The following is a 56550-nucleotide window of genomic DNA, read 5'->3' on the forward strand; positions in this document are numbered from 1 at the left end:
TATGTGATTCCGGCGGTGGAAGTCATCGATTCGCGCTACGAGAACTTCAAGTTCGATCTGCCCAGCGTCATCGCCGACAACAGCAGTTCCGCACGCTACGTCACCGGCGGTCGGCCGCGCAATCCGCGTGAGGTAGACCTGCGCACGATCGGCGTGGCGATCGAGAAGAACGGCGAGATCCAGGCGCTCGGTGCGAGTGCCGCGGTGCTGAACCATCCGGCCAAGGCCATCGCGATGCTGGTCAAGCATCTCGCGGATCGCGGCCAGAGTCTGCCAGCGGGCGCATTCGTAATGACTGGCGGCATCACCGAGGCGATCCCGGTGTCTCGCGGCGATAACGTCGTGGCACGCTTCCAGGATATGGGCAGCGTGTCGTTCCGGTTCGCGTGATCGCACACAGGTCCTCAATGGCGAGGGGGCGGCATGAAAGCTCTGCACAACATCTGGTACGTCGCAGCAATGTCGACCGAGGTCGATGCCAGCGCGCTGTTCCATCGCAAGATTCTCGACACCTCGGTGCTGATCTACCGAAAGCAGGACGGCACGCCGGTAGCAATGCACGACCGCTGCCCACACCGTTTCGCGCCACTGCATCTGGGCAAGCGCGTCGGCGACGAGGTGTCCTGCCTGTACCACGCCCTTCGATTCGACTGCTCGGGCCGCTGTACGCACAACCCGCACGGCGCTGGCGCCACGCCGCCGAACGCCCGGGTACGGGTGTTTCCGTTACTCGAACGGCACGGTTTCATCTGGATCTGGATGGGCGAGGCCCCGGCCGATCCCACGAAGCTGCCGGACTTCGGCCCGCTCGATGACGGCCATCCGAACGCGTTTGCCGCGACCTACATGCACATGAAGGCGAACTACGAGTTGATCGTCGACAATGTGATGGACCTGAGTCACATCGATCACGTGCACGGCGAGATCATTACCACGCGCGGTCAGTTGTCGCCGCTGACCCCCAGGCTGACCGAGACGCCCACCACGATCACCTCGCGTTCGGAATGGACGCAGCAGCCGCCGTTGATGATCTTCTCGCCGTTCATGGCCGACCCGCAGGCATCGGCGCGGCATTACTTCGAGATCACCTGGACGGCGCCAGCCAACATCCAGCTATCGGTCGGCGCAGTGCAGGACGACAGCAAGAATCTCGACCTGGTCGACTGCATCGGCCAGTACGACCTGCATACCTGCACGCCGGAAACTGCCGACACCACGCATTACTTTTTCGCGACGCGACGCAACCACCTGGTCGACGATGGCGAGTTCAACAAGGCCAAGATCCAGGCCATGCACACCGCCTTCGAGACCGAAGACGGCCCGGTCATCGAAGCGGTACACGCCGAGATGGGCACCGACGACTTCTTCGGCCTGCATCCGGTATTGATCTGCAACGACGCAGGCCCGATCAAGGTCCGGCGGCTGCTGCGCAAGATGATCGACGCAGAAGCGCAAACACCAGCCGCTAACCTTCGGGTCCGCGCCGTCGGGAGCCACTGACTCTGCCTCGGGAGGGGTCCATGCCCATCATCCAGTTCAACATGCTCGAAGGTCGTAGCGTCGAGATGAAGCGCGAACTCGCGCAGAAAGTCACCGACACCGTGGTTGAGGTGCTCGGCGTCAAGCGTGAGACCGTGCGCATCCTCATCCACGAGATGGCGATGCATGATTTCTCGGTCGGTGGCGTCACCGCCGCCGACCGCCTGGCCGCGAACGGCGTCGCGGCGGGTGCGATTCCCAAGGATTACAGTGCCGCCGTGCTGTCGAATGGAGTGAAGTGATGGGCAACAAGATCAAGTGCGCGATCATCGGTCCGGGCAACATCGGCACCGACCTGATCTACAAGCTGAAGCGCAGCCCGGTGCTGGAACCCGCGTGGATGGTGGGCATCGACCCGAAATCCGACGGTCTGGTTCGTGCTCGCGAGATGGGTGTGAAGACCACCGACCAGGGTGTGGACGGGCTGTTGCCACATGTCGAGAAGGACGGTATCCAGATCGCATTCGATGCGACCAGCGCCTACGTCCACAAGTCCAACTCCGAGAAGCTCAACGCGCTCGGCGTGCTGATGGTGGACCTCACGCCCGCGGCCATCGGCGGTCTGTGCATACCTCCGGTGAACCTCAAGCAGCACGCCGAGGCGCAGGCCATGAACGTGAACATGATCTCCTGCGCGGGTCAGGCGACAATCCCGATTGTCTACGGTGTGTCGCGCATCCAGGGTGTGAAGTACGCCGAGATCATCGCGAGCACCGCGAGCAAGTCCATCGGCCCGGGTACGCGCGCGAATCTGGACGAGTTCACCTACACGACTTCGGGTGCGATCGAGAAGATCGGTGGCGCATCGAGGGGCAAGGCGCTGATCGTGGTCAATCCGGCCGAGCCGCCGATGATCATGCGCAACACGATCTATTGCCTGACTGAGGACGCACCGGACGAGGCGCGCATCCGCGAGTCCATCCTCAACATGATCTCGGAAGTTCAGAAGTACGTGCCGGGTTATCGCCTCGTGAACGGACCGGTGTTCGAGGGCAACAAGGTCGGCGTGTGGATGGAGGTGGAAGGTCTGGGCGACTACCTGCCGAAGTATGCCGGTAACCTCGACATCATGACTGCGGCCGCTTGTCGCACGGCCGAGATGTTCGCCACGGAAATCATTGCCGGCCGCTACACGCTTCGCCCGGTCAAGCAGGCTGCATAAATTGGATGTAGGGCGGCCCGTGGCCGCCATGGTGCCGGCGGCCACGGGCCGCCCTACAACGAGGAACTGACAATGAACTTGATCAACCGCAACGGCCGCAAGGTCCTGATTCACGAAATGGCGCTGCGCGACGGCATGCATGCCAAGCGCGAGCAGATTTCCACCGAGCAGATGGTGAAGGTCGCCACCGCCTTGGACGAGGCCGGCGTGCCCATCATCCAGGTCACCCACGGCGCGGGCCTGGGCGGCAACAGCTTGCAGCACGGCTTTGCGCTGCACAGCAACGAGGAATACTGGGACGCGGTGATCCCGAAGATGAAGCAGGCCATTGTCTCCGCCCTGCTGATTCCGGGCCTGGGCACCATGAAAGACCTGCAGAGCGCTTTTGACCACGGTGTGCGCAGCGTGCACGTCGCCACGCACTGCACCGAGGCCGACACCAGCCCGCAGCACATCGCCTACGCGCGCAAGCTCGGCATGGACACCACAGGCTTCCTGATGATGGCCCACCTCAACGATCCCAAGAGCCTGGCCGAACAGGGCAAGCTCATGGAGTCCTACGGCGCGCAGACCGTGTATGTCGTCGATTCTGCCGGCTACATGCTGCCGGCCGACGTGACTGCGCGGATCAAGGCCTTGCGCGATGCGCTCAAGCCCGAGACCGAGCTGGGCTTCCACGGTCACCACAACTTGGGCATGGGCATCGCGAACTCGCTTGCGGCTATCGAGCAGGGCGCGACGCGCATCGATGCCTCGGTCGGCGGTCTGGGTGCCGGTGCCGGCAACACGCCTACGGAAGTGTTCGTCGCCGTGGCGGACCGCATGGGCATCGCCACCGGCTGCGATCTGTTCAAGCTCATGGACATGACGCAGGACATCATCTTTCCGATGATGGATCACATCGTGAGAGTCGACCGCGCCTCGCTGACCTTGGGCTACGCGGGTGTGTACTCGACGTTCTTGCTGCACGCCGAGCGCCTCGGCAAGAAGTACGGCATCCCGTCGCGCGACATCCTGGTCGAGTTGGGTAGGAAGAAGATGATCGGCGGCCAGGAAGACATGATCGAGGACACCGCACTGACCCTGGCCAAGGAACGCGGACTGCTCCCTTCCGAAACTGCAAAAATCACCCCACTGCGCGCCGCTTAGTCCGGCGCTGGATCGTCAACCCATACAAGGAGAGAGAGAACATGGCACTTCGAGGCTTGCTTAGAGTTGGCGAGGTATGCATCCGCGTCATGGACATGAAAAAGGCGCGGCGGCACTACGACGAGATCATGGGTCTTCATGAAGTCATGGAAAAGGACGGGAAGGTCTATTTCAAATGCTGGGATGAGCACGACCATCACAGCATCATCCTGAGCCCGTCTGATCGCGCGGGCATGGACTACTTCGCGTTCAAGGTCAGCTCGGACGACGTGCTCACGGATCTGGCGCCCAAGATCGAGAAATTCGGCCTCAAGGTGAAGCACATCGAGGCAGGGGTGTATCCCAAGAGCGGTCGCCGTCTGGAGTTCGTGCTGCCGACTGGACACACCATGCAGCTCTACGCGGAGAAGGAGCAAATCGGCAACACCATGCCCACCCTCAACCCGGGAGTGACGCCGGATGACGGCGTCGTGCGCGGCTGCCACATCAACCGGGTCGACCACATCCTCCTCGGCGGGCAGTACATCCAGGAAAGCGCGCGCCTGTTCATGGAAGTGTTCGACTTCGATCTGTCCGAGCGCTTCGTCGATCACGAATCGCAGACGCCGCTGGCGATGTTCCTGACCTGCACGACCAAGCCGCACGACATCGCCTTTGTCCTGCAGCCGGAGCAGAACAAATACCACCACACCTCTTTCTGGCTGGAGTCCGCGCACGAAGTCGTGAAAGCGGCGGATCGCATCGGCAAGTACCGCGTGCCCGTCGACGTGGGTCCGAACCGCCATGGCATCACGCGCGGCGCGACGATCTACTTCTTCGACCCTTCCGGCAATCGCTGCGAGGTTTTCGCGGAAGGCTATGTCCACTACCCGGACACGCCCACCCTGACCTGGGATACGACCGATGGGGGGCACGCCACGTTCTCGCAGGACAACGTCATGCGAGAGAGCTTTCTCAGCGTGCTGACCTGAACCAGCCCCGACGCGCGGGCACCGTGCCGGCGCCGTGGCACCGGAAGCCATTGCTCCCTTGACCCGGAGCGATGGCTATTTCGATGGGCGTGCAGCGCGCCCTCGGAGGGAATAGCGGATGAGGCAGAAGGGAATCGCCGTCGTCGTCGGCGCCACCGGTGCGATGGGGCAGGTGATCGTGGCCCGACTCGCGGCCGCGGGGCTCAAGGTCGTTGCCGTCGCACGCTCGACGGCATCCGTCGGCTTGCTGGTAGAGCGCACCCCCGGGGCGGTCGCCTGCGCCGCGGACATCTCTTCAGACGCGGCGATTGACGCGATTCGCTCGATGCTCGACGCCCCGGTACGGATGGTCGTCCACGGCCCCGGGGTTGCGACGGCTGGCGGCGTGTTGAGCGCACCGACGAGTGCGGTCATCGATGCCGTCAACATCAAGGTTGGAGGGATGATGCGTCTGGTGCGGGCAGTGGACGAGCGTCTGCAGCGCGGTTCGCGCCTGATCGCAATCGGAGGTCACTACGGTTTCGAGCCGACGGCCTATGCCGCCACCGCCGGGGTCGCCAATGCCGCCCTGTCCAATCTCATGCGGCAGATGTCCTGGGCCTATGGCGAGCGCGGCATCACCGCACATCTGATCGCGCCTGGCCCTGCCGACACCGAGCGACTGCGTCGCGTTGCCCAGGCACGCGCCGAGCGCGACGGCATCGACGCCGATTCGGTGCTGGACGAAATGAAGCGCGAGTCCGCTATCGGCGCGTTCACCACCGTAGAGCAGATTGCCTGGGCAGTGGAAACCCTGCTGGCGCCTGAAGCCGACGCGTTGGCCGGCGGCACCCTGTTCATGGACGCTGGCCGCCGCCGCGGATTACCGTGAGCCTGAAGACGACGTGCGCCGCCGATCAGGCGGCGTATTCGAACAGCACCGCGTCCGCATCGATGCGCACGCTCAACTGGTCGCTGCGCTCCATCACCGCGGAGAGTTTTGACACCGTCATGCCGAGCCCTGGCTGGCCGACCTGCGGCATGCTGTTGATGCGCGCGCGGCATTCGGCCTCGCTCCAGTGGGCGTCGAGCACCCGCACAACGGCAACGCGACATCGCGGGTTCTCTGCGCGGTAACGCAGCGCGTCGCGCACCACTTCAGCACTGGCTTCGTCGCCGTAGTCCATTGCCAGTAGCTCGCAAAAGTCATCCTCGCTGATGCGAGTGGAGCGCGACACGCGCCGGCCTTTGCCGACCAACGCCTCGGCGTGATCGCAACGTTCGCCAAGATGGGCGTCCAGCACCAAGACTTTCATGCGGCCTCCTGAAGGTAAACGGTCGCGCCGAGCTGGTGGTCGGCCAGCGTGATGGCATGAGCATCGATGCCGATCTCGTTCACAACGCAATTGACCCTGCCGATCATCCGCGGAGCGCCCCAGCGTTGCAGTCGGTAACCGAGCTTGCGGGCCATGCGTTCGACGCCCAGAGAGGTGACCCAGACGAAACTGCTGATACCTTGCTGCGTCGCGAAGTGAATGGTGTGGGCTACTAGATCGCGCGTGAGCGCGCCGAAGGAGCCCGCGCCGGAGTCCGCATAGGGGGTATTGACCACGGCGAATCGGGAGACCTCCCATACACGCGGCAGGCAGGGCGCCGGTCTGCCCTGCAACAACATGGGGAACGTGTCCTTGAGCATATAAGGCACGGAGGTGGGGCGCAGTCTCCACGCTGCGTCCACCGAGGCGGTTTGGTCGTCGACGCCAACGATGTAGATGCTCTGATCGTCGTCGAATTCATCTTTTTCACGGCCTTCCTCGACTTTCACCTCCCAGTTGAGACGCTCGTGGAAGACCTGAAAGCGAAGGCGGAACATCCGGTCGATGATCTCGACAGGCAGGGCGTCCGGCCCGGCAAGGGTGCCGGCATGAAAGCTGTGCATAAGAACCTCCGTGGTATGGCTCAAGCAAACCACGGTGCGAGGTCTTTGCCAGCTGTCAAAACCTACAGCTTTCGACGCCGAATTTTCATGGTCACTAGACGCTGAACTCCTGCGTCGTCGGCAGCGCCCTGGTCGACTGCAATGCGACCTGGTTCAGGGCCAAAGCGCCAGAACCCACTGCTCTGGATACGATCTTGTGGCGACCGGTCACGCCCATCTTCTTGCCCGCTTTTTCGATATGAAAAAGCACGGTCCGCTCGGCAATGCCGAGTTCGGTCGCGATCGTGGCAGATGATTCGCCAGCGGCTGTCCACATCAGAATCTGCTTTTCGCGCTCGGACAGTCTCGCGACCTCGCGATGCGTGGATGCGGTAAAGGCCACCCGCGATACGGCCTCGTGCAACACCGTGGCAAACCAAGTCATCTCGCGGCGCAGTTCGAACCGGGTGACTTCGCAATCGTCGATTACGGACTCCCTGGCCAGGGACAACACGCCGACCTCGCCGCGTCTGCCGCAGATCGGGGCGGATACTCCGTGGGCTAGGCCGAAACTGGCGGCTTCATTGAAGAAGGCGCCGACCAGCGCGTCGCTGCGTTCGATCTCGTCCCAGAAAATGGGGACCGAACTGCTCAGGGCATGACGGACAACCGGATCCACGCGCAGGTATCCCGCTTCGTCATAGTGCTTGCGCCATTCCTTGGGGAAGCCGGACAAGGAGAAGTGCACTGGTTTGGCCAGCGAGACCGGTACGCGAACGCCGAACAGAAAACTACTGAACTGCCGCGCCTGCGCAAACGCTCTAACGGCGTCATACAGCTCGGGCACGTTTTCCGCGTTTTCGAGTAGCGCGGTTAATGCAATGTCGCTGCTGGCCATCGATTGCTCCCTACCGCCCCCGTTCAGCCGGCGCCGCAGCATCAGAGGAAATTGTCCCGAGAAGTGAGGTGCAGGCCCTTGATGCTGCTGCCAAACCGCTGGACTACTATAAGTACGAGGTCCATTCTTTACCAGCCATGGGCGAAACCCGACAAAATCTCATCGACAGCATCATCGATGCACCTGCGAGCGTGGTCGATCTGAGTGTTGCCGTTGTGCAGGAGCACCGGGCTTATCCGCTGCCGCGGACGCGCGAGCGTGCCGTTCGCGTCGCCCAGGGCCATATGCGTTTCATGCCCGCCAGCAACCTGCGCCTCATGCTGGCGGTGGCAGATGACGAATTTCATATTCATTATCAACCGAGTATAGATTGCAAAACCGGCGAGATCGCCCATCTCGAAGCGCTGTTACGGTGGCCAGCAGGGCAAGGCACCCACAGCACCGAGGAGATCGTTCGTTCGCTGGAGTTGAACTCGCTGATCGGCGAGGTGGGCCGCAACATTCTCAACCGCGCTTGCATGGACCTGGCTGAATTGCGTCGCAATGGGCATCCCGGCCTGACTCTGAGCATGAACGTTTCCGCCGGGCAACTCGCCGATGCGAACCTGGTGATGACCATAGACCAGACCTTGAAGCGGTATCGCATCCCGCCCCGACAGTTCCAGGTGGAGATCACCGAGACCATGCTCGCTGAAGGCGATTCCATTCCCCTGTTTGTCGAAAAGCTCAATGCAATCGGTGTGGCGACACTGGTGGACGATTTCGGCCTGGGCTACAACAACCTGGGCGTACTGCGCAGCGTGCCGGTGGCGGGATTGAAACTGGATCGTTCTTTCGTCGCCGGTCTGGGTCGCAACCGGCGCGACTCCGTGATTGCGAAAACCATCATCGGCCTGGCCAAGAGTCTGCACATGATCACGGTCGCTGAAGGCGTGGAGACAGACGTGCAGGCGCGCTGGCTTCGTCGGCATGACGTGACCCGTATGCAGGGCTGGGCTTACAGCAAGGCCCTGCCCATCTCCGGCATTCGTAACCTGTTGCTGCAGCAGCCCTGGGCCAAGAAGGCATTTCTCAGGCGTTGAGGTTGGGCCGGCTGGCTGGAACATGCGGGCTGCGCGTCATCCGCGCACCCTCGCTGAGGGTGCTGAACGGCCAGCGCTACACGCCCAGATTCAGAAAGGCTGCCCGTGCCAGTGCCTGCTCAGTGGATGAGCACTTGAGCTTTTTCTGGATTCTGCTCAGCAGCTTGGTGATGGCATCCGGTGTGAGCTGAAGCTGCGCAGCGATCATGCCGGCCGGGGTGCCCGCAGAAAGCTGCGACAGCAGAAGCACTTCCTGATCGCTCATGCTTGCTGCGACATCGGACAGGTCGGCCGCAACCTGATCGGCGACCCGAATCACGGACTCCATGAGCAGCGTGCCGAAATACAGCGCTGCAGCTTCGATTTCGGTCTTGAACGGCTCGGGTGGCGTGTGCAGATGAGCGCGCGAGAAGTTGATCAACCCTCGCGCCGCACGCGGGCCGCGTAATGGAACGCTGAAGCCCGCGCAGATCCCATGTCTGGCCGCTTCGACGAACAGCTCCGCCGCCAACGGTGATGCGTCGGAGATCTCCGACCAGTCGAACGGGCGATAGGCGGTCAGGCCTCGCTTGACCACCGGATCGTGCTCGAAATACCCGCGGGAGTTGTACTGCGCGATCCAGGCACTGTCGTATCCGGAAAAGCTCACATGAGGGATCTGGTCCTCGCGTAGCTTGAGGTGGGGCAGGGAACACGCCAGGAGCCACCCGTCATGCTGGATCGTGTCGCAGAAGCGCTGACAAAGATCTCTGATCTCGCTTTCGTCACGGCATTGGCCGGCGGCCTGCAGCAACGGCGTCAACAGCGACGACGTGACGCCAACAAAATTTCCCGCTGAGGCGCGCTCGCCAGCTCGCGCTTCGTTTCCCGCGCTTGCCGACTTCTGCTGCCGGACTGACTTGTTCTGGGTCATTCGTTCCAATCGTCAAAACTCAAGGCGAGGCGCAATGCTCCCATCCATGTCGAGCACCGCAGGGGTGTAATGATATCGATACTGTATCGACCAATACCGCTACAAGCCCGGTCACGTCCTCTATTGTCGTTGACCAACATCTGCGCGTTGGTGATCGGAAAGCTTGAGGCGGTGCCGGACCAGGTCCATCAGGTGTTGACCGGGCGTTGTGATCCGGGTGTCGGGTCTGGCCTTTCTGGTGGAGGGCAAAGCGGCTGTCAGTGATTCCTGCGAGTGCGCCCGGCGCCTGCCCGGCGTGATTCCGTCACGCACAAAAAAAGCGGGGGCATGCCTGCCCTCGCTTTCCTGCGCGCCGGGTTGGAAAGTCAGCCGCGGGATTTTGCGCGACAGGCGTCAAGCTCTGCCTTGGTCGCGTCGAGCTGCTTTTCCAGTGCCTTGATCTTCTCATCCTTCGGGTTGGGCATGAACATGCTCTGCATCTCGCTTGCTTTCATCTTGATGCGTTTGCCCTGGCTGGTGCCGTAGATGATTGTCGGATCGTCCCAACTGCCGTAGTAGGGCAGGTGCGCCGGCGGCTCTGCAGTGACGAAATCCTTTTCGAACGCGTCGAACGGCTTGCCTCGCTTGAGCCGTGACTTGCGTTCGTCCTGTCGCGCCGTCTTGGTGGCCTCCTCGTCGACGATCAGCGTGGTCGAATCGAACACCACCTTGTAGATATCGCGCGCCGTTTCGTGCGAGATCAGGTCTTCCTCGATGTCCTTGATCACCAGCGCCGGGTCGCGCAGCAGTACGTCGCCGTAACCGGCGCCGGTGCCCTGGCACATCATGTAGACCTCGCCGTTCTCGCAAAGCTCGAAGGTCATGGCCATCGGATGCGTCGAGTACTTGCCGCCTTCGACGGTCTGCTTGTTCATCAGATCCAGAATGTCGAACTTGATCTTGTCGGGGTTGGACTCGAGCTGCTCGAAGATGTTGACGTTCTGGATCTTGCACAAGGGGTACACCGGCGGGCCGTAGCCGCCGAACAGCGGCTGCGAAGGCGTGAACAGCGAGCCGGTGCAGCCGGTCATGAAGCCCCACATGCCGGTGCCACGGGTCGAGGCGATCATCTCGTAGCCCAGGCCGCCGCGGTACTTGCCGAAGCCGACCCGATCCTTGGTCAGAGTGAACGCGCCGAGGCGCACGATCGGCAGTTCCTCTTCGATGACTTCCATTTCGCCGATGTCGCAGTTGGCGGCGAACGGGGGCGACACCGAATGTTCGCCGTCGCGATGCGCACGACCGCCCTGGCCATTGCCGTTGATGTCGGCGCAGAAGTTGCCGACGTTCTCGCCGTTCTGGGTCAGGCCGCCGTAGATGAAGGTGCCGGGCTGGTCGTACTGCGGCGCCACGATCGCGGTGTAGCGATGCGGCAGACTGTAGCTGAGCTTGGCCATCGGGATGGTCGGGATGGTCATCGCCTTGAACAAGGGGATGAGGCTCATCGGCTGCGGCGTCTCGAACGAGCCATTGAGCACCGACTTCTCGTCGAACAGCATCTTGATCGGGCCGAATACCGCCATGGTCTGCGGCAGGTCGGGCCAGACGTTCTGCAGGTAGCTGGTCAGAAGCATCGTCTTGAGCGAGGCCGCGTTGCAGTTGATGGCGCGGTTGATGAACTCCGGCGACGAGCCGCGGAAGTCCAGGGTCATCTTGTCGCCCTTGACCGTGACCGCCATGCTGAACTTGAGCAGTGCGTTCTCGCGCAGGGTCGAATCGGGAAAGGTCAGGACGCGGGTGGTGCCGTCCGGCAGCTCTTCGATGCGGCGGCGCACTTCTTCCTGCACGTCCTCGATGTGCTGGCGCAGCGAGATGGTCAGCGCGTCCTCGCCGAATTCCTCGAGCACCGCCAGCACGCGCTCGCGCATGCGCAGGCAGGTGTGCAGCTTGACCTTCATGTCCTCGAGCTGCAGCTTGGGATCGCGCACCATGTTCTGCAGGAACGTGACGAGATCGCGACGGAGCTGAAAGTTCTCGATGACCTTGAAAGGCGACATCTTCAGGCCTTCGTCGTAGCGGCTCTCGGCCGACGGCGGCATGCCGCCCGGTTCGGTCGCACCGTTCTCGCCCTCGTGGATGGTGCAGGACACCCAGCAGACCAGCTTCTCTTTCCAGAACACCGGCATGATGCAGGACTGATCGGTGCCGTGGATGCCACCGTAGCGCGGGTCGTTGTGGATGAAGCCGTCGCCGTCGCGCACGCCGACGGTGGGTTCGTCGGTCCAGTACTTGATGATGTACTTGATCGGGTAGTGCACGCAGGCGGCGAAGCCGACGACGCCGTGCGGCGCGATCATCGATAGGTCGCCGCTGGCCGTGAAGATGGACGCGACGATGTCGCCCCACTTCGCGCCGGGCGCGGCGCCCATCTGTTCGATCATCGTGTTCCCTTCATCCATGGCGGCGAGGACGCGGCCACGTACCATGTTGACCAGGTGCGGATCGGTCGGACCGCTGAGCAGGCGCTCTTCGTCCTCGCTGCGCGGGCCGATGTCGTGGTCGCCCATGATCTCCGGATCAGCGATGTAGAACAGCTGGTTGTCCTTCAGAAACTTGTTCAGCAGCGCCTTGTCGTCGGCAGTGATGTTCATGTCGTTCATTTGTCTTCGCCCTCCATTCATTACTTTCAAACTCCGTCGCGGAAAGCCGCGACGGAGTAAATCGATCAGGTGGTCTCGATTCTCGTAAACCACACCGCACCCTGTTCTGCTGCGCGATAGCGCCAGCCCGGTTCGATCAGGTAAGTCGTGGCGCGTGTCACCACGATCGCAGGTCCGTCGATCTCGGTGCGCGGCTCGAGCGCGCCGTCACCGTAGATCGGCGTTTCCAGCGCACCGTCGTGGCCCACGAAATGGCACTTGCGCAAGCCATCGGGGGCGGGCGGTGCCTTGCCCTTGCCGGCGGGCTTGATGCCCTTGAACGCGACACCCGGCTGGGTGACGAACGAGCAGACGCGAACCGTGTTGATGCGTACGCCGGCTTCGGTCACCTGGCTGCCCTTGCCGAAGCGCTCGCCGTAGCGCTGGTAGAACTGCTCCATCAACCGCAGTACGTCGCTCTGATTGTTCAATCGATGCAGGTCGGTGACCACGGCGGTCGTCACGCGTTGGTTGCCGTAGCGCATGTCGAGTTCCAGGCGGTAACCGATGCCCTCGGCTGCGAAGCCCTGGCGCAGCAGGTCCTCGCGACCACGACGCTCTAGCTCTTCGACGAAGCCGTTGAACTTGCTGTAGTCGGCGAACAGTGACTTCAGGTTGGCGTCGTACAGTACCGTCCAGGTGCTCAGTTCGTGGATGTGCATCTGGTTCATGTTGCCCGCACCCACCGCCGAGAACGTCGAAGCATAAGGCGGTGCCAGAATGTTCCTGACGCCCAGTGCACGGGCGATGCCGCAGGCATGCAACGGACCATTGCCGCCGTAGGCCAGGGTGGTGAAGTCCACCGGCTCGTAGCCGCGCGTGCGCAGTTCGCGTGCGATGCCGTTGGCCATGTTGGCATCGACGGTCTGCTTGATCAGCTTGCAGGTTTCGACGGTGTCGACGTCGAGTTCGTCCGCCAGCTCCTCCATCGCCTGTTTGGCGCGCTTGGGATTGAGCTTGATGCGACCGCCCGCGTAGTTGCCCGGGTCGAGATAACCCATCAGCAGATCGGCATCGGTGACCGTCGGCTTCAGGCCGCCGCGATCGTAGGCCGCCGGGCCGGGGTCGGAGCCCGCCGACTCCGGACCCACCTGTACGGTCTTGTAGATGCGATCGTACTGGCACACCGATCCGCCGCCAGCGCCCAGGGTGACCAGATGCACCATCGGCACCGCGACCATCCAGCGTTCGATTTCCGGATTGAAGTCGTAGTACTTGACGCCGCCTTCCACCACGATGCCGATGTCGAAGCTGGTGCCACCCATGTCGGTGGCCACGATATTACCCAGCTCGGCCTGCAGCGCCAGGTGTTCGCTGGCCGCGATGCCGGACACCGGACCCGAGTGCACGGTCTGCAGCGCATCTGTGGAATTGAGCTGCGCCATGCCGCCGGAGTTGTGATTGCACAGCATCGGCTTGGAATAGCCGGTGTTGCGCAAGTTCAGTTCCAGGGTTCCGAGGCCGTGGTACATCGTCGAGTGCAGGAATCCGTCCATGATGGTGGACATCGCGCGCGCGTACTCGCCTTTGCGTCCGCCCACCTGATGCGAAAGCAGCAGCGGGATTGCGCCCAGCATGTGGCCGGGATACTCCTTCAGAAATATCTCGCGAATGCGCAGCTCGTGTTCCGGATTCACCACCGAGTTGGCCAGGGTCACCACAATCGCCTCGGCGCCCTTGTCGACCAGCTGGCGCAGTTTGTCGCGTAGATCTTTTTCGTCGAGCTTGAGCAGCACGTCGCCGGTGTAGTCGATGCGCTCGCGCACCTCGAGGATCATCGGAATCGGCACGATGGGGTCCGGACGCTCGGCGTTGGGCACGTCCATCTGCTGCTTGTGCGGCAGACCCGTTGCATAGCCCTTGGCACGTGCCAGCGGTACCGAAGAGCGGAAGCCCATCGTGGTCAGCATGCCCAGACGAGGACCCTTGCGCTGGATCAGCGCGTTGGTGCCCAAGGTGGTGGCATAGCGCACCGAGTCGACCTGCGATAACAGGTCGTGTTCCTTGAGTTCGAGCTCGTCGCAGGCGTTCTTCAATGCCTCGTTGAAGCCCAACGCCAGATTCTGGTGCGTGGTGAGGGCCTTGGATTCGATGTACTTGTTGTCCCACGCCACGAAGCAGTCGGTGAAGGTGCCGCCGATATCGACCGAGACGCGCCTCATGCCTTGTCTCCGGTTGCCATGCGAGCCATCCGCTGGCCGGAATGCACGCGCCGTTGTGCGGGCTCCTTGCCGATGGCCTCGACCAGCACTTCGTCGCGGTCCTTCCACTGCACTTTCATCGCGTCGATGTCGAACTCCATGTCGCGCAGCGGCGGATGGCCGGGTGGCAGGTATTCGACTTCCATCATCGTTCCGCACTGTGGGCAGTAGTACTCGATCAGCCGGCACCAGGTCGGGTCCGGCGAGTAGGTGAGCGTGTACTTGGTCGGGTCCAGCAGTGGCTTGTGGATTTCACGCGGATCACGGTCGTAGGCGAGCAGGCCGCGCTTGTAGTTGTCGCGCGCCGACACCAGCACTTTGTCGCAGTGGCGACATTCCCACTGCTCGCTATCCAAATCGATGCGCAGATTCTCGGTCATCAGGACTTTCATTTTTTTTCCTCCAGAACGGGATCAGACGCGGCTCAACAGAATGTCGCCGCTGTCGTTGATTTCGAAACGCCAGCCAGCATCGATGCGGCCGGTGAAATAGGCCTCTTCAAGCACGGCGGGACCGCTGGCAACCGCACCCGCGGCCTGGTCTTCGACGCGGTAGACCGGCAGGGCGGCGTCGCCCACCTGACGCGACCCCTTGGTCACCGCCTCGGCCGATTTGCCGCCGAAACGACCGCGCAGTTCCGGCTGCGGCAGCCGCCGCGTACTGCTCAGCGAAACCGACAGCCGCGCGTTGGCGGGCAGATCGGACGGCAGCGCGCCGTTGGCCAGTGCGCGACGCTCGTCCAGTTCGGCGGTGGTCACCAGCAGTTCCGGCTCGAGTTCGCAGTCGCCCAGCTCGAAGCCTTCGGCGTACATGCCGCGCTCGGCCTGTTCTCTGAGATCGTCCAGGCAGGCCTTGAGGCCAGCGGCATCGCGCTGTCGCAGCGGCGCCTCGTACTGGTGACCGATGTCGGAGAAGCCCAGGCCGAACGCCGAAAACACCGCCGCCAGGCCCGGAATCAGCACGCGCGAGATGCCAGCGGTCTCGGCGATGCGGCAGACGACCATAGGGCCCGCGCCACCGAACGCCGCCAGCACCGTGTCGGCTTCGACGTGTGCGAACTCCTTTAGGCAGCCGGCCACCTTGTCGACCCAGGCCTTCTCCATCGCGACGGCCGCTGCCTCGATCGAGAGGTTTAGCGGTGTCGCTACACGCTCCTGGATCACCGCGCGTGCGCGCTGGAGGTCCAGCGCAAGATCGCCGCCGAAGAACGAGCTGGGGTCGAGCAGGCCCAGCACCACGAACGCATCGGTGATGGTGGCCTCGCTGCCGCCCAGGCCGAAGCAGGCTGGGCCCGGCGCGCTGCCTACCGACTGCGGTCCGACCTTGATGTGGCCATCGACCACTTTAATGATGGAACTGCCGCCGACGCCGACGCTGTGCACATCGCTGAGGGGAAACGACACCGCGACGCCCTCGACACGGCCGCGCGATTCCGAGCGGACCTGACCATCGCGCACTTCGCCGATGTCGGTGGTGGTGCCGCCGACGTCCATCGAAACCAGATGCTTGAAGCTGTAGTGGCCGGCGATGGCGCGCGAGCCTTCCATGCCGCCGCGCGGTCCCGAGCTGTAGGTTTTGAGCGCGATGGTTTTGGCTACGCGGGCGGAGTTGCCGTCGTTACGGAAAATCAACAGCGGGTTCTGCGCCTTGTGCTGGCGCAGCTTGTGCTCCGAGGTGTAGAGAAACCGCTCCATCGCCGGGTGCAGAAAAGCGTTGAACAGTGCGGTCCAGGTGCGGCGCACATCGTCTTCGTCTTCGACCACTTCATGCGTATAGAGAATGGGCACCGCGCCGAGAAGGTGCTGCGGGAATTTTCGCAGCAACAGGTTCTTGAGCCGCGTTTCCTGCTCCGAGCGATCCGCGCCGCCGTGGGCGACCACGATGCGATTGGCGCCAGCGGAGGACAGTGCATTGACCGCCTTGACCGCGGCCATTTCCAGTTCGGCGCCCTGCAGACTCAGGTCCAGCGCAGTGCTGCGCGTGCCGACCAGGGCATCGAACAATTCGTCCGACCGACCCTCCTGTCTCAGCGCCGGTTCCTGCAGCGTACCGGTGAGCACCAGACCCAGGCGCGGTCCCTTGCGCTCGATCAGGGCATTGGTGCCCTGGGTCGTGGAATAACGGATGTGGTCCGTGCTGGTGATCAGCGCCAGCAGGTCTTCCTTGCCGTAGATCGCCTGTGAAACCTTGCTCAAACCATCAAAGAAACAGCGCGACAGATCGTGCGGCGTCGTCAGTGTCTTGGCCCGGTAAACCGAGCGGCCATCGATGACGCAGATGTCCGTCAGAGTGCCCCCATTGTCGATATTGATGAGTTTTCCCACTCGCTCCTCCTGATAGTGTGCCGACGCCTTGTTGTGCCGGCGAGATTAGGGCGGCGTCCGGTCGGTATTCCTACCCGCAGGGGTAAAGTAGCACTCGGCTCGCGGCGATCCCGTAGGGGTGCTTCCCTGATTCGCTCAGGGTGGACCCCCTTAAATGACTCGGCGGCCCGTCAAGGGCCGCCGGGTTGCCTGGCAAGGCGGGAGAAAAAGGGGCAGGGCAACCGCCCCGGCTGGGGAGGAGAGCCAGGGTAGACCCGCCCAGAGCGCATCAGGTCCCGGTCGTCACGGCCGGCGCCCCTGTCCGGTCGCGGCGCACCCGGGCAGAGGTCATGCATTCGGCGTCCGATGGCCGCTTCGATCCACTTCGATACGGCAATCGGAACAGCCCGCCGTTCACGCGAAAAAGACCGGCGGACTTTTCAGTCCGCCGGTATTGCGCCGATGAAGCAGCAGCGGGAGAACAATCTGCGAGGGCGAGCCCTCGCATTTCCGGGTCTGGAAGCTAGGTACCCAAACGGGCCATCGCACTCGTGGTCAGGAACTTGTTGTAGAAGTCGTAATCGGGGTCGTATTCCGACTTGTATCCTGCAGGACTTGCCTGCGCGTGGTGGATGCGCGTCATGCGGTTGGACTGAATGTCATGAACATGGCAGTAATCCCAGGACCAGGCCGGCGTTCCGTCCCGGTTCTTGTGGACGTGACTGCCTTTCTGCTGCCGGCCGGATCCGGTTTCGAAGGACTTCCAGACCTTGCCCTGCCGGTCGAACGTTACGCTGGAGTTGTACATGTTGTTGCGTGCATCGATCCAGACACGCTTTACGCCGACCGGCGCACGTGGATATCCGGTGGGCTTGGTTTCGATCACCACGCACTCCGGTACCAGCTGAAAGTTGGTTTCGTAGAACGTCAGATCCTTGCCGCCGCCGTGTACCTTCTTGTCCCAGTTTGGCGAATCGCCCTGCCAGTTCTCGGACATTGGCGCCAGGTGGGGCTTTCTGGTGATCATCTTGTAATCGCCCCAGGTGAGCATGGGGTCCCCCGATGACCATGCGTCGGAGAGGAAGAAGGTCATGCCCGGCACCACCGGTTCGAAGCGTTGATTGGTGGGGAACTGACGCACCCGCTTGAATGCCGGGAAATAGCCGTACAAGTCCGGGAATTTGCGCTGGTCGTAATACCAGACGGACAAGAACGAGGAGCCCTTGGTGTCGTTGGGACGCGTGAACCAGATCGACTGCAGCCTGAGGAGTTCGGCTTGATCCTGGAATATCTTGCCGTCGGCTCGTGCCTGGACCTGCAGTTCTGCCCAGATGAATTCGCGGTCGTACCCGATGCTGCCATCCGGTCTGAGACTGATCTCGGGAATCGCGTAGATCGAAAAATTGTGACGGCCCCAGCTCATCGTGATGTTGGCCAAGGCTTCCTTGGCATCGCCGGGTTCCGGAAAGGGCACGCCACCGAGCCAGTTTTCTCCGGTGTCGGCGACCAGGTTTCCAGTGTCATCCCACTTCGCCCGGCCCTTGTTGCGCAGGGTCGCTTCGAGATGGTCCTGGTTGTACATCTCGGTGATATCCAGCGTCGTCGGAACGATCTTGATCCGCCGCCCCTGCTCCTTGAGGTTTGTATACTGGATCGGATCGAGCAGGTCCTGGACGATGTCGACATTGCTGGCGTCGATATAATCGCCCGTCTTGATTTTGCCCTTGGTGTACATGTCGATCGACATCAGCTCGTCCGGGTAGGCTTTGCTGATATCGCCGTTGCTGGCCGCCACGGACCACAAGGGCGCGAGGACGCCCAAGGTTCCGATACCGCGGGCGGTTTTATCGAGGAACTGTCGGCGGCTGTAATCGAAGTCGAACTTGCGGATATGCATCGGGCTCTCCTCTTTGCAGTGAGCGTTGCCGGCTGGGCTCGTCTGCCCGCCTTAGATGTATTTATCGCTTCACCAGATTTGGAATGATTTCGCCGGGCTGCCGATCGGATAAGGTGACGATCGAATGCCCCGGCCACTGCACCGTAGGACTGGGCCTTCCGCTGGACCCTACCCTTGAGGGTAATCTTTCGATCTTGGGTTCTACCCAGCTGGGAAAGCGTTGATTCGATCGTTTCGCTGCGATGCAGTGAATTGATCGAACGCAGCCTGGGGTGCGCGTAAGTTGCGCGGTGCTCCTCTTGCATCCTGGGCGTCGCAGTCAAGTTGGCCGGGGGCAATCTTCCCTCAGTTCCTGCCCGTAAAACGCCATGCACTGCGGGGCCCGGCGATTTCAGCGTACGCCGTGATCCGTCCAGGCAACGCTATGCCGGTATCCCGGAATGACCCTACCCCGGAGGGTAAAGAGCGGCCCCAGCGCCTGGGGTAGGCTGCCGGTCCAGGAGCGAGGAGGAGACTCGTGAACGCCCGATCCGAGCAGAGCGTCAATCCCGACCTGCCCAGAGGTGCCGCCCGCGTGCCTGCGGTGTCTCCGAATCACAAGATCTCGGCGCCCAAGGCGCACCAACACGCGGTGGAGCGCGAACTGCTGCTGCAGCGCGTGTTCGGCCGTACGCCGGCCCGGGTCGCGGTATTCCAGGCGCCTGCCGGCCATGGCAAGACCTCGTTGATGTTGCAGGTGCAGGCAACCTGCGAGCAGGAGGGCATGCTCTGCGGTTGGTTGTCGCTGGACGAAACCGACAACGATGTGACGCGCTTTCTGGGGCATGTGCAGGAGATGGTGGCCGGTATGCGCGCGCAGGCCAGCGTCCGCGAAGTGGCCGAGCAGCCACGCGTCACCGATATGGCTTCTCGTACCGACTGGCTGGCCGGGCAGTTGCTCGCCTTGGGCCGGCCGGTAGCCGTGTTCATTGACGATCTGCACTTCGTCAGCAGCCGGCCGATGCTGGGATTTCTCCGCGAACTGCTCGCTAGTGCGCCGGTCGGCATCCGCTGGTTCCTGGCCAGCCGGGTGGTGCCGGAGGTGGGTCTGCCGCGGCTGATCGTGGGCGACGAGGCATTGGTCATCCATGCCGATGCGTTGCGCTTCTCCGAGCAGGAGGTGCGCCGATTCTTCGAGCTGACCGGCGACGTCAGCGTGTCCGAAGCCGAACTGCATGCGATCTACAGCGATACCGAGGGCTGGCCTGCGGCGGTGCAGCTTTATCGTCTGGCCATCGACAGCCCGGCGATCCGCGAATCCCTGGCCAAGGGACGGGTGCATCATCTTCGCGAACTGGCGGATTACCTGGCCGACAACGTGCTGTCGCGACAGGCGCCAGCGGTGCAGGAGTTTCTGCTCAAGACTTCGGTGCTCACGCGCATGTCGGTGTCGTTGTGCAACGCGCTGCTGGGGCGTCGCGATGCCCAGGAGATTCTTGCCGTTCTGGAACGCACCGGGCTGTTCGTGCGCCGGGTCGAATCCGACCAGCAGTGGTTCACCTATCACGCGCTGTTTTCGCGCTTTCTGCAGGACCATCTGCGCGCCGCGTATCCGGAATCGGTACGCGAACTGCATCGCGATGCCGCGCGCTGGTTTCGCGAGCAGGGACACTTCGAAGAGGCGCTGCACCACTTCTCCAGCGCCGGCGATCATGCAGAGGCCGCCGACGTGTTCGAGATCTGGGCGGATCGGCTGGTGCCCGACGGGCACATGGTGACGGTCGATCGCTGGTCGGACAGCGTGCCGATGGAAGAGCTGGAAAAGCGCCCCGGGCTGGTGGTGAAGATCGTCTGGGCGCTGAGCTTTCTGAGCCGCCATCGCAAGCTCGGACCGCTGCTGCGCCTGCTGCGCGCAATTCCGGCCGGAAGCTCTCCGCACGGCGATCCGCGGGTGGCGTTGAGCATGGTGGCGATCATTGAGGACGACCTGGCACACACGCCCGACCCGGTGGCCAGCGTCGACACCAGTGTCAATGGCTCCACCCGCTTTCGTACGTTTGAGCTCAGCGCGGTCGCCAACGCCCGCGGCTATCACGCAATGGCCGCGGGTCACTACGACGAGGCGCTCAAATACCTGGCGCGCGGACGCGCGCTGAGCGGACTGGGTGGCACCACGTTCACCTGGGCCTACTCCGTCGGCAAGTCGGCGCTGACTCTGGTCTCGCAGGGCCAGTTGCAGGAGGCGATGACCCAGTTTCGCACCGCCTTGTCCGATCCGCGCATGTACGCCGACGAATCGGTGTCTACCGCCTGCCTGGCCTGCGGGCTGATCATGACCCTGTATGAGGCCAACGAATTCGATCTGGCGCTGACGCATTTCCGACAGTTTCGCGAGATCATCACCAACGCCGGCATCCACGACTACCTGGTGATCGCCTATCGCGCGGTGGCGCGCATTCACGATCTGCGCGGCGAGGCGGCCGAAGCCCTGGCGGTGCTCGACGAAGCCGAACAGCTGTCCTACAGCGGGCAGTGGCCGCGTGCGGTGCGGCTGATCGGCTGGGAGCGCGTGCGGCGCGAACTGCTGAGCGGACGTCTGGACCGTGCGCAGATCGTGGCCGGCCGGCTCGAGCCGGACGATTGCTCTCCCACCAGCGACTGGGTGCGCATCTCCGAAGACAGCGAAGACACCGTCATCGGCCGAATCCGTCTGGACATTCACGCAGGCCACGCCCGCGAAGCGCTGCGGCTGCTGCACGCCGGACTCCGGCAGGCGGTGCTGCGCACACGCGTGCATCGGCAGATCAAGTTGCAGGTACTGGGCGCCCTGGCCAACCAGCGCCTCGGGCACGGCAATGCGGCGCATCGCTGCATCGAGCATGCGCTGGCGCTGGCCGCGCCCGGCGGCTACGTACAGGCCATCCTCGACGAGGGCGAAGAAGTCTCGCAGTTGTTGCTGGAGCACCTGCGCCCGGGTGGCGAACGCGGCGAGCTGGCGCCGGATTCAGAGTCCTATCTGTTCCTGGTACGTCTGCTCGGTACCAGCATGCCGGAGACTCAGGCGCGGACCTCGCGGGAGCGCCCGGGTGCCGCGGGCGGCGGTCTGCTGGAGCCGTTCACCGATCGCGAACGCAAGATCGTCTCGATGATGGTGAACTACCTGTCGAATGAACAGATTGCCACCGCGATGTTCGTGACCCGCGATACCGTCAAGTATCACCTCAAGAACATCTACGCCAAGCTGGGCGTGAAGAGCCGCCTGGAGGCGATTCGCATCGTGCGCGAAAAGGGGCTGATCGGCGGTTGATCGCGGAGTTGCTGTACCGCGGCCGGAACTGCCGTGACGCCGGGGCTCGTCAGCAGGCCGACCGGATAAAGGGCCCGCGCTGGGCCGGTTCGGGTTGCGGTCCGGGTCGATGCAGCGTGCGATGTCGGATACCGGCATGCCGAAGCTAAAGACTCCAGGCATCGACTCCGGCAGGCCCGGTACACGTTCCAGAACGTGCTCTGCTGAGCGCGTGCCGGGTCACAGCAACCGGCCGGGCACTACCCTGCCAGGCTGGTCCGGAACTTGAAGGTCCACCGCCGAACCCGAGCAGCGCGCCAAGCTTCTGGCGCAGGACCAACGACATGAATTCGGCACTGTGGGCGGCCAAGACCGGACTGGATGCGCAGGCCACGCGCATGACGGTGATCTCCAACAACCTGGCCAATGTCGGCACCACCGGCTTCAAGCGCGGCAGGGTGGCCTTCGAGGACCTGTTGTCGCAGACCGTCAAGCAAGCCGGAGGCCAGACCAGTCAGCAGACGCAGGCACCGACCGGGCTCAATCTGGGCACCGGTGTGCGCGTGGTCGCCACCGACCGCCAGTTCGCGCAGGGCAATCTGCAGCAGACCGGCAACCCCCTGGACGTTGCCGTCAACGGCCGTGGTTTCTTCCAGATCAGCCTGCCCGACGGCAGCAGCGCCTACACGCGCGACGGCAGTTTCCAGGTGGACGCACAGGGTCAGCTGGTCACCTCCAGCGGTTTCGCGGTGCAGCCCGGCATCAATATTCCGGAGGCCGCCCAGAGCGTGACCATCGGCAGCGATGGCATCGTGACCGTGCAACTCTCCGGCGAGGCGGCGCCGCAGGAAGTCGGTTCTCTGACGCTGGCCGACTTCGTCAATCCCGCCGGCCTGCAGGCGCAGGGCGAGAACCTCTACATCGAGACCGCGGCCAGCGGTCCGCCGCTGACCGGAACGCCCGGACTCAACGGACTCGGGCGCGTCGCGCAGGGCTCGTTGGAGGCGTCCAACGTCAACGTCGTGGAAGAGCTGGTCTCGATGATCGAAACCCAGCGCGCTTACGAGATGAACTCCAAGGCCATCTCGACCACCGACCAGATGCTGGCCTACGTGTCCAACAACCTGTGAACGCGCATCTGACGAGGCGGACACCGGCAAAGATAGGTGCGTGCGGTCAACACTCCGGCTTCGTTGCCGCGCTCAGGCCGTTCAAGGTCCGGGTGCTCGCGATGATCGGGACGGAAGTCTGCAACCGCGCGCAGCGCCGCCAACATACATCACCGACATTGGAACTCGATGGTGAGACTGGAAGGATTCCTGAGCCTGCTGGCCTGCCTGCTACTGCTCGCGGCGATCTGCAGCGGCGTACGTGTGGCCCATCAGCACCTGGCGAAGGCGGTGCCGCCACCGGACGCGCCGCGCTCGTTGCCCTGAGCCTGGTGCTGGGGGCCTGCGGCAGCGCGCCCAAGGTGCTGGAAGCGGAGCCGGCACCGGCACGTTCGTTCGCGATTCCGGCGCCGGTCGCGACCTCGGGCGCGATCTACGACAGCTACAGCGGGCGCGGTTTGTTCGAAGACCCCAAGGCGCGCGCGCCTGGCGATCTGCTGACCGTGCTGCTGATCGAAAAAACCCAGGCGCAGAAACAGGCCAGCACCTCCACCAGCAAGGAAGCAGGTCTGAGCATCGCCAACCCGACGCTGTTCGGCCGGCCGCTGACCCGCGACGGCCAGCCGATCGGAGACTTCGCCCTCAATGGCGCCCGCGAGTTCAGCGGCAGAGGCGACACCAGCCAATCCAACCAGCTCAGCGGCAGCCTGACCGTGACCGTGGTCGATCGCATGCCCAACGGCAATCTGGCAGTGGTGGGCGAAAAGCGCCTGGCGTTGAACCAGGGATCGGAAGTGGTGCATCTGAGCGGCATCGTACGCCCGGTGGATATTGCCCCGGACAACACCGTGACGTCGGACCGCGTGGCCGATGCGCGCATCGAATATGTGGGGCGTGGCGCACTGGCCGATGCCAATGCGCAGGGATGGCTGTCGCGTTTCTTCAATTCTCCGTGGTTCCCCTTCTAGTGAGATTCCGATGCTCTTGATGCGAACGCAAAGCAGCGCAGACGGCCTGCGATTCCCCGCCGACGTGCCCAGCCCACGTCGCGCAGGCCGTCTGCGCTTTTTTGCGCTCGTGATCGTGCTGGAACTGGTGCTGCTGATCGGCACCTTTCCGGCCCATGCCGAGCGGGTCAAGGATCTGGCCTCGGTGGCCGGCGTGCGCTCCAATCCCTTGGTGGGCTACGGCCTGGTAGTGGGCCTGGACGGCAGCGGCGATCAGACTTCGCAGGCGCCGTTCACGGTGCAGAGCCTCAAGAACCTGCTCAACCAGCTTGGGGTGACGGTGCCACCAGGGGTCAGCCCGCAGCTCAAGAACGTGGCGGCCGTCGCCATCCACGCCGAACTGCCGGCGTTCGCCAAGCCCGGTCAGGTGATCGACGTCACCGTTTCGTCCCTCGGCAACGCCGGCTCTCTGCGCGGCGGTTCGCTGCTGATGGCGCCGCTCAAGGGCGCCGACGGTGAGGTCTATGCCATCGCGCAGGGCAATGTGGTGGTGGGGGGGCTGGGCGTCTCCGGCAAGGACGGCTCGCGCGTATCGGTCAACGTACCCAGCGCCGGCCGCATTCCGCGCGGAGCGATGGTGGAGCGGGTGGTGGCCTCCGGTTTCGACAGCGGGCCCGATGTCCGGCTCGATCTGCACGTCGCCGATTTCACCACCGCCACGCGTCTGGCGGCCGGCATCAACCAGCTGCTGGGCAGCGCGGTGGCGCGCCCACTGGACGCCGTCACCGTGTCCGTACTGGGTCCGGCCGATGCGGCGCAGCGCGTCGCCTTCATGGCGCAACTGGAAAACCTCGACATCCAGCCCGGCGATGCGCCGGCAAGAGTGATCGTCAACGCCCGCACCGGCACGGTCGTGGTCGGCAGCAGCGTGCGGGTGCTGCCGGCGGCGGTGTCGCACGGCACCTTGAGCGTCACCATCTCCGAGAAGCCTGAAGTCAGCCAGCCCGATGCGTTCTCGCGCGGCCAGACCGTGGTGCTGCCACGCAGCGAGATCGAAGTGACGCAGACCGGTGGCCAGATGTTCGTGCTCGACGGCGGCGTGTCGCTGGACGACCTGGTGCGTGCGGTCAATCAGATCGGCGCCTCACCCGGCGACCTGGTCGCGATCCTGGAGGCGCTCAAGCAGGCCGGTGCGCTGCGCGCGGAGCTGGTGATCATCTGATGAGCCTGGCCGCGCCCATGCCCGCGGTTACCGATTTCGGTGCGCTGTCCACGCTGAAATTGCAGGCGCGTGCGCAGGACCCCGAGAGCATGCTCAAGGCCGCGCAGCAGTTCGAGGCCCTGTTCGTGCAGCAGGTGCTCAAGTCCTCGCGCGATGCCAGCCTGGGCGAAGATCTGCTCGGCGGTGGCCAGTCCGACTTCTACCGCGATCTGTTCGATCAGCAGATGGCCTTGCACCTGTCCACCGGGCAAGGCGGCAGGGGAATCGGCCTGGCCCAGGTGCTGGTGCGACAGATGATGCGGACGCAGGATGCAACGGCAGTGGAAAGTCCCGCCTCTGCGCCGATGCATCCTCTGCCTGCGCGGCTGGGCACCAGCCTGCGACCGACCGACCGGCTAGCCGCGCCGGATGCGGCCGCGCTGGCGAGCAAGCGTGATCCTTCGGCTTCAACTCCGGCGGCAGCGGTTGTCCGCGGCATCGTCGCCCCTCCGGCCGCTGCGGGTAGCCCGCAGGCCTTCATCGAACAAATCCGCCCGCACGCCGAGGCCGCCGCCGCAAAGCTCGGTGTGCCGGCCGAAGCGATCATGGCGCAGGCCGCGCTGGAAACCGGCTGGGGCCAGCACGTGCCCCGTGATGCGGACGGCCGTTCCAGCCACAATTATTTCGGCATCAAGGCGCATGGCTGGGACGGCGCGGTCCTGACCCGGACCACGCACGAGCATCTGGGCGGACGCCTGCAGAAAATGTCCGCCCAGTTCCGTGCCTACGAATCGCCGGCTGCGGCGTTTGCGGATTACGCCGACTTCCTCAAGGCCAACCCGCGCTATGCGCAAGCCCTGCGAGAGGGTCGGGAAGACGCCGGGGCCTACGCGCGCGGGCTGCAGAAAGCCGGTTACGCCACCGATCCTGCTTACGCGCACAAGCTGCTCAAGCTGATCGATCGCGTGTCGACAATTCCTGCAGAGTCCGCGCCAGCGGACGCCAAGGCGGTGTAAGCCATGTCCGATCTTCTGAGTACCGGCATCTCCGCGCTGTTGAGCTATCGCAAGGCGCTGGACACCACCGGCCACAATATCGCCAACGTCAACACGCCGGGATATACGCGCCAGCGCGTCGACCTGGTATCGCGTCTGGGCGGACCGACAGGCGACGGCTACGTCGGCAGCGGTGTGGAAGCCGCCACGGTGCGCAGGATTGCGGATGCTTTCGTTGGTGCACGCGCGGTATCCGATACCTCCGCCTATCGCCGCGCCGAGCAATTCGAGGCCGTTGCCGCGCAACTCGACAGCTGGATGTCTGACGCGGCCACCGGGCCGGGCCAGCCGCTCAACCAGTTTTTCGACAGTCTCAACGCGCTGGCTGCCGATCCCACTTCGGCGGCAGCGCGCCAGACCGTTCTCAGCGATGCGCGGGGGCTGACTTCGCGCTTTCGCAGCTTGCAGGGTCAACTCGACAGCGTGCAGGTCGAGCTCAACAGCCGCCTGCGGCAGTCGGTGCAGGACATCAACGCCGCGGCGCAGTCTATCGCCACGCTCAACCAGCGCATCGCGCAGGCCGCTGCGGCTGCCGGCGGCCAGCCGCCCAACGACCTGCTCGACCAAAGGGATGCGCTGCTGCAGGACCTGGCCGGCCAGATCGGGGTGAACACCAACACCGCCGATGACGGCTCGATCAACGTCTTCACCGGCAGCGGTCAGGCGTTGGTACTGGGTGCGCAGTCACAGGCGCTGGGCGTCGCTGACGATGCCTACGGCAGCGGCCGCCTGGAAGTGACCTCCAGCGGCGGCGTGGTCACTGGCCAGCTCGGTGGCGGCGCGCTCGGCGGCCTGCTGGACGCTCAACGCGAGGTACTCGATCCGGCACTCGCGCAACTCGGCCGCCTCGCCGTGGGGCTGACGCAAGCCTTCAACGCGCAGCACCAGCAGGGCGTCGATGCGCTCGGGCAGGACGGCGGCTTGTTCTTCAATTCCATAACCGGCCGGGCGCTGGCGGCCGACGGCAACAGCGGCAACGCGCAGATCGGCGTCGGTTTCTCCGACGTCGGGGCGCTGACCGGCGGCGACTATCTGCTGCGCTTCGACGGGGCCAACTGGCAGCTCAGCGACGCCACCACCGGCGCCAGCATTTCCATGAGTGGCAGCGGAGCGCCCGGCGATCCGCTCGTCGCCCAGGGGCTGAGTCTGACCGTGAACGGTGTCCCAGCGGGACAGGATCGATATCTGATCCGGCCGACTGCACTGGCGGCCGGCCAGATGCAAATGGCGATCTCGGATCCCGCCAACCTCGCCGCCGCGGCGGCTGGCAGCGGAGCCGATTCCAGCGATAACGGCAATGCGCGTGCGCTGCTGGGGCTGGAGTCCCAGGGGTTGCTCGACAGCGGCCGCAACAGCCTGCAAGCGGCTCAGGAAAAGCTGGTCACCGGCATCGGCAATCAGGCCCGGCAGGCGGGCATCGCACGCGGTGCGCAGCAGAGCCTGCTGGCGCAATCGGTCGCCAGCCGCGACGCCGCGTCCGGCGTGAATCTAGATGAAGAGGCCTCCGATCTGGTGCGCTTCCAACAGGCCTATCAGGCGGCAGCGCAGGTGATCGCGGTGGCCGACACCGTGTTTCAGTCCCTGCTCGCCGCGGTGCGGCGCTGAAGCCGGGGGCCACCATGCGAATTTCCACCGCCGCCCTGCACCAGCAAGGCATCGCCAACATTCTGCGCAACCAGACCGCGCTGTCGAAGACGCAGAACGAGCTGGCCCTGGGCACCCGCATCACCCGTGCGAGCGACAATCCAGGCGACTGGGCACGTGCCTCGCGCCTGGACCAGCGGCTGTCGGAGCTGGCTCGCTACAACGACAACGCCGTCGCCGCACGCCACCGCCTGGGCCTGGAAGAAACCGCCCTGGCGGCGGCCACCGACACCCTCAATCGCGTACGCGAGCTGGCGCTGCAGGCCAATGGCGGCATCCAGTCGGGCGATTCGCGCCAGGCGATCGCGCTGGAATTGCAATCGCGCCTGCAGGAGCTGCTGGCGATCGCCAACAGCGACGACGGCAGCGGTCGGTTTCTGTTCGGCGGGACTGCCGACGGCGGTGCGCCGTTCTCGCTCGATGTTTCCGGGGCCACCTACAGCGGTTCGGCGCAGGTGCGCGAGATCGAGATCGGGCCCGAACGCGCGCTGGCGCTGGGCGACGCCGGCAGCGCGGTTTTCCAGGCCCTGCTTAGTGGCAACGGCGCCTTTGCCGTCAGTGCCGACGCGGGCAACGCTGGCGGCGCCTACCTGACGCAGGCGCGTCTGGCCGACGCTGGCGCCTGGGATGGTGGCGGCTACACCCTGAGCTTCGCCGCGGGCCAATACGAAGTGCGCGACGCCGGCAACGCGCTGGTCGCGTCGGGTGCCTACAGTGCCGGTACCGCGATCCGCTTTCGCGGGGTGGATCTGACCTTGACCGGTGCCCCCGCCGACGGCGACCGCTTCCAGGTGGCGCCGGGCACGTCGCAGGATTTGTTCGCGCTGGTGCAGAAAGTGACCGGCCTGGTGGATACGGATCCGCAAACCGAATCCGCGCGCGCGCTCAACCACACCGCGTTCTTCGGTGCGCTGGAGGAACTCGACGCTGCACTGTCGCACCTGTCGAACCTGCGCGGTACGGTCGGCAACCGCCTGGGCGCGATCGATAGCTCCGAAGCGCAGCTTGCCGCGCTCGATCTGCAGGCGCAGGAGACCCTGTCCGGCTTGCGCGATCTGGATTACGCCGAAGCGGTCGGTCGACTCAATCTGCAGATGACCGCGCTGCAGGCGGCCCAGCAGTCCTACAGCCGCATCCAGGGCATGTCCCTGTTCGACTACCTGCGCTGATCCTTTCGTCGGCGCGCCGCCGCCGCCGGTCCCTCCAGCAAAAGACGGCTCAAGATTTTCCGCGCTGCGCCGAAAAAGACTCAGCAACGGCAAGCCGATCAAGCCCCGAAGCTCTCGCCCTTTCGAGGCACCGACACCGCGGCCTCACTCACCATTAGGAGCAACACCATGGCTCAAACCATCAACACCAACGTGATGTCGCTGAACTCGCAGCGTAACCTCAACATGTCGCAGGGCTCGCTGGCGGTTTCGTTGCAGCGGCTGTCTTCCGGCCTGCGCATCAACAGCGCCAAGGATGACGCCGCCGGCATGGCCATCACCGAGCGCTTCACTTCGCAGATCCGCGGCCTGGACCAGGCGGCGCGCAATGCCAACGACGGCATCTCGCTGGCGCAGACCGCCGAAGGCGCGCTGGTGGAAGTCACCAGCAACCTGCAGCGCATTCGCGAACTGGCAGTGCAGGCGTCCAACGCCACCAACTCGCAGTCCGACCGCGATGCACTGCAGCTCGAGGTCGGCCAGGCCCTGGCCGAGATCGACCGCGTCGCCAACCAGACCCAGTTCAACGGCGTGAACCTGCTGGACGGCAGCTTCAGCGGCGCTGTGTTCCAGGTCGGCGCCAACGCCGGCGAGACGATCTCGGTGGCTTCCATCGCCGACGTGAACATCGCGGCGCTGGCTTCGGTGACGCAGTCGCAGACCTCGGTCGCGGTCTCGGCCATCACCGCTCCGGGCACCGCCATCGCGGCCGGCGGTATCGCAGTCAACGGCGTCGACATCGGTGCCATCGGCGCCGCCGGGTCCGCGCTCGAACGTGCGGGTCAGCTGGTCAATGCCATCAACACGGTGTCGACCGCGTCCGGTGTCGGCGCCACTTATAACGCGTCCACCAACGAGATCATCCTCACCGGCAGCGGCAACATCGCGGTGACCGGCACGCTCAACGACGCCACCATCGGCGGCCTGACCAATGCCACCGCCGCCACGGCGTCCACCACCACCGGCATCACCACCTTGTCGGTGTCCAGCTACACCGGTTCGCAGCTGGCCATCCAGCAGATGGACAGCGCGCTGACCCAGGTCAACACCGCACGCGGCAATCTGGGCGCCTTGCAGAACCGCTTCACGTCGGTGGTCGCCAGCCTCAGCGCAACCTCGGAGAACCTGAGCGCCTCGCGCGGCCGCATTCAGGATGCCGACTTCGCCAAGGAAACCGCCAACCTGACCCGCGCGCAGATTCTGCAGCAGGCCGGTACGGCGATGCTGGCGCAGGCCAACGCGGTCCCGCAAAACGTGCTGAGCCTGCTGCGCGGCTAAGCCCGAGTCGCGCCGGACCCGGGGCCTGCGCGCTCCGGGTCCGACGCTCACATCAGCACTGGAGGTGGTCATGGCCACCGAATTGTCGAGTGTCGCGATGCCGGCCGTTCCCGCTCACGGGGACGGCTTTCGCGCGTTATCCAAGCCGGCAGTTGCGGTGGCAGTCCGCGATGGAATCGGGTCGGTACCGGATCCCGCGGCCGGTGGTCCCGCTGTTGCCGAAATCGACGATCTGGCCAAGGCGCTGGATGCCATCGCAGCGCGCGCCGCCGAGCAGGGCGCGGTGCTGGATTTCCGGGTCGACGAGGCGTCCGGCCGCGTCATCGTCAGCCTGATCGACCGCACCGACGGCACCGTGTTGCGTCAGATGCCCAGCGAAGAAGCATTGCGCATTGCTCGAGCGCTGGCGGCGGACGCTCCGCGCCTGATCGAAGTGCGTGCCTGAACTTACGCCCAACCTATCGAACCGGAAATCCTCATGGCGATCTCTTCCGCGGGTATCGGCTCCGGCCTGGATGTGGCCAGCCTGGTGGCGCAGCTGGTCAGCGCCGAACGCGCGCCGCAGGAAAGCCGGCTGCAGGCCACTCAAAGCAGGATCAATGTCACCCTGTCGGCGCTGGGCACCTTCAAGGCGGGGCTCACCCAATTCCAGTCTGCGGTCGATGCCCTCAAGGGCGCCGACAGTGCGATCGGTCGGCTGAGCACCACGCTGTCCGACGAAAGCGTGTTGACCGCCACTGCCGGCAGCGGCGCGGCCGCAGGGCGTTACGAAGTCGAGGTGCTGAGCCAGGCCAGGTCGCACAAGATGGCGAGCGAAGCGTTTGCCAGCGGCTCCGAAAGCGTGGTCGGAAACGGCACGGTCAGCATCCAGGTGGGCGCAGACAGCTTCGAGGTGGAGCTGGTCGATGGCGCCAATACGCTGGCGGCGTTGCGCGATCGCATCAATGCGGCTGGCGACAATCCCGGCGTGACTGCGGCGCTGCTGACCGAAGATGCCGGCACGCGGCTGGTACTGACCGCCAGCGCCACCGGCACGCACAAGGCCATGGTCGTCGGGTCTGCGGCCAGCAGCGATGGCAGCGATCTGTTCGGCGTCGTCACCGTGCAGGCTGCCACCGACGCACAGATTCGCATCGACGGGTTCACCTACACCAGTGGCTCCAACACCGTCGCCGGAGCGCTCGAGGGGGTGAGCCTGAACCTGCTCAAGGCCGAGCCGGGTACCACGGTGACACTGGATGTGCAGGCCGATCGGACCGTTGCCAGCGACGCGATCCAGCAACTGGTACGCACGTATAACGCGGTGGTTGCGGTAGTCAAGAAGCAGGCCGGCTATGACGCCGCGACCCAGACCGGCGGCCCCTTGATGGGCGACATCGCCGTACGTTCGAGCCTGCAGCAGCTACGCAGCATCATAGGCGGCACCGTGGGCACTGGTGACTTCGCGACCTTGGCACAGCTCGGCATCACCACCGCGACCGACGGCACGCTGACGGTGGACAGCACCCGGTTATCGAATGCACTGATCAGCAACGGCGAGGCGGTAGGCGAGTTGTTCTCTGGCCCCACCGGACTGGCCGCACGCCTGTCGGGCGTACTTGATGGGTATCTGGGCACCGACGGGCGCCTGGAAGCGCAAACCGAGCGTCTGCAAGCGCGTCTGGACGGCATCGACGATCAGACCGAGGCCCTGGACCGGCGCATGGCCGCAGTCGAGGCGCGTTACCGGCGCCAGTTCACTGCGCTGGACGCACTGGTCGGGCAGATGCAGACCACCAGCAGTTATCTCACTCAGCAGTTGGCGAACCTGCCGGGCGCGTCGTCGGGCAATTGAAGCGGCCCTGCGTGTCCAGGGAAACGCAGGGATGGGTCGCTGGGGGGTCGGCAATCAACCGACCGCGGCGCTGCGCGGCCATCGCAGGCTGACGTCCAGCCCGCCGCCTTCGCGCAGCTGCGCTTCGGCGCGGCCGCGATGCGCACGCAGGATACGCGCGACAATTGCGAGTCCCAGGCCATGGCCGGATTCGGTGCCGCTGTCGCGGCTGCGAAAGAAAGGCTCGAACAACCGCGGCAAGTCCTCGACCGGGACACCGCGTCCACGATCCAGCACCTGCAGGAACGCCTCGCCGCTGTCGCCGCCGATGACGATCTCCACTTCGCTGCCGGCGGGCGCGTGGCGTACGGCATTGCGGATCAGGTTTTCCAGCGCGCGCATCAGGGCGTCGCGTTCGCCCTGGGCACTGAGCGCCGGGCCGCGGATCGCCAGGCTCACGCCGCGGTGCTCGGCTTGCGGGCGCTCGGCCTCGACCACGTCCTGTGCCAGCTCCAGCAAGTCGACGGCCTCCAGTTCGCGCCGGTTGGCCGGCTGCTCCAGCCGCGCCAGGGTCAGCAGCTGGCCGACCAGCGCGTCGATGCGGCCGATCTCGCGATCGGCACGTTCGAAGGAGTTGCCGTCGGCATCCTCGCGAGCGAGCTCCAGGGCAAAGCGCAGCCGCGACAGCGGCGCACGCATCTCGTGCGATACGTCGTGCAGGAGCTGGTCGCGACTGTCCACCAGGCTTTCGATCTGTGCCGCCATGCGGTCGAAGTCGCGCGCCAGGCGACCGTACTCGTCGTTGCGCGTAGCCAGCTCGCCGCCGACGCGGCTGCCGAGCTGGCCGGCGGCGACGCGGCGCACCACCGACTGGATTTTTTCCAGCGGCGCCGCCAGATGGCGTGCCACGACCCAGCCCACCGCGGCGATGGCCAGCACCGACAGCAGGATCTGCAGACCTGGCAGCACCGCGCGCTGCCAGGGCCGCGGTTGCGGCGGGCTCTGCAGCAGGATCAGGTGGGTATCCGCATGCGGCGATTCCAGACGCTGCGAGACCATCCACAAGCCGCGCGGAAGGCGTAGCTCGGCACGATCGGCGAGCAAGTCTTCCAGATGGCGTTCGATCACGCGCGGCGGTGCACTGCCGTCCAGTTGCCGACCTTCGCGGATCAGCACCCAGCGACGTCCGTCGCTGCGGCGGTCGTCCGGCAGCGCCAGATCGGCGGCCAGCGCGTGCTGTACCTCCGCCGCCAGCGGCGCGATATCCGGCGCGCGGTCGGCGCGGCGCTCGAAGATGGCGTAGGCAATCAGGATGCTCGCACCCAGCGTGACGATATTGACCGCACAGAACCACAGGAACAGGCGCTGGTAGATGCTCACGGCAGTTCAGGAGATGGGTAGCCCGGTTCCGCGCCAGCGGAGCCGGGACGCAGCCCGGTGCCGGCCCCGGCTCGCCTGCGGCGAACCGGGCTACCGTGTCGGACAGGTTGGGGAAGCCGGAACATCAGGCGCCCTCGATGAGCTGGTAACCGGCGCCGCGAATGCCTTCGATGCGCAGGTCCACACCGGCGGCGCCGAGCTTCTGGCGCAGCCGGCTGACGTGCACATCGATGGCGCGGTCGTAGCGCTCCAGCGGGCGATGCAGCGCGATCTGGGTGAGCTGATCGCGGCTTACGGTCTGTCCTGTACAGCGCATCAGCTCCAGCATCACCGAGAACTCTGCGCCGGTGAGCGCCAAGGGTTCTTCGCCGTGATAGGCGCGACGTTCCGCCGGGCGCAGGCTCAGCGCTCCGAGGCGGCGCTCGGTCTGCGCCTCGGGGCCGACTTCCGCGCGGGCACGACGCAGCAGCGCCTGGATGCGCGCCAGCAATTCGCGTGGCAGGCAGGGCTTGGCCAGGTAATCATCGGCACCCAGCTCCAGGCCCATGACGCGGTCCACCGGCTCGCCGCGGCCGGACAGCATGACGATGGGCAGCGCCTCGAACTCGCGGATCTGGCGCAGCGCCGACAGGCCGTCCATGCCCGGCAACATGACGTCCAGTACCAGCGCGTCGGGTTTGCGCTGGCCGCTCTGCAGGCGCGCGATGGCGTCCTCGGCCGTATGCACGGATTCAATTTCCAGTCCGTGACGGCCCAGGTAATCGGCCAGCAGCGAACAAAGCTCGCGGTCGTCGTCGGCGATCAGGATGTGGGGCATGCCGGCAGTATTCCTCTTGGGGTCGGACCCGGTGCGGGTGTTAACCCAACTTTACCGGCGCGCAAGGGAGCTTTACGGCAAAAGGCCGTTCAATGATCACGCCGATATTGGCGTCCCCCCTCAAGGAAACGACGAACATGAACAAGCTGAACACTGCGAACCCGTTCCAGCGCACCCTCAAGCCCATCCTGCTCGCCGCAGGCCTGACCCTGGCGGGCTTCGGCGTCGCCGTTGCCGGCGACCACGGTCACCGTGATCCGGTGGCCAAGATGGCCGAACGCCTGGCGTTGGACGACAGCCAGAAGTCCAGCGTGCAGACCATCTTCGAGAGCAATCGTCCGGCGATGAAGGCGCTGCACGAGCGCAGCCGCGAGCATCGCAAGGCGATGAAGGCACTGGACCCCAAGAGCGCCGACTACAGCACCCAGGCGCAGGCTCTGGCAGATGAAGCCGGCACCCTGGCGCGCGATCGCGTGCTGCAGCGCACGCAGATGCAATCGGAGCTTTCCGCGGTGCTTACGCCCGAGCAGATGAGCAAGATGAAGGAGCATCGCGGCCACAAGCGTCACGGTGGCTGGAAGGGCAAGGGCGGCAAGGACAAGGCGGCCGCCGAGTCCTGATCAATACGATCACGCGGCTCAGATCAGTAGCAACCGGCCCAGGGCATCCGCCGTGGGCTTTTTTGGCGCTTCAGCCGTGCCTACAACGGTTGCAGGCGCCCGCCGCGGATCATTGGAAGGCCCCACCACTCAACTCACCGCCGACGCGCCCAGTACGCCATGAAAAGCTTGATCGGAGCGACGGCTCCGCCAAAGGCAATCTCATCCAGTCCCGGACAATCCTTCTCTGAGAAATTTCTGTGGATTCCGGCATCAGCCACGCAACGATGCTCGTCGTGTGAGTCGTCACGAACAGTATCCGTGGGGATGCCCTGCCGAGTGGGATCGCACATGCCTGCGCGAGGGTCGACAAGCCAAAGCTACTGGATCGCGCGACCGCTGTATGCGACCAGCGCGGCTCTGGTTCGACACCCCACCCCGAGCTTCCGGTAGAGATTCTTCAGATGGAACTTCACCGTGTTTGTCGACACAAACAGCGCGCGCGCGATCTGCTTGTTGGAGTCTCCAGCACCGACCCGCGCCAGCACCTGCAGCTCCCGATCAGTCAATCGTCCGGATGCCTGGGTTGGCCAACCAGAGCAGGAAAGACCGGCGCCTGGAGTCAGCGCGCCGGTAAGTTCTGCCGAAGCAGAGGAGGGACGTACAGGAGGATCGAAAGTCATGCGCCGCGGTTGTCCTACTGACCCAGACGAGCGACTGCCGTCGTGGTCATGTACTTGTCGTAGGCCGTGCCATCGTCGATGAACAGGGATTTGTAGCCATCCAGTTCCCGGTAGTGACGGATGAGTGTCATGCGGTTGGTCTGGATATCGTGGAACTGCGCGCAGTGCCAGGACCAGTCGGGCTTGCCTTCCGCGTCCAGGATGACCTCCTTGTCGTTCTTCATCTGTCCGGTGCCGAACTCGATCTGCTTGTAGAGCTCGCCGCGGCGGTCGTAGGTCACCTGTGTGGTCATGGTGCCGTTGCGGGCATCCGACCAGGTGCGTCGCCGGCTCACGGGCGCGCGCGGATAGCCGGTGGGTTCGGAATCCCAAACGATGCACTCCGGAATCAGTTCGAACGTCTTGTCGAAGAACGTTGTGCCCTTGGGTCCACCGTGGAAGGGCACTGCCCAATCCTTGTCGTACCCGGCCCACCAGTTGCCGCCCTGGGGCCCCAGCATGGGCTTGCGTTCGATGATCTTGAAATTGCCCCAGGTCAGCAGAGGATCTCCGGCGCCCCAGGCGTCGGTCAGGTACAAGGTCATGCCGGGTACCAGCGGCTCGAAGCGCTGGTTGGTCGGGAACTGGCGGACGCGCTTGAACGCCGGAAAGTACCCATACAGGTCGGGAAACTTGCGCTGGTCGTAATACCAGACGCTGAGGAAGGAGCTGCCCTTGACATCATTGGACCCTGTGAACAGCGCAGTATTCAGGCGCAGAAGGTCCTTCAAACCTTTGAAGACCTGACCATCATTGCGGCCGGTGGTCTGCAGCTCGAACCAGATCAGGTTCTGCTTGTACGCGATATGCCCGTCGGGATTCACCGACCAGCAGGGTATGGGGTACTGCGAATAGTCGTGGCGTCCCCAGTTGTTGCTGATGTTGGAGCAGGCTTCCTGGGCAGTCTGCGCATCCGGAAACGGCAGGCCGCCATCCCACAACTGACCTTCCTTGCCATCCATCCAGAGGTTGCCGGTGGCATCGAACTTCGCGCGTCCTTGGTTCTTGAGCGTGAGCTCCAGATACCGGTGATTGAACATGGTGGTGGCATCTTGCGGGGCCTCGCGAATCTTGATCTTGCGGCCCATCTCCTTGACCTGCTTGAAGCAGATCGGATCGAGCAGATCCTTCACCACCTCGACGTTGTCGACCGAGATGATATCGCCCGGCTTGATTTTGCCTTTGGTGTACATCTCGATCGACAGCAACTCGTCCGGATAGGCCTTGGTGACCTCGCCCGAGTTCGCGATCGTCGGCCACAGCGGTGCCAGCACGCCGCCGGCCGCGCCCTTGGCAACTTTGTCCATGAACACGCGGCGGCTGTAATCGAAATCGTATTTCCTGATCCTCATGACGTTCTCTCCGTTTGCGTAGCGTTACGGCCACCAGTGGTACTGCGAGCTTTTCCCCGGAATTTGGATTCAGGCGAATCCTAGGAGTGGCGATGTTTGTGGGCGCCGGCGTCGCCAGGCGAAGGAGACTCCGCCTCCAGGGCCGCTGCCACTTCGGCCGACATGTCCTGGTACACCGCGTTGCTACTCGCCGATTCCGGCGTCGTCGGAAAGTGGAAACCGCATTCCGCACAGGGCTTTGCCAGTTCGTGCTGTTCGCGGTACAGGTCGTACGGACCGTCGCTCAGATGTCCGCAGCACGGGCACACCCGCAGCAGGCGTGTGCGCACGAGCTGGAAGTTGGTAATGACGTCTTCCATGATTGCGCCGTTGGCAGCCCACTTCTTGGCGTACTTGTGATACACGTCTTTGTGCCAGCTATTCAGTGCTTCCATGCTGGTCCACATGCTGACTTCGTTGTACCAAGTCGGATCGTCGGCATGATCCCACCAGGTTAGGTGTAGAAAGCCCGGATGCTTCTTCAGGTGATGCCGCACGTTGGCGAACACCAGTTTGAATTTTTCGTAGCCGTCCGGACTCGAAAAGCGCACCCGCTGCATGCTGAGATAGATCGCCATCGCCTGATTCCTACGTGAGGCTCCTGACGATCAGGAGCGTGAACGTAGGTTGGCGCGCTCAATGAGAAAGCGGGAGTTCCAAAGAGGCCCGTATGAAGAGGGCCAAGCTAGCGTTCGGGCTATTCCGCCAGCACGCCTGCGAGTCGCTGAATGCCCTCGCGGATCATGCTTTCCTCCATCGAGGCGTAGCCGAGGAGGAGTCCCGCACCGCGCGGCGCATGAATGAAATAGGGTGTGATCGGGTAGATGCCGACGCCCGCTCGTGCCGCTTGTTCAACCAGCTGGGGAACATCGTTGGCTGTGCGGTCGTTCAGCCACATCATCACGTGGATGCCGGCATTGGCGCCCTCCACCATGACGCGCGCGCCCAGGTGCTGATGGATGGCGTCGAGCAGGGCGGTCCTGCGGTGAGAGCAAAGGCGCCTGGCGCGCAGGAGGTGGCGATTGAAATGCCCCTGCGCCATGAAATCGCTCAAGGCCGTCTGCAGCAATGCTGGAGTCTGTCGATCGCAGACGTGCTTTGCTGCGATGAGACTCTTGCGCAGCCGCCGCGGACTGACCAGGTACCCGAGGCGTAATGAAGGAAACAGGACCTTTGACATCGTGCCGACATAGATCACTTGATCGTCGGTATCACCGCCCTTGATGGCTTCGATAGGACGTATGTCATAGCGCAGCTCGCCGTCATAGTCGTCCTCCACGATGAAGCAATTGTGGACACGCGCCCAATCCATAAGCTGCTGCCGTCGATCTGCCGACAACACCGCGCCTGTTGGGAACTGGTGCGAAGGGGTTACGTAAACCGCCCGGCATCGGGAGGATCGCGCGGGAAGTTTCGCAACCTGTAAACCGTTGCGGTCGACGGGGACCGCGACGATGCGCGCGCCGACGCTCGAAAAAGCCTGGCGGGCACCCTCGTAACTCGGCTCTTCCAGTACTACGCGATCACCGGGATCGATGAGAATTCTTGCGATCAGATCCAGAGCCTGCTGCGATCCGTTGGTGATGATGATCTGATCTGGATGACAAGCGATGCCGCGCGCTCTGCGAAGATACTCGGCAAGTTCGGAGCGCAGCGGCAGGTAGCCCGCAGACTCGCCGTATCCCAGCACCGAAACCGACGCGATCATCGCGCGTTTGGACACGATTCTCGTCCAAGCTTGGAAGGGAAAATCGCCGACAACCGGTAGCCCGTAGCGAAAGTCGAATTGAAGCTCGGGTCGCTCGAGTATCGGAGAAGCGTCCAGGTGTTCGAGGCGTCGGCCGAACTTCGACAGCGTTGGCTCGTCTGCCGCCGGCAAAGGCAATGACCCGGAGTTGTCTGTCCGCGTTCGGGGGGAGCGATCGAGGTCGCTGACGAACGAACCCCCGCCAAAGTGCGTGGCGATAAGTCCCTCATTGGCCAACTCGCCGTAAGCGGTGATGACCGTATTCCTGGAGATCCCGAGGTCCTTTGCCAGGGTTCTCGTCGGCGGCAGTCGTGCGCCGACATTGGCCTGTTTGATTTCAGCGCGCAATGCGCGAACAAGCTGGTCGACCAGCGTGCCCGCGCCGTCCAGCGAGAGCAGCAGTTCGGAGTACCTGGACTTGGTTCGACGCGGCAAGCTGGCCATCTGACGGTCTATCTCTCCGCTCGGTTGACCATGATGACGGCAAGCCTGCGCTCGGGTGGCGCGTGCTAAGGACAGCGCGCCGATCCGGCAGACTTGGCTTTGTCACCCCGACTGTAACGGTGCCACACCCTAGGTGCCCCCGGAGTAAAGTCCCTGCGCTGCGTCCGTAGAACGATCATTCGCAAAAACGCATGGCGCAGGAACTTCGGCGCGAACGCGTTACCCGACTGGCAGCTGATCCCTGGTGATGACCCAGAGCTTCTTCGAGAACGGGCCGCGCGAGGTCCAGGTGATGTGCATGCCCGACGACAGCCCGATCACGTCGCCGGCGCGGAAGTGGTGCTGCTTGCCGGTCAGGGTTTCGACCACATCCACCTCGCCCTCCAGCAGCAGGATGGTCTCGTCGCCCAGCACGCCGGTGTAGGGCGTGATCAGCGCGCCCTTGCCATCGACGTTGGTCCCGGGGATGCCTTTTCCGGACCTCCAGATGCCGCTCATCATGGTGCCGGTCGATCCGCTGGGGCGGATGAAGAACAGCTCGCCGGCCACCTGCGGCCCTTCCTTGGGCTCGACGAAGTGATACGCCTCCCAATCCGCCGGGTTGTCGTTCATGTTGGTGACCAGCAGCTCGCCCGGCGGCGCAGCAGTGGCTTGGGTGCCATTGAAGATGCACCAGTACTTCTTGAAGTAGGGGCCGTTGATCTCCCAGGTCACTTCCAGATTCTTCGGGCTGCTGACGATGGAGCCGGGTGCGATGTGGAATTTCTGGCCGGTGGAGTTCACCGTCAGCGTGGCCGAACCCTCGATCACGCAGGCGGTCTCGTCGCCCAGCGGCGCGGAGTAGACCACCGTGTGCGAGCCGTCCTTGGCGCCGCCAGGCGAGGTCGGGCCGGTGCGCCAGAACCCGGCCATCAGCGTGCCCGAGGTGCCGTGGGTGCGGATCACGGCGATTTCGCCCTGCACCTGCTTGCCCAGACGCGGCTCTTCCCATTCAAACGGCACCCACTGATCCGGAGCCGGATTCTGAGTGCCGCCGTGGACCTTGTGGTTGAAGGGAGTTGCGACTTTCAGTTCTTCGTTTGTGCCCATTTCGCTGCTCCGTGAGGTAATTGGATTACTGCAACTCCAAGGATCGTCCCCGGACGGCCGAAACAGAAGAGCCAAAGAAGGCGAGCGCCGAAGAGCCAAGCGCCGGACATCCCAGGCTGCCGGCCCCCATGCCTAAGTTGGTCGGCCTCGCCGAAGCGGGCTAATCCGGGAACCACTTCATGCCGCTGATCGCCGTCGTGCGGCTGATGCTCAAGTCCGCTCATCCCCGGTCGATATCCTGTTCGTCAGCCAAGAGGACACCCCCATGGGCGCCATGCACCGCCTGCAGGCCATTCGCCAGTACCGAGATTCCAGCGTGGACGCGGCCATGGCGGCCGCCACCCCGCAGCAGTTGGTGATCATGCTGCTGGAAGGCGCACTGGACCGCATCGCCCGGGCCCGCTGTGCAGCGCTCGGTAACGAGCGAGCGGCGCGTCTCGCGCACATCGGCGCTGCCATCTCCGTCCTGGAATACCTCAAGCTGTGTCTGGATCCCGCTGGTGGGGCGCTGAGCGCGCGCCTGGCGCTGCTTTACGACTTTTGTCTGCGCCATCTGGTGCAGGCCAATACCGCCAGGGACGTGGTCGGCGCGCTGGAAGAGGTGGCCGCGGTGCTGCGACCGATCAAGCAGGCATGGGACGAGTTGCCCGCGCGCTGAGCGCCGGTGCCGGAGACAGCAGATGGACGCACCCACCGAGTCGCCCTTCGACAGTCAACCACACTTTTCGGATCGACTGCGCGTGGCTTTCGAGCCGCTGCCCGACGCCCCGGATGCCTCCAGCCAGATGCTGCTGCAAGCCGAAGCGCGCCTTTTGTTGACGCGTCTGCTGGCGCTGGACGAGTCGACTGCGGCGCGTACCGAGGAGGACAAGGAGCCCAATCTGGACCTGCAGCGCCTGGAGCGCAAACTCGATCTGGTTCTGGAACTGCTGTCCCTGCGTCTGCTCGACGACGGCTCGGCGCCGCCGGAACGCGCGGTGCGACTGAGCGCCAGCGCCGCCTGCTGGCAGGCCGACGACGATCGAATCCGCGACGGCGAATTCGGCGTGTTGAGCGTTTACCTGCACCGCCTGATGCCGCGACCGCTGAGGTTGCCGGTGCAAGTGATGTCGGTGCAAGTGATGTCGTTGCAATCGCAGCGGGTGCAGGTGCGCTTCCTGCCGCTGGACGAGGAAAGCGAAGAACTGCTGCTGCGCTACGTGTTCCTGCAGCACCGGCGCGATCTTGCCGGGCACAAGCGCACGCAACATCGGCGCGCTTGATCGTTCAGCCGCCGACGCTCCGTTGCTGCATGCCCTGCGCGTCGACGCACAGATAGTCCTGAGTATCGCTGCGCCAGTCGGGCAGCACGATGCGCTGCGCCGGACCGGTCGGCAGGTCGACCTCGTAAGTGCCGGGCCGATGCGTGTGGCCGTGGATCATCCGGCGCACCCCGGCTCGCGTCAGGGCGCTGCGGATGGCCCCGGTGTTGACGTCCATGATCGATTCCGGCTTGTTGCGCTTGGCGGCGTCGCTGTCGCCGCGGATATTGCCGGCGATTTTTTCGCGGCGTGCACGCGGCAGGCGCAGGAACAGCCACTGGGCCCAGCGCATGCGCGAGAAGCGGCGCCAGCGCTGGTAGCCGCGATCGTCAACGCAATAGCGATCCCCGTGCGAGATCAGTACCGGTTCGCTCTGCAGTTCGATCAGGGTTGGATCGGGTAGGGGCGCCACGCCGGTCAGCGCAAAGAAGTCCGAGCCAACCATAAAATCGCGGTTGCCGTGCTGGTAGTAGAGGTGGACGCCGGATGCCGCGAGCGCGGCCAACGCCGCTACTTCGGGAGCGAACTGCTGCAGGCCGACGTCGTCGCCAATCCAGCTCTCGAAAAGATCGCCCAGAATGTAGATGACGTTGGCTTCCCGCGCCGGACCCTGCAGGAATCTCAGGAAGCTCGACCTTAGCGGCGAAGGCGTGGCCGGCAGATGCAGATCCGACAGGAACAGCGTGGTCTGCATCGCGTTGGCGCAGGCCTAACGTTGCAGCACCTTGCCCAGCGCCTCCAGGCACAGCTCCACGTGCCGGGTCGAGCAGCTCTGACCCATCAGGCCGATGCGCCAGATCTTGCCGGCGAACTCGCCCAGGCCGGCCCCGATCTCCAGGTCGTACTCGCCGAGCAGGCGACCGCGCAATACGTCCTCCTGCAGGCCCTCGGGCAGGCGTACGGCGTTGAGCTGCGGCAGGCGCTCGTCGGCGGGCACCAGATAGCTCAGGCCCAGCGCTTCGAGTCCGCGCGCCAGGGCCAGATGATGCTGGCGATGCCGCGCCCAGGAATGTTCCAGGCCTTCTTCGTGCAGCAGCACCAGCGATTCATGCAGGCCATACAGCGCATTGATCGGCGCGGTGTGGTGATAGGCGCGCTTGGCGCCGCCGCCCCAGTATGCGGTCACCAGGCTGAAATCCATGAACCAGCTGCGCACCGGCACCTTGCGGCTACGCAGCTTCTCCACCGCGCGTGGGCTGAAGCTCACCGGCGACAGGCCAGGCGGGCAGGACAGGCATTTCTGCGTGCCGCTGTAGATGGCGTCGATGCCCCAGGCATCCATCTCCAGCGGTGAGCCGCCGAGCGAGGTCACCGCATCGACCAGCGACAGCACGCCATAGCGCTGCGCCAGTGCGGCCAGAGTCTTGGCGTCCGACAACGCACCCGTGGACGTTTCGGCTTGCACGAAAGCCAGCACTTTGGCTTCCGGATTGGCCTTGAGCGCGTCCTCGACCTTGTTCGGATCGACCGCGCGACCCCAGGGATCGGAGACGGTGACCACCTTGGCCCCGAGGCGTTCAGACATGGCGCGCATGCGACCGCCGAACACGCCGTTTTCGCACACGATGATGGTGTCGTCCGGCTCCAGCAGGTTGGCGAAGCAGGCCTCCATGCCGGTGGAACCGGGGCCGGAAACCGGCATGGTCAGCTCGTTGGACGTGCGAAAGGTCTGCTGCAGCAGGCGCTTGATATCGTCCATCAGGCCGATGAAGGCCGGGTCCAGATGACCGATGGTGGCTTGCGCCATCGCCGCCAGCACGCGCGGGTGCACGTCGGACGGACCAGGTCCCATCAGCACCCGGCGTGGCGGCACGAAAGCGGGCAGAACAGGCGTGGGTGCATTCATGACGTGAATCCCGGTTGCTTACTGCGCGTCCAGCACGCTGGCCTTGTTGATCACCACGGTCTTGACCGGCACGTCGCGGCCGAACGGCGGCGCATTGCCGGTGGGCGTGTTGGCGATCTGCTCCACCACGTCCATGCCCTCGACCACCTTGCCGAACACCGCATAGCCCCAGCCGTCCTGGCCCGGGTAGTCGAGAAAGTCGTTGTCGCCGTGATTGATGAAGAACTGGCTGCTCGCCGAATGCGGCGCACTGGTGCGCGCCATGGCGACGCTGCCGCGCTCGTTCTTGAGGCCGTTGGCAGCTTCGTTCTTGATCGCCGCGCGGGTGTCGCGCTCCTTCATCGACGCATCGTAGCCGCCACCCTGGATCATGAAGCCCTTGATCACGCGGTGAAACACCAGGCCGTCGTAATGGCCGTCCCGCACGTACTGGGTGAAGTTGGCCACCGTATCGGGAGCCTTGGCAGCATCCAGTTGCAGGACCACATCGCCCATGCTGGTTTCTAGTTTGACGCGGGGGCTGGATTCAGCGTTTGCAGACGACATGACCACTCCAAGGCTAAGGGACAGGAACAGCATCAAGTGACGCATGGAACAAATTCTCCTCAAAACAGTTTTTGACGGCTTACGCCGCTTCTGACAGATCATCATCGCGTTCGACTTCGGCCAGCGCCTGGCGCAGCACGTCCAGCCCGGCGCCGGCGCGGTGGCCTTTTTCCGACAGCACGCGACGAAACCCCCGGCCACCGGGCTGGCCACGATACAGGCCGAGGATGTGACGAACGATACGTGCCAGCGGCGTGCCGGCGCGTAGTTCTGCTTCCACAAACGGCAGGTAGGCGAGCAGATAATCGGTGCGTTCCAACTCGGGCTCTGCGATGCCGTCGAACAGGGCCGCCTGCAGCTCGGCCAGGACGTAGGGGTTTTCGTAGGCCTCGCGGCCGATCATCACGCCATCCACCTGGCGAAGGTGTTTCTGGCAATCGGCGACGGTCTTGATGCCACCGTTGATGACGACGGTGAGCTGCGGATAATCCTGTTTGAGCCGGTACACCATCGGGTAGTCCAGCGGCGGAATCTCGCGGTTCTCCTTGGGCGACAGACCCGACAACCAGGCCTTGCGCGCGTGCACGACGAACACCTCGCAGCCGGCTGCGGCCACGGTGTCGACGAAACCGCGCAGGAAATCGTAACCCTCCAGGTCGTCAACCCCGAGGCGGTGCTTGACCGTCACCGGCCGCGACATGGCGCTGCGCATCGCACGCACCGCGCGCGCAACCAGTGGTGCGTCCTTCATCAACACGGCGCCGAAGCAGCCGGTCTGCACGCGATCGGAAGGACACCCGCAGTTGAGGTTGATCTCGTCGTAGCCGTACTGCTCGCCCAGCTCCGCGCAGCGCGCCAGCGCCTCGGGGTCGGAGCCACCGAGCTGCAAGGCCACGGGGTGCTCGGCGCCGTCGAAACGCAGATGCCGGTGTACATCGCCATGCAGCAGGGCGCCCGTGGTGACCATCTCCGTAAACAGCCGCGCATTGCGCGAAAACTGGCGGTGGAACGGGCGGCAGAAACGATCCGTCCACTCCATCATCGGAGCGACGGACAGGCGCCAGGGCTGGTCGGGCTGAGCAGACATCACAAGCTGCGGAAGGACGGCAAAAAGGCCGCGTATTCTAGCGATTTAGCCTATGGCCGGCGGGGAGACCGCCAACGCACGCGTTGACCGGACATTCAAACGCCGGCCCGTACCACCCGCACCAGCCTTGCGCCGGCCCGTACGGGCGAGCCTTTTGGCGCGTCGCCGATCGCCGGGTGCACCACTTCCGCTGACTTGAAACCCATCTGCTGCAGTTCGGAGCGAGCCTCCAACGCGGAACTGAAATGCAGGTGCACGGCGCCGCGTACGAAGCTCGACAGCAGCTTCAGGAAAGCCTGAATGAATAGGCCGCGATTATCGCTGGCGACGTGCAGGTCAGACAGATAAAGACCGTGTGGAAAGCCTTGAAGACTGTTGGCGAAGCGCCGCCACATGCCCAGCACCTGTTTGCGCGGGAAGTAGTTGAGCAGGCCCTCGGTGACGATGGCGGTGCCCTGAGTTCGGTCCAGGGCGGTGGCCAGCGCAGCCAGCGAATCGGCGCCACTGTCGGCCAGTGCGTCCAGCGCCACCACGCGGTGGCGTGGTCCCAACAGGTCGGCCCGTTGCAGACGTTTCAGCTTGTAGGCGGCCATGGCAGGCAGGTCGGCTTCCACGTATTCGATTCGGCTGCCGTGGCGTCGGGTGAAATCCCAGCCGCGCGGCGACAGGCCGGCGGCGATCTCGATGATCTGGGTGACTTGGCCGCTTTCGATGGCCTGTTCCAGCCAGGCGTCGATGGCTCGGTGCCGCGCCAGCAGCAGGCCGTCCAGGCTCGGCGTGCCGAGCCGGCGCGACACCGCGTTGAACGGGCGCAGCGCAGCGTAAAGCGCGCGCCCTTGCGGCGTCACCAGCGCCTTGTGCGACAGGCCATGGCGATACCAGGTGTAGCCGGTGTAGTGCGCGGTGGGGCTGATGCGCGCAGGATCGTCAGTGGACACGCCGCTCTCCCTTGACTGGCTTGCAGTGATGCGAGATCGACCATAGCACCCGGCCCAGGTGCGGCAGGCTTTCGGCGGCCATCGACTTGCCGGTGTTGAGCAGGGCCACGGAAATGTCGCGGTCCGGATCGGCCCAGCACACGATGTTGATGAAGCCCAGGTGTCCGTAAGCCCGGGCGCAGCGGGTGCCGTAGAGACCGAACGGGCTTTCGCCCAGCACGAAACCGGCAGAGAAGCGCACCGGCACCAGCAGCGTGCGGTCGATCTGGATCTTGCCGGCGGGCTTGACTGCTTCGGCGACCGTTTGCGGCTGCAACACCTGCGTGCCGTTCCAACGGCCGCCATCGAGCAGCATCTGGTAGAAGCGGCTGGATTCTTCCGCGGTGGAATGGATGTTGGCGGCCGGGATCACCGACGACAGGAACACCTCTTCATCCGACAACGGCGCCACCTCTTCGAATGGCATGCCGAGGGCGCGCTTGGCGACCAGGTTGAGCGGAAACACCAGCTTCGGCCCGGTGGAGCGGTTATGCGCCATGTCGGCCTGCGCGTCCGGTGCCAGGCCATAGCTGAAGTGCTGGCAGCCCAGCGGATCGGCCAGGGTTCCACGCAGCACCTGCGCCAGCGGCTTGCCGGAGACTCTGCGCACCAGTTCGCCGGTGATGTAGCCGCCGGTGACGGCGTGGTAGGACTGTTGCTGGCCGTGCCCGGAGCCGGGCTTGGACGCGCAGAGCAGGCGGATCACGGTGTCCCAGTCGGTCAGCAGGGCCGGGTCGACGTCGCGCACGGGCAGCGAGGGAATGCCGGCACGATGCGCCAGCAACTGGCGCAAGGTGGTTTGACCCTTGCCCTGCGCGGCGTACTCGGGAATGTAGTCGGCGATGCGGTCGTCCAGGCGCAACTTGCCCTGTTCCACCATCTTGTGCGCCAGCATCGCGGTGATGGCCTTGGAGGCCGAAAACAGGCAGACCGGTGCTTGCGGCGTGAGCAGTCGGCCGTCGGTGGCGTCTTCTCCCGCTGCCCGGCCGCGCAGGTGACCGATGGCGCGGTTCATCACCAATTGCCCGCGACGGCGGATCGCCAGCTGGATGCCGGGATGTAGGCCGCTGCGGTACATGCCTTCCACCGCGCTCCAGATTTTGCGTACCGCCAGCGGCGACAGTTCGGCGTCGCGTGGAGAGCATTCTTCGTGCGGATCGTAGGTAGTGACGGCAGCGAGATCCTGGGGGACTTCCACGAGGTTGCGGCAGCGCGCCATTGGAGTTTTCCGAAAGGTTGTTGTTTGGCCAGGCATTGGAAGAGGACGTGGCGCTGTGGTCAATGTCCGCGGCGCCAGAGGTGCCGTGCTTCGCGCGTCCTGCGATACAGTTGGCGCAACACGCCGCAGCGCGTTTGCGGCCACCACGTTGAGGAGAAGCTCATGAGCGCCGTCCTAAAGCCCAGCACTTCGGTGCGCGACCAGGTTTCCAGGGAAGAATGGGACCTGCGCGTGGACCTCGCGGCAGCCTATCGCCTGGTCGCCTCCTACGGCTGGGACGACCTGGTCTTCACCCACATCTCGGCGCGCATCCCCGGCCCCGAACATCACTTCCTGATCAATCCCTACGGCTGGATGTTCGACGAGATCACCGCGTCCTCGTTGGTCAAGATCGATCTGCAGGGCCGCAAGGTGATGGACTCGCCCTACGACATCAATCCGGCCGGCTTCACCATCCACAGTGCCATCCACGAAGCGCGCGAGGACGTGGTGTGCGTGATGCACACGCATTCGATCAACGGCGTGGCGGTGTCGGCACAGAAGGGCGGCCTGCTGCCGCTGTCGCAGACCGCCATCATCGCCGGCGCCTCGCTGGCCTATCACGACTACGAAGGCATCGCGCTCTACGAGGACGAAAAGCCCCGTCTGGTGGCCGACCTTGGCGACAAGTGGACGATGATGCTGCGCAACCACGGCCTGCTGACCATGGGCAAGAACTGCGCGGATGCGTTCATGCGCATGTACTTCCTGGAGGCCGCCTGCATGATCCAGGTGCGCGCCACCAGCAACGGCGGCGAGATGCACGCAGTGCCGGGCAAGGTGCTGGAAACCATCGACGAGCAGATCGAAATGGTCACCCGCGGGCAGTTCGGCCTGCTGGCCTGGCCGGGGTTGCTGCGGCGGCTGGATCGGCGAAATCCGGGATACCGGGACTGAGCCCAACGAGTTTCACCGCGAGTCGCCAGACAGGCGGTCGCCCCCCAAAGAGGAGGAGAACCGATGCAACTGGGTTATTTCACGATGCCCTCGCACCCGCCCGAGCGCCCGCTGCGCGCCGGCCACGAGTGGGACCTGCAGGTCATGCGCTGGCTCGATGAGCTCGGCTACACCGAGGCCTGGGTCGGCGAGCACCACTGCTCGCCCTGGGAGCCCAACTCCGCGCCCGACCTGCTGCTGGCGCAGGCCTTTGCACAGACCCGCAACATCCGCCTCGGGCCGGGCGGCTTCCTGCTGCCCTACCACCACCCGGCGGAGCTGGCCAACCGCGTCGCCACGCTCGATCACATCTCCGGCGGCAGGTTGAATTTCGGAGTCGCCGCCAGTGGCCTGCCCAGCGACTGGCAGATGTTCAAGGTCGACGGCATGTCCGGCGTCAATCGCGACATGACCCGCGAGGCGCTGGATATCATCCTCAAGCTGTGGTCATCGCCGGAGCCGTTCGAATACAACGGCAAGTATTGGCAGGTGGAGCTGCCGGCGCCGTCGTACCAGCTGCTGCGTCCACACCTGAGACCCCTTCAGCAGCCGCATCCGCCGATTGCCGTGGCCGGTCTGAGCAAGGGCTCCGACACCCTCAAACTGGCCGGCGAGCGCGGCTTCATTCCGATGAGCCTGAATCTCAATCCCGGCTATGTGGCCAGCCACTGGGAGTCGGTGGAGATCGGCGCTGCGCGCAGCGGGCGCACGCCCGATCGGCGCGACTGGCGCATCGTGCGCGAGGTGTTCGTGGCCGAAACCGACGAGCTGGCCTGGAAAGGCGCGGTGGGCGGCATGATGGGCCGCACCAGCTCCGAATACCTGCTGCCGCTGTTCTCGCAGTTCGGCTTTCGCGCCTACATGAAGCACCACGCCGACGTGCCCGACAGCGACGTCACCACCGAGTATCTGGCGCGGCACAACTGGGTGGTCGGTTCGCCCGCGACGGTGGCCGAGCGCCTGGAGCAGATTCACGAAGAGCTGGGCGGCTTCGGCACCCTGCTGGTGCTGGGCTACGACTACGCCGACGCCCCCGAGGCCTGGCAGCAGTCGCTGACGCTGCTGGCCAATGAGGTGATGCCGCGACTGCAGCACCTGTCGGCGCCGCTGCCGGTCGCGGCCTGAGTCGCGGTCTCGCTCAGCGGCTTGCCAACGCCACAGCCAGGGCGCCCATGCGCGCGATGCCTGCGCGCAGGGCGTCGTCCCAGGGATGGCCGTAGTTCAGGCGCAGACAGTGGGTATAGCCGCGCTGCGGCGAGAACATCGGTCCCGGCGACAGCCCGATGCCTTCGGCAGCGGCAAGGCCGTGCAGGCGCAGCGCATCAATACCTTGCGGCAGGGTCACCCAGGTGAAGTAGCCGCCCTGCGCTTGCGTGGCCTGCGTGCCGGACGGGAAATGCCGGGTGATCAGATCGAGCATCTGCGTCTGCTGCTGTTGCAGCACGCGGCGCAGCCGGCGCAGGTGCGCTTCGAAGCCGCTGCGTTGAAGGAAGTCCGCCAGGGCTTCCTGCGACGGCATGCTGGTGGCCAGGGTAGTGGTCATCTTGAGTCGGCGCACCCGTTCCGAGTAGCGCCCGGCGCTCACCCAGCCGACGCGAAAACCCGGCGCCAGGCATTTGGCAAAGCCGCCGCAGTGCAGGACCAGCCCCTCGCGGTCGAAGTGCTTGAACGGCTTCTGCGCGGCCTTGCCGAAATACAGCTCGGCATACACATCGTCTTCGATCAGCGGAATCTGGCGCTCGGCCAGCAGGGCCACGATTTCGCCGCGCTGTGCTTCGGGCACGCTGGCGCCCAGCGGGTTCTGGAAACTGCTCATGAACCAGCAGGCACGCACGGGGTGGGTATCGAGCACCTCGCGCAGCGCCTGCGGGTCCACGCCAAGTTGCGGATCGGTGCGCACCTCCACCGCACGCAGGCCCAGCCGCTCGATCGCCTGCAGCGGCCCATAAAAAGCAGGCGATTCGATGGCGATGACCTCGCCCGGCGCGGCCACCGCCTGCAGGCATAGATTGAGCGCTTCCATCGCGCCGTTGGTGATCAGCACCTCATCGAGCGCCACGTCGACACCGGTCAACAGATACCGCCGCAGGATCTGCTGGCGCAGTGCGGTGCTGCCCGGCGGCAGGTCCGCCACCGTGTCCCAGGGTTCCATGCGCCGCGCGCTCCGTGCCAGCGACACGGCGAGCCGATCCAGCGGAAACAGCACCGGGCTGGGAAACGCGGAGCCGAACGGCAACAGGCGTCGCTCGCGGGTGGCACCGAGGATGTCGAACACCAGGTCGGAGACCTCCACGGGGGTGGACGTGCCGGTGGGTGACGAAGCCGCGGGCGCGGACGCCGCCGCTGACAGTGGGCGATGTGCAACGAAGTAGCCGGAACGTGGGTGGGCCTCGACCCAGCCGCGGCGTTCGAGCTCGGCGTAGGCGTGCAGGATGGTCGAAGCACTCAGTCCGCGACGCTGTTGCAGGTCACGCACCGAAGGCAGACGCCGGCCGCGCACAAAGACGCCTTCGCGGATTCCGCGTTCGATCTCGTCAGCCAGTTGGCGGAAAAGGCTCATGCCGGCGCCGGGAAACTGATGTGCAGAAAATAGGGTTGATCTGTGTCTGCCGAAGTATCGACGCGCTTCCTAAACTTTGCGCCATCGACACATGCAGCATCGGAGATCCACCATGTCGCCGCAGATCATGTCACGCCGTCCGGCCGCGCAGGCACCCAAGGTGGGCGTGCTCGCCACCATCGCCAGCGTGCTCGCCGCGTTCTTCGGGGTGCAAAGTTCGCGCGTGCGTCAACGCGATTTCACCCGCGGTTCGCCGGCGCTGTTCCTGACCACGGCGCTGGTGCTGACCGCGGGCCTGGTGCTGCTGCTCTACGCCATCGTGCAGCTGGTCATTGCAACGGCCGTCGGGTGATGCGACGGGCCGCGGCGAAAAGCGCGATCAGTCTTTCAGCGCGTCGGCAAAGTAGTGCCGCACCTTTTCCACCTTGGGCATCGACACACCAGCGATATAGGGCTGCTGCGGGTTCAACCGCGCATAATCCTGGTGGTAATGCTCGGCGGGATAGAAGGCCTGCAGCGGCTCCAGCCGGGTGACGATGGGGGCGCGAAACACTTTGGCCGCGTCCAGCGCCCCGATGTAGCGCACCGCCACGCGCTTCTGTGCGTCGTCGGCATGGAAGATCGCTGATCGGTATTGGCGACCGAGATCGTTACCCTGGCGGTCGAGCTGGGTGGGATCGTGCGCGGCCATGAAGAACACCTTGAGCAGGCGACCGAAGCTGATGCGTGCGGGGTCGTAGTCGATCCGGATCGCCTCGGCGTGATCGGTGCGCCCCGAGCACACGGCATCGTAATTGGCGCTGGCCTCGTCGCCGCCGGCGTAGCCGGAAGTGACGGCGAGCACGCCGTCGAGCTGGCGGTACACCGCCTCGGTGCACCAGAAGCAGCCGCCGGCCAGGACCAGTTGCTGGGTGTCGTCGCCCGCATTCAGATCTTCGGGCGGATCGGGAAACGTCTGGTGTGGCGCCGTGCGCGAGGCGCCGGGCAGGTCGCAGCTTGCTGTCATGTGCGGTCTCCTGAAGAGCAGGCGGGCAGTGTGACGCGGTTGAAGGAAAGCGTCGCGAGGGCGGGACGCCTGCACTCAATCTGCGGACGCGCCGTGCGCTTGCAAGCGTTCAGGGCTTGCGCAGAAACAGGTCGGTCGGCTGAGCCAGGCCCAAGGTCATGACCTGCACCTGCGGGCGCGTCCGTGCCATATCCTCGAAGAACTCGTCCAGATCGACCGCCAATGGGAATGACCGCAAGGGCTGATCCAGCGGGCGGGTGAAGTCGTCCCAGTGCACCGGCACCACCACCCGCGCGCCCACCGCATCCACGGTCTGCTGCAGATAGGGCTCCAGCTCGTCGATCAAGGCGACACCCAGGAACACGGTGCCGGCGCGGACATCCGCCAGCATGCCGGGCTCGAAGCCGGCGCTGCCATGATGCAGCACCGTGCCCTGCGCATGCTCGACCAGAATCGAATAGGTGCCGCCGAGCCGGTAGTCCAGATACTTGGCCGGGGTCGGCAGCGGTACCTCGATTTCGCCCAGCGGCCTGCCGCCGGTGGCGCCGGCATGACGACTGGCGAAGAACGTGATGCGGAACGGCCCGGCCTCGATGGCCTGCTGCGGTTCGACTCTGTGCAGTAGCGACGACGACAGGCCCGCGCCGCGACCGATGTTGAGCGTGCTCTCCGAGCCGATCAGACGCGCGCCGGTCATGCGCGCCACCACGCCGGCGTCCATGGCGTGATCGAAGTGGGAGTGCGACACCAGCACTGCGTCCAGCCGGCGCAGATCCAGGCGTTGCAGCCATTGGCTGATGCGGGCTTCGTCGGGTTGGATGGGCCGGTTGAACATCATCGGCAGCAGGCCGGGCGGCCGGGTGAAGAAAGGGTCGATCAGCACCGCGTCGTCGCCGGCGCGCAGCAGCACTGCGCTGACACCCAGCCAGGTGGCGGTGAGCTGATCGCCAGGCAGCGCCGCTGGCGCCGCCTGGCGCTGCGCATAGTTCGCCAGCCCCGGCCGGTAGATCGACAGCGCCAGCCACACCGAGGCCGACATCAACAGCAGCAGAAAGACCCAGCGCAGGGGGCTCATGGGGTCGGTGGGCGAGACAACTGCACGATCAGGGCGTCGAAGAAGGTCATGCTGGCGTCGATCACCCGGCGGACGGGTTGGCGGTAGCCGCCGGCGGTCCAGCGCATGGCGATGTGTACGCAGGCGCCGATCAGACCGGTGGCGATAAGGTCCATATCCTGCGCCACCGCGTGCCCGCGGGGAAGGATGGCCACGGTCATCTGCTTGAGCAGATCGCCGAAACCGAAGGTCGCCTCCTGCGCGCGCTGTTCCATTTCCTGGCTGACCGTGAGCACTTCCACCATCAGCATGCGCGCCACTCGCGGGTCTTTCTTCAGGCGCCGGAAGAACACCTCCAGTCCGGCGCGTGCCATGGCCTGCAGGTTGGGCGCATGCGGCGCGGCGGCGGCCATGAAATCCACGCGCAGGTGGGCGATCAGGTCGGCGTATACGGCAGCGAACAGCGCTTCGCGATCCTTGAAGGATTCGTAGAAGTAGCGCTCCGTGAGCTGCGCCTGGGCGCACAGTTCGCGCACCGTGACGGCGTGGTAGCCGCGCGAGCCAAAACATTCCAGGCCGGCTTCGACGAACTGGCGCCGGCGTTCCTCCTGGCGCGCGCCAGCGTCGACGCCCCGGTAGCGACGGCGGGTTGGTGCGGCTTTCTCCGATGGATTCATTTCCAGATATTGACATGGAGTATTGTCAGAAATAAAGTGACAACAATTCATGTCACATAGCGGAGTCCGCACCATGGCTTTCGATGCAGCAGACCGGCGTCCCGGCGTCACCCATTTCGACACCCTGATCGTGGGCACCGGCTTTGCCGGCCTGGGCATGGCGATCAAGCTCAAGGAGCAGGGGCTCAACGACTTCGCCATCCTGGAGCGGGCGCTGGATGTCGGCGGCACCTGGCGCGACAACCACTATCCGGGATGCGCCTGCGACGTGCAGTCGCACCTGTACTCGTTTTCGTTCGAGCAGAACCCGGACTGGTCGCGCATGTTTGCCGGCCAGGGTGAGATCTGGGCCTATCTGCGCGCTTGTGCGGACAAGTACGGTCTACACCCGCACCTGCGCTTCGGTGCCGACGTTACCGGCGCGCACTGGAACGACGAACAGCAGCGATGGACCGTGAGCACTCGCGACGGCCGCTCCTTCACCGCGCGCGTGCTGATCTCCGGCATGGGCGGCCTGTCCAATCCGGCGATCCCACGGCTACCGGGACGCGAAAGCTTCCAGGGTCCGCAGTTCCACTCTGCGCAGTGGCGCCATGATCTGGACCTCACCGGCAAGCGTATCGCAGTGATCGGCACCGGCGCCTCGGCAATCCAGTTTGTGCCGCAGATCCAGCAGCAGGCCGCGCGGGTCGATCTGTATCAGCGCACGCCGCCATGGATCGTGCCCAAGCCGGATCGGGCGATCTCGCCACTGGAACAGCGTCTGTTCAAGCGCGTGCCCGTGCTCCAGAACCTGTACCGCAAGGCGATCTACTGGATGCTGGAAGCGCGCGTGCTGGGCTTCACCGTCAACCCGAGACTGATGAAGTTGTTCGAAGGGGTGGCGCGCGCGCACTTGCGCCGTCAGGTGAAGGACCCGGCGCTGCGCGCCAAACTCACGCCGGACTACACCATCGGCTGCAAGCGCATTCTGATCTCGGACAACTATTACCCCGCGCTGTCGCAGTCCAATGTGGAAGTGATCGCGCAGGGCGTGCGCGAGATTCGCGCCAACAGCGTCATCGCCGCCGACGGCAGCGAGCGCGAGGTCGACGTGATCATCTGGGGCACCGGGTTTCATGCCGCAGACCCGGTGCCGCGTGGTCTGTTCTTCGGCCGTGACGGCGTCGACATTCTGGACGCCTGGAAGGACGGCGCGGAGGCCTACAAGGGCACCACGGTGGCCGGGTTTCCCAACCTGTTCCTGATTGTCGGTCCCAACACCGGGTTGGGTCACAGCTCGATGGTGTTCATGATCGAATCGCAGATCCGCTACATCTTGGAAGCGCTGAAGACTCTGCGTCAACGAAGTGCGCAGTCGGTAGAGGTGCGCGCCGACGTCCAGCAGCGCTTCAATGCGGGCTTGCAGGCGCGTATGGCCAAGGCGGTGTGGAAAACCGGTGGCTGCCAAAGTTGGTATCTGGACGCCAACGGCCGCAACGTCACCTTGTGGCCAGGCGCAACTTGGCAGTTCCGGCTGCAGACGCAGCGGTTCGACGTGGACAACTATCGCTTGAGGCCGGCTTCGACGCCGCTGGCTGCAGCGTCGGGAACGGCGGGCCGCAGAGCGGAGTCGCCGGTCACGGCGACTGGGCAATAATCCCCACGCGATTCGACCCGGAAACGAACAGGGGAGCAGACATGGGGATTTTGTCGAGAGCGACGCTGGCAGCGTTGGGGGCGATGTGGTGTGTAGGTGTGGCGCAGGCACAGGCCAACGCCTGTCTGGCAGACAGCGGCAATCCGCCGCGGGCAACGACCAAGACCGTACAGGGCGATCTTTCCGGAGGCTTTGTCGCTGCGCTGAACTGTTCGCTGCGCGGCGGCGAGGTGCTGAGCTTTACCGACATCAACGGCACTCTGCGATCGGCCTGTCTGCGCGTGCCGCCGGGCACTTCATTGCTGTCCAAGCGACCTCTGGTGGTGTTCCTGGGGGGCGCGCGCTCATCTTCGATCCAGTCGGGTACGGCGGCGGGGTTGGACCTGTTGTATCGGACGGCCAACCTCAGCGGTAGCAGCCTGCGCAAGGGGTTCGTGCTGCTCACCGTGGAAGGGCGCGACACGCAGAAGTTCTACCCGGCACCCACCGATCAGGGCACGGGTTGGGACGTCTGGTACCGCAATCTCAATCGCAACGATCCGGCAATCAACGTGGACGCAGCCGCGCTGGACCGGTTCGTTGCGCAGGTCGAGCAGCGCGGCATCGTCGAGGCCAAGCGCAAGTACGTGATGGGCTGGTCCAACGGCGGCGCGATGGCCCTGCTTTACGGAATGAACACTCCGGGTGTCGCGGCCACGGTGGCGTACTCGTCCTCCGATCCCTACGCCGACCAGTTCGATCCTTGTCCGCAAGCTCCCTTCGCCAGCAACCGCCGGCCGGTGATGACCTTGCACAACCGCTGCGATCTGTTCGGCTTCTGTGCCACCGGCGGACTCGGCTTTGGCGATCGCGTCCGCGGCGGAGTGGCCGGCGTGCCGGTGTCCACCGTGCTGATCGACGGCTTGCAGCGCCGATCGGCGTCCTGCGATGCCTCATGCAGCTACGACGTCAGGACGGATCCCGCCAGCCGAGCGCGCCGCGGCGCCCTGCAGCACGCCATCTGGCCCAGCCAGTGGAACGACGACTTCATGACCTTTCTGCGCAACAACCCGCGCCCTTGATCCTGCATTCCCGACCCATAGCCCATGAAAAATTTTCGCGACAAGGTTGCCGCTGTCACCGGCGCCGCCTCCGGTATCGGTCGCGCGCTGGCCTTGGAACTGGCCAGCCGCGGCTGCCACCTGGCGCTTAGCGATGTCAACGACGACGGTCTGGCGGAAACGGTGCGAATGGCGCAGGCGGCCGCACCGGTGAAAGTGACCGC

At 64.7% G+C, this 56550-nt stretch carries 54 protein-coding genes (2 of these 54 cut by a window edge); 28 read left to right on the forward strand and 26 right to left on the reverse strand.

Annotated elements, in window-relative coordinates:
* The 7 genes from dmpH to ACOOHP_RS05655 form a co-directional block, all read left to right on the forward strand.
* A protein-coding gene (gene dmpH / locus ACOOHP_RS05625; RefSeq protein WP_420465476.1) for a 2-oxo-3-hexenedioate decarboxylase crosses the window boundary here: on the forward strand, positions 1-390 show its end. Its footprint begins 396 nt before the window's first position; the window shows 390 of its 786 coding nt (coding positions 397-786); its start codon lies off the left edge, out of view; it ends in the stop codon at positions 388-390.
* A 33-nt stretch (positions 391-423) separates the two neighbouring features.
* Positions 424-1500 carry a Rieske 2Fe-2S domain-containing protein gene (locus ACOOHP_RS05630; RefSeq protein WP_420465477.1) on the forward strand — a complete coding sequence of 359 codons (1077 nt, stop codon included), beginning with the start codon at positions 424-426 and terminating at the stop codon, positions 1498-1500.
* A 20-nt stretch (positions 1501-1520) separates the two neighbouring features.
* Complete coding sequence (locus tag ACOOHP_RS05635) at positions 1521-1781, forward strand: 2-hydroxymuconate tautomerase (protein WP_420465478.1); 261 nt, start codon at positions 1521-1523, stop codon at positions 1779-1781.
* Positions 1781-2701, forward strand: coding sequence for an acetaldehyde dehydrogenase (acetylating) (locus ACOOHP_RS05640; RefSeq protein ID WP_420465479.1), 921 nt, complete (start codon positions 1781-1783; stop codon positions 2699-2701). Before ACOOHP_RS05635 ends, ACOOHP_RS05640 begins: the two co-directional genes overlap by 1 nt.
* A gap of 72 nt (positions 2702-2773) precedes the next feature.
* Positions 2774-3850 (forward strand): 4-hydroxy-2-oxovalerate aldolase, encoded by a 1077-nt coding sequence (dmpG, locus tag ACOOHP_RS05645; protein WP_420465480.1) that lies wholly within the window; start codon positions 2774-2776, stop codon positions 3848-3850.
* 41 nt (positions 3851-3891) lie between these two features.
* Entirely contained in the window at positions 3892-4821 is a 930-nt protein-coding gene (locus ACOOHP_RS05650) for a catechol 2,3-dioxygenase (RefSeq protein WP_420465481.1), read from the forward strand.
* Positions 4822-4939: 118 nt separating this feature from the next.
* Positions 4940-5692, forward strand: coding sequence for an SDR family NAD(P)-dependent oxidoreductase (locus ACOOHP_RS05655; protein ID WP_420465482.1), 753 nt, complete (start codon positions 4940-4942; stop codon positions 5690-5692).
* Between the two features lie 25 nt (positions 5693-5717).
* Here ACOOHP_RS05655 and ACOOHP_RS05660 read toward each other — a convergent pair whose 3' ends face one another.
* The 3 genes from ACOOHP_RS05660 to ACOOHP_RS05670 all read right to left on the reverse strand — a co-directional run bounded on the left by ACOOHP_RS05660 (position 5718) and on the right by ACOOHP_RS05670 (position 7616).
* On the reverse strand, positions 5718-6116 hold the full coding sequence (locus ACOOHP_RS05660; protein ID WP_420465483.1) for a hypothetical protein: 399 nt from the start codon (positions 6114-6116) through the stop codon (positions 5718-5720).
* Complete coding sequence (locus ACOOHP_RS05665; RefSeq protein WP_420465484.1) at positions 6113-6739, reverse strand: acyl-homoserine-lactone synthase; 627 nt, start codon at positions 6737-6739, stop codon at positions 6113-6115. Before ACOOHP_RS05665 ends, ACOOHP_RS05660 begins: the two co-directional genes overlap by 4 nt.
* A 94-nt stretch (positions 6740-6833) precedes the next feature.
* Positions 6834-7616, reverse strand: a complete 783-nt coding sequence (locus tag ACOOHP_RS05670; RefSeq protein WP_420465485.1) for an autoinducer binding domain-containing protein — start codon at positions 7614-7616, stop codon at positions 6834-6836.
* Between the two features lie 68 nt (positions 7617-7684).
* On the opposite strand from ACOOHP_RS05670, the gene ACOOHP_RS05675 reads away from it, so the two are divergent.
* A complete protein-coding gene (locus tag ACOOHP_RS05675; RefSeq protein WP_420465486.1) occupies positions 7685-8698 on the forward strand; it encodes an EAL domain-containing protein in 1014 nt (337 codons plus the stop codon).
* A 76-nt stretch (positions 8699-8774) separates the two neighbouring features.
* Here the strand turns inward: ACOOHP_RS05675 and ACOOHP_RS05680 are convergent, their stop codons facing one another.
* The 6 genes from ACOOHP_RS05680 to ACOOHP_RS05705 form a co-directional block, all read right to left on the reverse strand.
* Positions 8775-9611 (reverse strand): helix-turn-helix transcriptional regulator, encoded by an 837-nt coding sequence (locus ACOOHP_RS05680; RefSeq protein WP_420465487.1) that lies wholly within the window; start codon positions 9609-9611, stop codon positions 8775-8777.
* A 365-nt stretch (positions 9612-9976) separates the two neighbouring features.
* Positions 9977-12241, reverse strand: coding sequence for a hydantoinase B/oxoprolinase family protein (locus ACOOHP_RS05685; protein ID WP_420465488.1), 2265 nt, complete (start codon positions 12239-12241; stop codon positions 9977-9979).
* A 74-nt stretch (positions 12242-12315) separates the two neighbouring features.
* Positions 12316-14451, reverse strand: coding sequence for a hydantoinase/oxoprolinase family protein (locus ACOOHP_RS05690; RefSeq protein ID WP_420465489.1), 2136 nt, complete (start codon positions 14449-14451; stop codon positions 12316-12318).
* Positions 14448-14882 (reverse strand): acetone carboxylase subunit gamma, encoded by a 435-nt coding sequence (locus ACOOHP_RS05695; RefSeq protein WP_420465490.1) that lies wholly within the window; start codon positions 14880-14882, stop codon positions 14448-14450. The genes ACOOHP_RS05690 and ACOOHP_RS05695 overlap by 4 nt, the downstream gene beginning before the upstream one ends.
* 21 nt (positions 14883-14903) lie before the next feature.
* Positions 14904-16814 (reverse strand): hydantoinase/oxoprolinase family protein, encoded by a 1911-nt coding sequence (locus tag ACOOHP_RS05700; protein WP_420465491.1) that lies wholly within the window; start codon positions 16812-16814, stop codon positions 14904-14906.
* A 502-nt stretch (positions 16815-17316) separates the two neighbouring features.
* Entirely contained in the window at positions 17317-18690 is a 1374-nt protein-coding gene (locus ACOOHP_RS05705; protein ID WP_420465492.1) for a DUF1329 domain-containing protein, read from the reverse strand.
* Between the two features lie 517 nt (positions 18691-19207).
* Between ACOOHP_RS05705 and ACOOHP_RS05710 the strand changes: the two genes are divergently transcribed.
* The 11 genes from ACOOHP_RS05710 to fliD all read left to right on the forward strand — a co-directional run bounded on the left by ACOOHP_RS05710 (position 19208) and on the right by fliD (position 32231).
* Positions 19208-21976 (forward strand): LuxR C-terminal-related transcriptional regulator, encoded by a 2769-nt coding sequence (locus ACOOHP_RS05710; RefSeq protein ID WP_420465493.1) that lies wholly within the window; start codon positions 19208-19210, stop codon positions 21974-21976.
* A gap of 323 nt (positions 21977-22299) precedes the next feature.
* The gene (gene flgG / locus ACOOHP_RS05715; RefSeq protein WP_420465494.1) at positions 22300-23085 is read left to right on the forward strand and encodes a flagellar basal-body rod protein FlgG; all 786 of its coding nucleotides are present in this window, start codon (positions 22300-22302) and stop codon (positions 23083-23085) included.
* A gap of 171 nt (positions 23086-23256) precedes the next feature.
* Complete coding sequence (locus tag ACOOHP_RS05720; RefSeq protein ID WP_420465495.1) at positions 23257-23391, forward strand: hypothetical protein; 135 nt, start codon at positions 23257-23259, stop codon at positions 23389-23391.
* A gap of 5 nt (positions 23392-23396) precedes the next feature.
* Positions 23397-24032: a flagellar basal body L-ring protein FlgH gene (gene flgH, locus ACOOHP_RS05725; RefSeq protein WP_420465496.1), complete on the forward strand. Its 636-nt coding sequence runs from the start codon at positions 23397-23399 to the stop codon at positions 24030-24032.
* A 19-nt stretch (positions 24033-24051) separates the two neighbouring features.
* Positions 24052-25233, forward strand: coding sequence for a flagellar basal body P-ring protein FlgI (locus ACOOHP_RS05730; RefSeq protein WP_420466950.1), 1182 nt, complete (start codon positions 24052-24054; stop codon positions 25231-25233).
* Positions 25233-26228, forward strand: a complete 996-nt coding sequence (gene flgJ, locus ACOOHP_RS05735) for a flagellar assembly peptidoglycan hydrolase FlgJ (protein WP_420465497.1) — start codon at positions 25233-25235, stop codon at positions 26226-26228. The genes ACOOHP_RS05730 and flgJ overlap by 1 nt, the downstream gene beginning before the upstream one ends.
* A 3-nt stretch (positions 26229-26231) precedes the next feature.
* Positions 26232-27872: a flagellar hook-associated protein FlgK gene (gene flgK, locus ACOOHP_RS05740; protein ID WP_420465498.1), complete on the forward strand. Its 1641-nt coding sequence runs from the start codon at positions 26232-26234 to the stop codon at positions 27870-27872.
* Positions 27873-27886: 14 nt separating this feature from the next.
* Entirely contained in the window at positions 27887-29080 is a 1194-nt protein-coding gene (flgL, locus tag ACOOHP_RS05745) for a flagellar hook-associated protein FlgL (protein ID WP_420465499.1), read from the forward strand.
* A 168-nt stretch (positions 29081-29248) separates the two neighbouring features.
* The gene (locus ACOOHP_RS05750) at positions 29249-30397 is read left to right on the forward strand and encodes a flagellin (RefSeq protein WP_420465500.1); all 1149 of its coding nucleotides are present in this window, start codon (positions 29249-29251) and stop codon (positions 30395-30397) included.
* 70 nt (positions 30398-30467) lie between these two features.
* Positions 30468-30842, forward strand: coding sequence for a flagellar protein FlaG (locus ACOOHP_RS05755; protein WP_420465501.1), 375 nt, complete (start codon positions 30468-30470; stop codon positions 30840-30842).
* Between the two features lie 33 nt (positions 30843-30875).
* Positions 30876-32231, forward strand: a complete 1356-nt coding sequence (fliD, locus tag ACOOHP_RS05760) for a flagellar filament capping protein FliD (RefSeq protein WP_420465502.1) — start codon at positions 30876-30878, stop codon at positions 32229-32231.
* Positions 32232-32285: 54 nt separating this feature from the next.
* On the opposite strand, the gene ACOOHP_RS05765 is transcribed toward fliD, so the two are convergent.
* Positions 32286-33590: a sensor histidine kinase gene (locus ACOOHP_RS05765; protein WP_420465503.1), complete on the reverse strand. Its 1305-nt coding sequence runs from the start codon at positions 33588-33590 to the stop codon at positions 32286-32288.
* Positions 33591-33714: 124 nt separating this feature from the next.
* Positions 33715-34407 carry a response regulator transcription factor gene (locus tag ACOOHP_RS05770; protein ID WP_420465504.1) on the reverse strand — a complete coding sequence of 231 codons (693 nt, stop codon included), beginning with the start codon at positions 34405-34407 and terminating at the stop codon, positions 33715-33717.
* A 137-nt stretch (positions 34408-34544) separates the two neighbouring features.
* Between ACOOHP_RS05770 and ACOOHP_RS05775 the strand changes: the two genes are divergently transcribed.
* Positions 34545-35027, forward strand: coding sequence for a Spy/CpxP family protein refolding chaperone (locus ACOOHP_RS05775; RefSeq protein WP_420465505.1), 483 nt, complete (start codon positions 34545-34547; stop codon positions 35025-35027).
* 359 nt (positions 35028-35386) lie between these two features.
* Here the strand turns inward: ACOOHP_RS05775 and ACOOHP_RS05780 are convergent, their stop codons facing one another.
* The 5 genes from ACOOHP_RS05780 to ACOOHP_RS05800 form a co-directional block, all read right to left on the reverse strand.
* Positions 35387-35689: a response regulator transcription factor gene (locus tag ACOOHP_RS05780; RefSeq protein WP_420465506.1), complete on the reverse strand. Its 303-nt coding sequence runs from the start codon at positions 35687-35689 to the stop codon at positions 35387-35389.
* Positions 35690-35703: 14 nt separating this feature from the next.
* A complete protein-coding gene (locus tag ACOOHP_RS05785) occupies positions 35704-37080 on the reverse strand; it encodes a DUF1329 domain-containing protein (RefSeq protein ID WP_420465507.1) in 1377 nt (458 codons plus the stop codon).
* An 80-nt stretch (positions 37081-37160) separates the two neighbouring features.
* Entirely contained in the window at positions 37161-37697 is a 537-nt protein-coding gene (locus tag ACOOHP_RS05790) for an antibiotic biosynthesis monooxygenase family protein (protein ID WP_420465508.1), read from the reverse strand.
* A gap of 119 nt (positions 37698-37816) precedes the next feature.
* On the reverse strand, positions 37817-39310 hold the full coding sequence (locus ACOOHP_RS05795; RefSeq protein ID WP_420465509.1) for a PLP-dependent aminotransferase family protein: 1494 nt from the start codon (positions 39308-39310) through the stop codon (positions 37817-37819).
* 219 nt (positions 39311-39529) lie between these two features.
* On the reverse strand, positions 39530-40399 hold the full coding sequence (locus ACOOHP_RS05800; protein ID WP_420465510.1) for a cupin domain-containing protein: 870 nt from the start codon (positions 40397-40399) through the stop codon (positions 39530-39532).
* Between the two features lie 265 nt (positions 40400-40664).
* Here ACOOHP_RS05800 and fliS point away from each other — a divergent pair, with 265 nt between their 5' ends.
* Positions 40665-41057, forward strand: coding sequence for a flagellar export chaperone FliS (gene fliS / locus ACOOHP_RS05805; RefSeq protein ID WP_420465511.1), 393 nt, complete (start codon positions 40665-40667; stop codon positions 41055-41057).
* A gap of 22 nt (positions 41058-41079) precedes the next feature.
* Positions 41080-41661 carry a PilZ domain-containing protein gene (locus tag ACOOHP_RS05810; RefSeq protein WP_420465512.1) on the forward strand — a complete coding sequence of 194 codons (582 nt, stop codon included), beginning with the start codon at positions 41080-41082 and terminating at the stop codon, positions 41659-41661.
* 4 nt (positions 41662-41665) lie between these two features.
* Here the strand turns inward: ACOOHP_RS05810 and ACOOHP_RS05815 are convergent, their stop codons facing one another.
* The 6 genes from ACOOHP_RS05815 to ACOOHP_RS05840 all read right to left on the reverse strand — a co-directional run bounded on the left by ACOOHP_RS05815 (position 41666) and on the right by ACOOHP_RS05840 (position 47375).
* Complete coding sequence (locus tag ACOOHP_RS05815; protein ID WP_420465513.1) at positions 41666-42394, reverse strand: UDP-2,3-diacylglucosamine diphosphatase; 729 nt, start codon at positions 42392-42394, stop codon at positions 41666-41668.
* 15 nt (positions 42395-42409) lie between these two features.
* The gene (locus ACOOHP_RS05820; protein ID WP_420465514.1) at positions 42410-43546 is read right to left on the reverse strand and encodes a pyridoxal-phosphate-dependent aminotransferase family protein; all 1137 of its coding nucleotides are present in this window, start codon (positions 43544-43546) and stop codon (positions 42410-42412) included.
* 18 nt (positions 43547-43564) lie between these two features.
* The gene (locus ACOOHP_RS05825; RefSeq protein ID WP_420465515.1) at positions 43565-44092 is read right to left on the reverse strand and encodes a peptidylprolyl isomerase; all 528 of its coding nucleotides are present in this window, start codon (positions 44090-44092) and stop codon (positions 43565-43567) included.
* 79 nt (positions 44093-44171) lie between these two features.
* Complete coding sequence (gene dusA, locus ACOOHP_RS05830; RefSeq protein WP_420465516.1) at positions 44172-45179, reverse strand: tRNA dihydrouridine(20/20a) synthase DusA; 1008 nt, start codon at positions 45177-45179, stop codon at positions 44172-44174.
* Between the two features lie 95 nt (positions 45180-45274).
* Entirely contained in the window at positions 45275-46117 is an 843-nt protein-coding gene (locus tag ACOOHP_RS05835; protein ID WP_420465517.1) for a class I SAM-dependent methyltransferase, read from the reverse strand.
* Positions 46107-47375 carry a serine hydrolase domain-containing protein gene (locus ACOOHP_RS05840; protein WP_420465518.1) on the reverse strand — a complete coding sequence of 423 codons (1269 nt, stop codon included), beginning with the start codon at positions 47373-47375 and terminating at the stop codon, positions 46107-46109. The genes ACOOHP_RS05835 and ACOOHP_RS05840 overlap by 11 nt, the downstream gene beginning before the upstream one ends.
* Before the next feature lie 162 nt (positions 47376-47537).
* Between ACOOHP_RS05840 and ACOOHP_RS05845 the strand changes: the two genes are divergently transcribed.
* Together ACOOHP_RS05845 and ACOOHP_RS05850 are read left to right on the forward strand one after the other, a co-directional pair.
* Positions 47538-48311 (forward strand): class II aldolase/adducin family protein, encoded by a 774-nt coding sequence (locus ACOOHP_RS05845; RefSeq protein ID WP_420465519.1) that lies wholly within the window; start codon positions 47538-47540, stop codon positions 48309-48311.
* Between the two features lie 63 nt (positions 48312-48374).
* Positions 48375-49475 (forward strand): LLM class flavin-dependent oxidoreductase, encoded by a 1101-nt coding sequence (locus ACOOHP_RS05850; protein WP_420465520.1) that lies wholly within the window; start codon positions 48375-48377, stop codon positions 49473-49475.
* 13 nt (positions 49476-49488) lie between these two features.
* Here the strand turns inward: ACOOHP_RS05850 and ACOOHP_RS05855 are convergent, their stop codons facing one another.
* Positions 49489-50910: a PLP-dependent aminotransferase family protein gene (locus ACOOHP_RS05855; protein WP_420465521.1), complete on the reverse strand. Its 1422-nt coding sequence runs from the start codon at positions 50908-50910 to the stop codon at positions 49489-49491.
* A gap of 112 nt (positions 50911-51022) precedes the next feature.
* On the opposite strand from ACOOHP_RS05855, the gene ACOOHP_RS05860 reads away from it, so the two are divergent.
* On the forward strand, positions 51023-51262 hold the full coding sequence (locus ACOOHP_RS05860) for a DUF2970 domain-containing protein (RefSeq protein WP_420465522.1): 240 nt from the start codon (positions 51023-51025) through the stop codon (positions 51260-51262).
* 27 nt (positions 51263-51289) lie between these two features.
* Here ACOOHP_RS05860 and msrA read toward each other — a convergent pair whose 3' ends face one another.
* The 3 genes from msrA to ACOOHP_RS05875 all read right to left on the reverse strand — a co-directional run bounded on the left by msrA (position 51290) and on the right by ACOOHP_RS05875 (position 53647).
* Entirely contained in the window at positions 51290-51916 is a 627-nt protein-coding gene (gene msrA / locus ACOOHP_RS05865; RefSeq protein ID WP_420465523.1) for a peptide-methionine (S)-S-oxide reductase MsrA, read from the reverse strand.
* A 109-nt stretch (positions 51917-52025) separates the two neighbouring features.
* Positions 52026-52991: an MBL fold metallo-hydrolase gene (locus tag ACOOHP_RS05870; protein ID WP_420465524.1), complete on the reverse strand. Its 966-nt coding sequence runs from the start codon at positions 52989-52991 to the stop codon at positions 52026-52028.
* A complete protein-coding gene (locus ACOOHP_RS05875; RefSeq protein WP_420465525.1) occupies positions 52988-53647 on the reverse strand; it encodes a TetR/AcrR family transcriptional regulator in 660 nt (219 codons plus the stop codon). Before ACOOHP_RS05875 ends, ACOOHP_RS05870 begins: the two co-directional genes overlap by 4 nt.
* Before the next feature lie 73 nt (positions 53648-53720).
* Here ACOOHP_RS05875 and ACOOHP_RS05880 point away from each other — a divergent pair, with 73 nt between their 5' ends.
* The 3 genes in view from ACOOHP_RS05880 to ACOOHP_RS05890 are tightly spaced (at most 41 nt apart) and all read left to right on the forward strand, a layout consistent with a single transcriptional unit that may run on beyond the window.
* Positions 53721-55286: a flavin-containing monooxygenase gene (locus ACOOHP_RS05880; protein WP_420465526.1), complete on the forward strand. Its 1566-nt coding sequence runs from the start codon at positions 53721-53723 to the stop codon at positions 55284-55286.
* A 41-nt stretch (positions 55287-55327) separates the two neighbouring features.
* A complete protein-coding gene (locus tag ACOOHP_RS05885; protein WP_420465527.1) occupies positions 55328-56347 on the forward strand; it encodes a hypothetical protein in 1020 nt (339 codons plus the stop codon).
* A 24-nt stretch (positions 56348-56371) separates the two neighbouring features.
* A protein-coding gene (locus tag ACOOHP_RS05890) for an SDR family NAD(P)-dependent oxidoreductase (protein ID WP_420465528.1) crosses the window boundary here: on the forward strand, positions 56372-56550 show its start. Its footprint extends 670 nt past the window's final position; the window shows 179 of its 849 coding nt (coding positions 1-179); it begins with the start codon at positions 56372-56374; its stop codon lies off the right edge, out of view.

The organism is Panacagrimonas sp., from assembly GCF_965216805.1.
Classification (GTDB): Bacteria; Pseudomonadota; Gammaproteobacteria; order Nevskiales; family Nevskiaceae; genus Panacagrimonas.

Bases quoted from the DNA above. Each gene is read 5' to 3' on its own strand.
- ACOOHP_RS05630 (WP_420465477.1), top strand. From the start codon at position 424: ATGAAAGCTCTGCACAACATCTGGTACGTCGCAGCAATGTCGACCGAG.
- ACOOHP_RS05635 (WP_420465478.1), top strand. From the start codon at position 1,521: ATGCCCATCATCCAGTTCAACATGCTCGAAGGTCGTAGCGTCGAGATG.
- ACOOHP_RS05640 (WP_420465479.1), top strand. From the start codon at position 1,781: ATGGGCAACAAGATCAAGTGCGCGATCATCGGTCCGGGCAACATCGGC.
- dmpG (WP_420465480.1), top strand. From the start codon at position 2,774: ATGAACTTGATCAACCGCAACGGCCGCAAGGTCCTGATTCACGAAATG.
- ACOOHP_RS05650 (WP_420465481.1), top strand. From the start codon at position 3,892: ATGGCACTTCGAGGCTTGCTTAGAGTTGGCGAGGTATGCATCCGCGTC.
- ACOOHP_RS05655 (WP_420465482.1), top strand. From the start codon at position 4,940: ATGAGGCAGAAGGGAATCGCCGTCGTCGTCGGCGCCACCGGTGCGATG.
- ACOOHP_RS05660 (WP_420465483.1), bottom strand. From the start codon at position 6,116: ATGAAAGTCTTGGTGCTGGACGCCCATCTTGGCGAACGTTGCGATCAC.
- ACOOHP_RS05665 (WP_420465484.1), bottom strand. From the start codon at position 6,739: ATGCACAGCTTTCATGCCGGCACCCTTGCCGGGCCGGACGCCCTGCCT.
- ACOOHP_RS05670 (WP_420465485.1), bottom strand. From the start codon at position 7,616: ATGGCCAGCAGCGACATTGCATTAACCGCGCTACTCGAAAACGCGGAA.
- ACOOHP_RS05680 (WP_420465487.1), bottom strand. From the start codon at position 9,611: ATGACCCAGAACAAGTCAGTCCGGCAGCAGAAGTCGGCAAGCGCGGGA.
- ACOOHP_RS05685 (WP_420465488.1), bottom strand. From the start codon at position 12,241: ATGAACATCACTGCCGACGACAAGGCGCTGCTGAACAAGTTTCTGAAG.
- ACOOHP_RS05690 (WP_420465489.1), bottom strand. From the start codon at position 14,451: ATGAGGCGCGTCTCGGTCGATATCGGCGGCACCTTCACCGACTGCTTC.
- ACOOHP_RS05695 (WP_420465490.1), bottom strand. From the start codon at position 14,882: ATGAAAGTCCTGATGACCGAGAATCTGCGCATCGATTTGGATAGCGAG.
- ACOOHP_RS05705 (WP_420465492.1), bottom strand. From the start codon at position 18,690: ATGCATATCCGCAAGTTCGACTTCGATTACAGCCGCCGACAGTTCCTC.
- flgG (WP_420465494.1), top strand. From the start codon at position 22,300: ATGAATTCGGCACTGTGGGCGGCCAAGACCGGACTGGATGCGCAGGCC.
- ACOOHP_RS05730 (WP_420466950.1), top strand. From the start codon at position 24,052: ATGCGAACGCAAAGCAGCGCAGACGGCCTGCGATTCCCCGCCGACGTG.
- flgJ (WP_420465497.1), top strand. From the start codon at position 25,233: ATGAGCCTGGCCGCGCCCATGCCCGCGGTTACCGATTTCGGTGCGCTG.
- flgK (WP_420465498.1), top strand. From the start codon at position 26,232: ATGTCCGATCTTCTGAGTACCGGCATCTCCGCGCTGTTGAGCTATCGC.
- flgL (WP_420465499.1), top strand. From the start codon at position 27,887: ATGCGAATTTCCACCGCCGCCCTGCACCAGCAAGGCATCGCCAACATT.
- ACOOHP_RS05750 (WP_420465500.1), top strand. From the start codon at position 29,249: ATGGCTCAAACCATCAACACCAACGTGATGTCGCTGAACTCGCAGCGT.
- ACOOHP_RS05755 (WP_420465501.1), top strand. From the start codon at position 30,468: ATGGCCACCGAATTGTCGAGTGTCGCGATGCCGGCCGTTCCCGCTCAC.
- fliD (WP_420465502.1), top strand. From the start codon at position 30,876: ATGGCGATCTCTTCCGCGGGTATCGGCTCCGGCCTGGATGTGGCCAGC.
- ACOOHP_RS05770 (WP_420465504.1), bottom strand. From the start codon at position 34,407: ATGCCCCACATCCTGATCGCCGACGACGACCGCGAGCTTTGTTCGCTG.
- ACOOHP_RS05775 (WP_420465505.1), top strand. From the start codon at position 34,545: ATGAACAAGCTGAACACTGCGAACCCGTTCCAGCGCACCCTCAAGCCC.
- ACOOHP_RS05780 (WP_420465506.1), bottom strand. From the start codon at position 35,689: ATGACTTTCGATCCTCCTGTACGTCCCTCCTCTGCTTCGGCAGAACTT.
- ACOOHP_RS05785 (WP_420465507.1), bottom strand. From the start codon at position 37,080: ATGAGGATCAGGAAATACGATTTCGATTACAGCCGCCGCGTGTTCATG.
- ACOOHP_RS05790 (WP_420465508.1), bottom strand. From the start codon at position 37,697: ATGGCGATCTATCTCAGCATGCAGCGGGTGCGCTTTTCGAGTCCGGAC.
- ACOOHP_RS05795 (WP_420465509.1), bottom strand. From the start codon at position 39,310: ATGGCCAGCTTGCCGCGTCGAACCAAGTCCAGGTACTCCGAACTGCTG.
- ACOOHP_RS05800 (WP_420465510.1), bottom strand. From the start codon at position 40,399: ATGGGCACAAACGAAGAACTGAAAGTCGCAACTCCCTTCAACCACAAG.
- fliS (WP_420465511.1), top strand. From the start codon at position 40,665: ATGGGCGCCATGCACCGCCTGCAGGCCATTCGCCAGTACCGAGATTCC.
- ACOOHP_RS05810 (WP_420465512.1), top strand. From the start codon at position 41,080: ATGGACGCACCCACCGAGTCGCCCTTCGACAGTCAACCACACTTTTCG.
- ACOOHP_RS05815 (WP_420465513.1), bottom strand. From the start codon at position 42,394: ATGCAGACCACGCTGTTCCTGTCGGATCTGCATCTGCCGGCCACGCCT.
- ACOOHP_RS05820 (WP_420465514.1), bottom strand. From the start codon at position 43,546: ATGAATGCACCCACGCCTGTTCTGCCCGCTTTCGTGCCGCCACGCCGG.
- ACOOHP_RS05825 (WP_420465515.1), bottom strand. From the start codon at position 44,092: ATGTCGTCTGCAAACGCTGAATCCAGCCCCCGCGTCAAACTAGAAACC.
- dusA (WP_420465516.1), bottom strand. From the start codon at position 45,179: ATGTCTGCTCAGCCCGACCAGCCCTGGCGCCTGTCCGTCGCTCCGATG.
- ACOOHP_RS05840 (WP_420465518.1), bottom strand. From the start codon at position 47,375: ATGGCGCGCTGCCGCAACCTCGTGGAAGTCCCCCAGGATCTCGCTGCC.
- ACOOHP_RS05845 (WP_420465519.1), top strand. From the start codon at position 47,538: ATGAGCGCCGTCCTAAAGCCCAGCACTTCGGTGCGCGACCAGGTTTCC.
- ACOOHP_RS05850 (WP_420465520.1), top strand. From the start codon at position 48,375: ATGCAACTGGGTTATTTCACGATGCCCTCGCACCCGCCCGAGCGCCCG.
- ACOOHP_RS05855 (WP_420465521.1), bottom strand. From the start codon at position 50,910: ATGAGCCTTTTCCGCCAACTGGCTGACGAGATCGAACGCGGAATCCGC.
- ACOOHP_RS05860 (WP_420465522.1), top strand. From the start codon at position 51,023: ATGTCGCCGCAGATCATGTCACGCCGTCCGGCCGCGCAGGCACCCAAG.
- msrA (WP_420465523.1), bottom strand. From the start codon at position 51,916: ATGACAGCAAGCTGCGACCTGCCCGGCGCCTCGCGCACGGCGCCACAC.
- ACOOHP_RS05870 (WP_420465524.1), bottom strand. From the start codon at position 52,991: ATGAGCCCCCTGCGCTGGGTCTTTCTGCTGCTGTTGATGTCGGCCTCG.
- ACOOHP_RS05875 (WP_420465525.1), bottom strand. From the start codon at position 53,647: ATGAATCCATCGGAGAAAGCCGCACCAACCCGCCGTCGCTACCGGGGC.
- ACOOHP_RS05880 (WP_420465526.1), top strand. From the start codon at position 53,721: ATGGCTTTCGATGCAGCAGACCGGCGTCCCGGCGTCACCCATTTCGAC.
- ACOOHP_RS05885 (WP_420465527.1), top strand. From the start codon at position 55,328: ATGGGGATTTTGTCGAGAGCGACGCTGGCAGCGTTGGGGGCGATGTGG.